Here is a 52,266-nt window from a genome sequence, read left to right on the forward strand (position 1 = left end):
GCCGGTTGCTCAACCCGCGCCACAAGGCGTAACAAAAACGGTCGAGGCTCTAATCGCAGCTGGATGACAGTTCAGTGGCAGGTCAATCAGACAATGATCAAAGAAGATACGGTCGCGCTCCCCCGGTTTGATCCGCTCCCTATAGCGGTCCTTCAAATGCTCCGATGCCTTTGCGTCATAACCGCTGCGCTCAGGAGCGTGGCGGCTTCCCACAACAAGGGCGGTAAGGAAGCGCGCCTGACTGCCCGCATCCTAAAACACGCCACCAATGCCTATGCCCGCACCAATGTCCGGCGGGGGCGCTGCGGGGCGTTGCGGGGCGGCCTGTGAGCGTTTCGCAGCCTTGCGGCTGGGACTGGTTCGCGAGGGGCCGTCATCCGACGCTACTTTAGCCGGCTTGGCCCTTACGATGACCGGCTGCTTGCAGATTCTGCCGGAGCGCAGAAACAGATCGCCGAGCAGTCCGACGGTCGGCTCGGTCGTCGATGCGACCTGTTTGGTATTTTTGTAATAGTCGGTGAGGGCGCGGATGGAGCCCGTGCCCCAATCGCCATCAACCTGCATCCGGTAGCAACCCAGGCGACGAAGTTCCGTCTGGATGCTGCGTGCAAGATCGCCCGTCTTGTCTTTTTGCGCTTCGCCCGCCGATGCGCCGACAATCAAGGTTTCGAGGCCGGAGACGACGCTCTGGCGAGCGACTGCAACGCTTTCAGTTGGAGACAGATTGGCGACCTGAGTGCCGACCGGCTCTGCTGAACCGCCTGACGGTGCAGGAATCTCGACCGACCGCAACGTCTGCCCGACGATCAGCACGGCGGTCTGCAGGTCGTTGGAGGCGAGCTCGATCTGCAGCTTCTTCTTGGCCTCGGGATCGGACAGGATGCGCGACAGGCTGGCGCTCAACTGCGCCGGATCGAGCATTTGTTGTTCTGTGAAATAGAATTGTTCACGCAGGTTCGACTGGTCCCACGGGACCTGGCGGCCGACGGTGAGCGCCTCCGTCTCGTTGCGGACGCGGATCATCATGTCCGAAATGCTCAAGCCGGGGATTTCGACATTTTTCAGAAGCGCCGTGGTGAACGGGCTGTTTTCACCGGTACCGTCGACAGTGACGTTGCCGGGCTGGGTCGCGAAGGCGACAAACGTGTTTTCGCCGACCTCGACCTGCGCCAGACCGTTGGAGATGTTGACGCCGCTACCCAGCGGATTGTTGCGGCAGGCATCAAGGAAGATGAAGGTCTGACGGTCGCGACTGGCGAATTTGGCGATCACATCGTTCAGCTTGACGGCGTGCGCCGTCAGCTTGTCCAGGTTTTCCGGATCGGGCGTATCGATCGGCAGCAGGTAGTTTTCGCCTTGCACCTGCATGCCGTGGCCGGCGTAGAAGATCAGCACGGCGCTGCTTTCGGGCAGCTTGGCCTCGGCGTCGTGGAAAAGCTTGGCGAATCCATCGGTGGTGAGATCAGTTCCGGTCAGAACCTCGAAATTCAGCCGCTTCAGGCTGTCGGACAGTTTCGTCGCATCGTTCACCGCATTGGCGAGGTGCTCGAGACGCTTGCTCTGGTAGTTCGTGTTGCCGATGATGATCGCCAGCCGGTTGCGCGGCTGTGGCGAGGCGTTCTGCTCGACCGCGGCGCGAACGCCGACCGTGCTCAGGATCACGAAAAGCACGAGCAGCGGGATGCACAAGAAGAATCCGTGGCGATGGGTCATATCGGCATGCTCGTTCCAGCCTGCGTCAATCCTGGTCTTGCAGCCTTCGAACGCACCACACGCAAACACAGCCTGGGCGTTTGGACTCCGTGCCGCCAAAGGCCAGCAGATTTTTATACCAAGTATCATGTCAAAGATAGGAAAAAGGGATTTGTATGCAGTCACTGGACTGTGGAGGATACGATGCCAATCAAGATCAACCTTGCGCTGCCGGTTTACGGAGCAGCCTACAAAAGCGTGTTCGTCCGCAGCCTCTTCGCGGCCCTGACCCACAACAGCCTGTCCAGCTACGCTTTCACGTTGTCGGAAATCGAGTACACGGATATCCCGTTTTCCCGGAACTATCTGCTGACGAATTTCTACTACAACAAGCCGGATTGCAGTCACATCCTGATGATCGACAGCGACATGGGCTTTTCGCCCGATCTCATCGCTGCGATGCTGGCGCTGGACAAGCCGGTGGTCGGCACCTTGTATCCCCGGCGCCGGATCGATCTCCGAAAACTCCACTCGCTGTCGACACTGCCCTTCGACAAGGCTCTTGCACGGAGTCTGGAGTTCGTCGGAACCATCATCGAACCCCGGCAGGAGATGGGCGGCTTTGTCCGGGTATCGCTATGTGGCACGGGTATCTTTTTAGTTTCCCGCGACTGCGTTACCAGGATAATCGAGAAACTGCCCGAAACGGTGAACCGATCGCGCTACAGAAACAACAAATACGCCCCACAGTTCAAGAGCTTTCTGACTCCGTTTTCAAAGATCGTGACGCCGGACGTGGATTTGCCTACCGATTTTTCTTTCTGTCACCGCTGGGCGCAGCAGTGTGGCGGCGAAATATGGGCAAGCTACGACCGCAAGGTTGCTCATGCGGGAGACCTGACCGTTTCGGCAGCCTATTCTGACCTCTAAATGTTCCTTTGAACGGGTGTGCGAGCAGTTCGATCCGAGTTTTCGAGAGTGACCTTGTCGCCACAGATGGCCTTATAGTGGCCTGAGGCGAACGCCTAACCATTGCCGCAGAGCAGCGCGCCGCGTACACTGTCAAGCAAGTCAACGAGCCCCATCAGATGGGTCGGTGACCTTACTTTAGTTTGCCTTATTTTGTGACGGTATCGATTTCTCGTAAGGTGGGGTCGAATGAGAGTGCCGCGCGAGGCCTATCAGTTGGCGGGTGTTTCGTTGTTTGCGTTAGCGGCAGCGTCCACGTTCCAAATATCTGGCGCGGCAGCCTGCTCCGCTACGGCGAGCGGTAGCGCTACAACGGTCGGCTCGGGCATCTCGGCTGTAACGACGTTCGAAACGACGTCGGTCAGGGTCGACTGCAACACAGCTGGGATTGTCCAGGACGTCAGCGGCGTATTCGCGACAGGGTTCGAGGGTTATCAAGGGCAAGACAACAGCTCGTCGACCGTCGTCGTCAATGATTACGACGGCAATGGCGACGACCTTGTAAACATCTTTGGCGGCATCCTGAACAACAGTACGCCTACGCCTAACGTAAGTGGCCTGCCGCCGGTAACGTCGTCGGTAACGACCTCCTTGCAGCCGGGAGCAGGGACCCTCCAGCTCCTTGGCGGCAACGACAAGTTTGAGATGTCCGATGGGGTTTTCAACGGCGAGCCGTTTGCGCCGCAGGTCGATGCCAATCTCGAAACCGGGGCTGGCGATGACACGGTCATCATCCGCAGCGGCAGCATTCTGGGCATCGACCTTGGTGAAGGCGTAAATTCGCTGCAGATGACCGGCGGTGTAATCGACGGTTCAGTCATCAGCGGAGATGGCATCGACACCATCACCATAGGCGACGATGCAAGCGTCGCCGATGGCGACGGCGGCATTATCGCCGGATCTGTTTTCACCAATGGCGGCGCCGACATCGTCACGGTCAAGAGTGGCGCCATAGTTGCCGGCGATTCGGAAGGAGGGAGTGCCGTCGGGCTTGGCGACGGCGACGACCAGTTCACCATGACCGGTGGCATCCTCGACGTTAGTCTGAGCGGTGACGGTGGCAACGACACACTGGATATTAGTGGTGGCACGATCCATAGCTACGTGACAGGAAACGCAGGCGACGACCGGATCACGATCAGCGGCGATGCCACAGTCGATTTCGATATCGATGGAGATATCGGAAACGATACCATAACGGTCGGCGGCAAAGCCACCATCGGCGGCAATATATTCGGCAACGATGGCAACGACACCGTCAACATCAACGGCGGAACCATCGGGACAACCACGGCGCCGGGCCGCGTCGATCTCGCCGACGGCGCCGATATTTTCAACATGACCGCAGGTCACATAACCGGTTCGGTATTCGGCGAAGGTGGCGGCAACAACTATGACGTGAGCGGCGGTAGGATTGACGGTTCGATTTTCGCCGGCAGCCAGAACGACAACGTCACGGTCTCAGGCAACGCCAGTATCGGCATCGACCTTGGCGAGAGTGGGGACGGCACCGATTCTGTCGGCCTGGAGGATGGCGACGACAGCTTCCTGATGACCGGCGGCACACTCGGCGGCGCCGTGAGTGGCGGCGCCGGCAACGACACGATCGATTTCCGCGGCGGCACGATAAATGGTTTCATCGAAGGCAATGACGGCAACGACCAGATTTTCGTATCCGGCGGCATTCTCACAGATGAAATCATCGGTGACCTAGGCAACGATACGATCACCATCAGCGGCGGAACGATCGCCGGGCCGGTTTCCGGCAATGACGGTGATGACCATATCAGCATCTCGGGCGGCACCATTGGCACAGCCGCCGTGCCGACCCAGGTCGATCTCGGTACCGGGGTCAATACGTTCGACATGAGCGGCGGCACGGTCAACGGATCTGTTTTCGGGGAAGGCGGCGGCAATACCTATGCGATCAGCGGCGGCACGGTCACCGGATCGCTGTTCGCCGGCGACCTCAACGACAGCGTCACGATTTCGGGTACCGCCAACATTCAGGGCAATGGCCTCGGCGTCTTCGCGGTTGTCGTGCCGAGTGGTACCGTAGCATTGGAAGATGGCAACGACACGTTCAACATGTCCGGCGGCATGGTCGGCGGTTCGGTCACTGGCGACGATGGCAACGACACCATGACGGTCAGAGGCGGCGCCGTCACCGGGAACGTCTCCGGCGATGACGGCAACGACACCGTCACGGTCTCCGCCGGCACGGTTGGCGGCAACGTCAGCGGCGGCGCCGGCTTCGACAACGTCTCGGTCATCGGCGGCACCATTACTGGCGGCATCGAAGCCGAGCATGTCCATCTGTCCGGCGGCACGATCGGCGGTGACATCACTGGCCTCGGGCCCGACACGCTCGTCATCGACGGTATCGGCACGGTCGATCCGCTCAATCTGAGGGATGGCGTGCTGTTTAGTGGAACGAATGCCAATGGCACTGTCGCCGACACCGATCTCGCGGCCGGCGGCAAGAGCCAGAACTTTACGGGCTTCGACAATTTCTCGGCCGACAATTCCACGCTGCGCTTCAGCGGCGGCACGCAAGGCATCAATCAGCTCAACCTCGGCAACGGCTCGACGTTGTTCATCAACGGCAACGTCACCATGCCGGGTTCGATCATCGCGACGAATTCGCTGATCGACATGACGGACGGTGCCGCCAACGACGTGTTGACGCTCGGCGGCCTCACCCTCAACGGCGCCCGCATCGGCCTCGACATCAACCAGCAGACGGTGCAGTCGGATCAACTGGTCGCCGGCGCGTTCTCGGCCACCGGCGTCAACACAATCATCGTCAACCTGCTCGGCACGCCGCAATTCACCCAGGCGACCGACATCCCGCTCATTGTTTCGACGAACGGTCCGGTCACCGGGACGTTCAGCGTCGCAGGTGTTCCCGGCACACCGGGTTCGCTTTTCACCTATCAGGTCGTAACCGGCCCGAATGGCGGCTTGTTCCTGCGTGCTACGCCAGCCAATTTCGGCATTGCGGCGTCGCCCACCAGCGCCACCAACGCCGGCGCGGTCGCCGTGGCAATCGACGCTCTTTACGGCATAAACCGCGACGCGCTCGATTCCGATCTCCATCTCTCGCCCGGATCGGGATCTGGAATGGTGCCGGTTTCGGCGAGCTTCGGCGTCTTTGCCTCCGGCCAGTTCGCCCATACCGAGCATCACGGCTACAACATCGCCGGCGGCGGTTTGAATGGCCCCGGCCCGAGCTTCGATGCCAATGATTTTTCGGCCGCCATCAGTCTGGATTTCAATGCCGCCAAACACTTCCAGTTCGACAATGAGTATGGCCTGAACATCGGCATTTTCGCCGGCTACGCCTCGACCGATGTCAACCTCGGCGCGTTCCAGGGATTTGACGCCATCGGCGAAGGCACCAACAAGGCTGGCATGTTCGGCGGCTACGTGTTGTTTCGCAAGAGCGTCGACTATGCGTTGGTCTCCGCCTCCGGCTTCATCGGCGGAAGCGACGTGACGAACGGCGTGCTCGGCACCACCGGCAGCTATGACACCAAGGGCTATGCGGTCACGGGATCGGTCGGCCACATCTTCATGCTGGGCGAACGTACCCGTTTCGACCTGCGCGGCGGCCTGCTTGGCGTTTCGTTCCGCGGCGATCCCTATACAGACAGCGGCGGCAATGAGTTCGGCAAGAGCCAGCTTTCTTTTGGCGCGATCAAGCTCGAGCCCGGCATCTACGGCGATTACAAGCTAAGCAACGGCATGGTGTTCAGCCCCTATGCGCGGGCCGAATTGCAGCAGCGTTTCGGTTACAAGAACACCACCGAAATCGACACCAGGAAGGTCGCCTTCGACGATGCCGATTTTTCCGCCGCGCTGTCGACCGGCTTTAACCTGAAGGTGTCGGACTCGACCACCGTCAACGGCGAAGTCCGTGGCAAGGCGTCTTCAGACAGTACCACCATCGGCGCCAAGTTTGGACTGAAGATCGCCTTCTAGCCAGTGTGGCGTGGCCGGATTATGGACTGGCCAAGCACTCCAGCCGAGACGCTCGCCAAGCGAGAGCAAGTGTTCTATGCTCTCCATCGGCACCGCATGGTCGTGATGTCGAGACGGAAGTCTGTTGTCGTAGAGCAATTCCAGGAAAAGTGTGAAACGGTTTTCCGTCCGGAATCGCGGCGAAAACATACAGAAAGCGGTTCGCCGTTTCCGTGAAAGCGTGAACTGCTCTAGGCAGGGGGGTTCCATGTTCGAAGTCGTCGGATTCTGCTGGAAAACACGTTCGAGCAGTCGGCTCGCCATAAACGCACTTGGCTTGATCGTTGCGCTGTCCGTGCTGCTTTTGCCGGGACTGGGAACCGCGAACGCACAGGCGAACTGGACGCTCGATCCCACCGCGTCGGTGCTCACCTATCAGTCGGTCAAGAAGAACACGATCGTCGAAACCAACAAGATCAGGAACATTTCTGGCAGCCTTACTGCGGCGGGTGACGCCAAAGTCACCTTCGATCTCAATTCGGTCGATACGGGGGTCGATCTTCGCAATGTCCGCATGCGGTTCCTTTTCTTCGAGACATTCAAGTTTCCGTCCGCGGAACTGACCGCGAAGGTCGATCCCGCGGCGTTTGCCGACCTGCCGACCAAGCGACGTGTGAAGGCGGTGCTTCCGTTTCGTCTCAACCTGCACGGGGTCGACAAGAACCTTGAGGCAAACGTCGTGGTGACCATGATCAGCGACAACATGGTGTCGGTCGCTTCGGAGGCTCCTGTCGCCGTGCATGTGGAGGACTTCGGGCTGCTGCCGAATGTCGACAAACTCCAGCAGGCCGCCAATGTGACCAACATTGTTCCGACCGCATCGGTGTCGTTCGATTTCGTGTTCATCGCTGACGGCAGCAAGCCGGCTGCTGTCCAGCCTGTTGCGGCGAAGACCGCTGACGTCGGACCCGTCGCCACGGATGCCGCGAAGACGAACTTCAGCGACGAGGAGTGCCTCAACCGGTTTGCGGTGCTGTCGCGCACCGGGGCTATATACTTTCGAACGGCGAGCGCGCGGCTCGACAGCCAAAGCCGCCCGCTGCTCGCGGAGGTCGTCGGTGTCGTTGGCAAGTGCCCGGGCCTGAAGGTCGAGGTTTCCGGACATACCGATTCCGATGGATCGCCTGTCGAGAACAAGCGCTTGTCGGAGCGGAGGGCTGAGGCGGTTGCCGATGCCATTGTCGCCGCGGGCATTCCTCGCACGCAGATCGCGGCGACCGGCTACGGCGAGGAGCGGCCGGTTGCCGCCAACGACACGCCGAAGAACAAGGCGCTCAATCGGCGGATCGAGTTTTCCGCCACCAAGCTCGTCAACTGAGGAAGGATCCGTTGTCCCGGTGGGTTTCGATCTGATCGCCCGTTGTGGTGGCCTTATGTGCGGCATCGGGCTTGCAGCACTGGCATTACTTTTGACTTTGTCGGCCGCCAATGCCGAACGCCGTGTCGCGTTGGTCCTTGGCAACTCCCAGTATCAGCATGCCCCGGCGCTGACCAATCCGGTACGCGATGCCCAGGCCATGGCCGAACGCCTGAAGAACCTGAACTTTGAAGTCGTTTCCGGCTTCGACCTGACCAAACTGCAGACCCAGACGACGATTGCGCAGTTCGCCAAGCAGGTTCGCGGCGCCGACATCGCCCTGTTCTTCTACGCCGGCCATGGGTTGCAGGTTTCAGGCAGCAACTACCTTCTTCCGATCGATGCAGCACTTGAGGACGAGACCTCGCTCGACTTCGAGGCGGTGCCCGTGGATTTCATCTTGCGGCAAATGTCACGCGAGACCAGCATAAGGCTGATTTTCCTCGACGCCTGCCGTGACAATCCGCTTGCCGATGTGTTGGCAAAGACCGCCGGCGTCAAGGGAGCAAGGAGCGGCCTTGCCGAAATTCCGATCGAGAATGGTGGCGCGGGCACGCTTGTCGCGTTCGCCACCAGTCCTGATCGGGTCGCCTATGACGGGTCGGGCGAACATTCGCCGTTTGCTTCGGCGCTGCTCGCGCATATGGGCGAAACGAATGTTTCCATCACCGAAGCGATGAACCGCGTTACCGCCGATGTCTTCAAGGCAACCGCCGGCAAACAGCGCCCCTGGACCAATGTCTCGCTGACCACCGAGGTCGTCCTGCACAAGATCGATCTCAACGCGCCGCTGATCGTCGGCGAGGCGAGCGCTCCGCAATCGGAAGGCGGCTCGGATGGGCGCAACGCCACGGCAAATCCGGCCGGCCCCGGTGACGACGCCCAACTCGCGCTCAATGTGCTTCGTCAGAAGATACCGAAGCTTGCCTCGGACGACCCCATCTTTTTCGACCACCCCATAGATTTTGGCGATCCGGAAATCGACGGCAAGAGCATTGCCGAGCTCATCAAGGGCAAGCCACGCTTCAGTCCGGTGGAGGGGCTCGACAAGTCGGTATGGGAAGGCAAGCACTGCGACGGCTGCCATCAGTGGAACGAGGCCCGGCTGTGCGAACAGGCGAAAAATTTCGCCTCCAACGATGTCTCTGTTTTGCGCCTGCAGCATCCGCTCGGAACACGCTTCAAGGTGGCGCTGGCCAAATGGGCTCAAGGTGGCTGCAAGTAAGGCAGGGCATTGATGGCATCCATCCGGTTTGTGCCGGGGTGAATGCTTTAATACGCATCCGCTGATTGGCGCAGCGCCTCGATCTCGGCCATCTGGATGCCCATTTCGACAAAGGCCGAAAGAACGGCAAACCGGTCGGCGAGCGCGACACGTGCCAGTCCGGTCAGAATCCCGGCATTGACCGCATGGGCGGCAGGAAATGGTTGCAGGGCCGATACCATCGTCGCGGCCTTGGCCGAATCACTGTCACGCCATCCCGCGGCCAGGACAATCCAGCCGACCGGTGTCGCTGGCTGCGTCGCCGCGGCCGCACTGACTGCTGCCCGGTGGTGCAGGCTGTCCGGTTCACCCACCCAGTCGCGGACAAGCGCGAGCAAATCGTGATCGGTCTCATCGAACAGGTCGGTCAGGTGGCTCAGGCATTCATGGGCCCACCAGACCGCGGCCCGCTCTGGAAGCAGGTAAGCACAAAATGTAATCGCTTCCTCGGGAATACGCCCGGCGAGGAGGTCGCGGCAGAACTCGATCGAGCGCTGGTCGGTTGGAAGGGCTCTCATGTCCCGGGCAACAGCAGGACAGGCCATGAAAAGATCCCGTGCCGTTTTGAACCGGAGCACATTGACCATGACCGCCACGCTTTCATCGAGGAGCTTTGGCCACTCAAGCCTCAGGCGCGGCGCGGGTCAAGTCTCATACTGTGACGCGCCGACAACTCTCGGCATTGTCGTGCCCTCAGTGTTTTGTCGACAGACAGTTGCCTTGGATTTTGGTATGATCGCGATCATCGAACTCGGATTGCTCAAATAGGAGGAGCCGCTATGCAGTGGAGCAGTTCAGCTTTTGTGTTGGCGGTCGTTTTTTTCTCGACCCACGCTTCCGCCGACCCCGTTCAGAAATCAGAAGACATTGTGAAGTTTTTTGCCGGTGCGGCCGATCTCGGCAAGTCGCGAGGAATTTGTGTCGGCTCCGAGGAGGAGTGCAAAAGCAAGACCAAGGCAAATGACGCGCCAGCAGGAAAATCCAGCCTCGACATGCTAATCAATTTCGGGCTGGATTCGGCCGAGCTCGACACGACTGCGCGCGCTGAACTCACCGAATTCGCCAAGGCCCTGAAGGACAATCGGCTGCGCACGTTCAACTTCGTCGTCGAAGGCTACACTGACGCCACCGGCACCGTGCATTACAACGAAGGCCTGTCGCAGCGACGGGCGCAATCGGTGGCGACCTTCCTGACAGCCAGCGGGATTGAGACCGCGCGCATCAATGCGATCGGCATGGGCGAAAAAAATCCGCGCAGCCCAAACCCGTACGATCCCGTGAACCGCCGCGTGGAAATGCGGATAAAGACGCAATAAAGCCGGTAAAAGTGTGAACGGTTTTCCGTCCGGAATTGCGTTAAACAAAGAGAGTGCGCGGTTCGGCGTTTCCGTGAAACGGTGAACCGCTCTGAAGCCTGTTCCATCCCGATGGAACCGGGATGGGGAACATCAACAGTCTGAGACACTCATGCCGCGCGGCCAGGTTCAAAGCGTATTCTGAATCGAGCCTATGAGGGCGGTGACGGCCTGTTTGTATTTTTCGAACTCCGGCGATGTCTGGCGGATCTGCGCGGTTGTTGTCTGCGGGCTGGCGTCGGTCGCCATGCGGCTCAGCTTTTGACCCATTTTCCTTTCGGCCCAGTCCACCACATAGCTGGCTGTCTTGCCGGTGAGAAACGGGTTGGCCTGGATGACGGCCGAACCCAGCACGGCGCTCAGTTGCGCCGAACCTGTCGCCGACAGCACCTGATGCGCGCCTTCCATCCCCAGGAAATGACAGAGATAGAGCCGTCCGGCTGTGATCTGGTGACCGCGCGCCCGAAGATAGGCCTCGCCTTCGCGCGCCAGATTGCGCACCATCTCGCGCGAGATCGTGGCGTCGTAGCGCAGAGCGAGCAGGTCGGCAGTCGACAGCGTGCGCGCAAGCTCCGGGCGGTAGGTGCTCATCATCCTGATCCAGGTCTTGGTTATGAACTGGCCGGCGCCGGTCGCTGAAGAATTTGGGTTCTTGGCGCGAGCGCTGCCGCCACTTTCGACATGAACGATGCGGTCGGTGAGCGTTTCGACAGCGGAATCGTCCGAAGCGATCGCGGTAACCCTGCCCAGCGGGTCGATCGCCTCGCCATTCTGATAAAGTTCGAAATGCAGGTGAGGCCCGGTCGAAAGGCCGGTGGTGCCGATGTATCCAATGATGTCGCCGGCTTTCACCTTGGTGCCGACGCCCGCCTGGATTGCAAATTTCTGCATATGCGCATAGCGCGTCTCGCGCCCGTTTCCGTGCGAAATCTTCACCAGATTGCCATAGTTGCCGCCATCGCCTTGGAAGGTGATCTCGCCATCGAAGGCCGCTGCGACCGGCGTGCCCACGGGAGCCGCCCAATCGACGCCCTTGTGGATGCGAACGGTCCCGAGGATTGGATGCTTGCGTGGCCCGAAGGTGGAGGTCATGACCCCGTTGACCGGTGTGACCATGCCGTTGGTTACCGTCAGCGAGCGAACCTGATCGTCACCGGTGACGCACGCAAACTGGCCGTCGCTCTGCTGGAAGACGAAACAGTCGAGGCTCTTTTCGCTGCCCTGGACACCCACATACAGCACCCGCCCGGCACCTTCGTCCTTGCCGCGCGGCGTCTGCGAATAGATCAGCACGAGGCGCTGGTTCTCGCTTGCAAAGGCGTCCAGATCCTGTCCTCTCGAGAGATACATGATCGCTTCGCCGATCACGCCGGTCGGGACATTGTTGCGGGCCGCCGTCGAGTAGATCGCGTCGAGCAGACGGTATTGCCTTTTGTGCGTGCCTTCCGCCTGTGCGCCCGAATAATTGAACAGGTCTTCGCGGACCCAGGGATCGACGCCCGACACGAACGCGCCGGCGGCGTCGCGCGTCAGCGTGCCGACGAACACGTTCCTGGCGTAGATTGAAACCTGCATGAGGGACATCGTGGTCGCACCGCGGCTCGGCCTGAAACCGCGCATGGCAACGACATAACCCGGTTCCAGACTGTCCCGATTGAAAAGCGCCTTCATGGCCTCGCCTGCCAGCTTGGCATCGTCGGCGGAGAAATGCGCATCGAGCACAACGCTGTCCAGGCTGCGGTCGTTGAGGGTCTTCACGAACATGTCCTCGGTCGCCTCGAACCGCTGATAATCATTCGTGACGACCGCAACGCTGGTGTTGTTTTCGATCTGGGTCTTCTGGAATGCGGGAAGGGCTGCATCGCCCGCGTCGATTGTCTCGCCCCAGCCGGCTTCGGGATCGTCGGCGTCCGCCTTCTGGTCCGGAGCCGCCGCGGGTTCCTCTGCGGTGGGTGATGGCTCAAGATCGTTCTGGAGATCGCCGGATGGCGCGGTAGAGGTCTTTCTTTGCGCCTGGAAGAATGCGAAATCCTCCTGCGTCGACGGTATCGTCGTCATGAATTTTTCGCTGGCGCTAAGCATGACGTCGGACAGAATTTCGATCTGGGGAGAAACGCCGGCCTGATCGAGTTCCGCCGGGCGCGGCATCGTTCGGCCTTTCGTTGCGGCGCCGGCATCGGGCGCCAGGGTGATCCACATTGGATCCCCGGCAAGGTCGATGATGGCCGGCACATAGACGGATGCATCGGCCGGCACATCATCCACTCCCTCGACTGCGTGCAACTCCTCATCTTCGTCGCCGAACGACCAATAGTCCGCGGTGAGGTAGAAACCGGCGGCGATCGAAAGCAGGAGAACCACCGCGAGACCGGCAATAAGCCTGCGCCAAAGCGCGCGCCTGCGAAGGGCGGCGCGTGCCTGCTTTTTCTGCCTGAAGCTCGTGTCGATATTGTGCGTCACGGATTGCTTCCGGTCAGGAAGAAGGTCCAGCGGACCTGCTCGAGCGTATCGACTTCGAGAAATTGCGCCGCGATATGGCCGCGCTGCCAGCATTCATCGATGCCGCGTATCGAGAAACGGCGCCGCTCGATGCACATTTCTGTCGATCCGGTGAGGATCGCATGACCGAACACGTCCGTGGCATAGATGTAGATGTAGCGGTTCGTCAGTTCCTCGCGGATGACGTTCACGCATTGATTGGCGCCGATGGTCCACCAGCCATCGGTCTGGTCCGCATTGTCGACCTTCTGGCCGACGGCGAGATTGACGACGTCGAGTGTCTGATTGCAGACCGTGAATTCGGCGCGCGCTTCGCTGGATGACAGCACGGCCAGCAGCGCGGCGCCCGCCATGACTGCAAGCTTCATGTGGCGTGTCAGGGCACCCAGGACTCGAAGCGGATCATGCTCTATGGGCAGGTCGGCAGACGAACGGGGCGAACGCGAGCGGCGGAGTTCCATCGGGCGTCCATGCTATCCGCCGAGCCGGAAATACTGGGCGGTGGCCGAGAACCGAGACCCATCGGTCTCAATTTCTTCAAGAATTTTGGGGAGCAGCACCGCGGCGGGTGTCGGCGTGGAGAACGCGGCCGCCTGAATATCATGGAGGCCCGTGATCACCATTATGATCTGCGGCACGGCCTTTCCGGCGGCTTTGTCGGCCGCGCCGAGGCCAATCGGGATGCTGAAAGTAGCCTTGCCCGGTTCTACGACGATGCGGTCGTCGAGATTGAACACCATGCCTTTGTGATCGATCAGCAGCACGCTGGAAACGAGCCCGCCGCGTGTCACCAGCGTGCCGCTGACCGGCGTACCGTTCGGCACCGATGTCCGGTCGAGAACAAGCTGCGGCTTGTCGGCCCCAGTCTGCCCCAGAAAACGCAGAAAATTGGTGACTTCGCATTGGCTCGGCTCGATGAGACGGACGCTGATGTCCGGTTCGACATGGAATTTTGCCTGGAAATCGCCCAGCATCCGTTCGAATGGCTGGACCGCCGTTCCAAATCCCTCGATCGCGGCGGCCTTGTCGGTTGCCGACGTCATGGTCGCATAGAAACAATCGCCGCCGCCGAAGTCGCGAACCCAGGAGACCCGTTCCGCGATGTCGTCGACGGCCGCGGGAACCCCTGGTTTGGGCACGTTCAACGCGACGACAGGCTGGTCGGGCTGGTTGGCTTCCGGTAGTGCGGCCTTTTGACTCTCGGCGTTCGCGGTATCCGTCTGGCTTGCGGCGGGTTCAGGCGCCGGCGTGGTCGCCTTGGGCGGTGCCGGCTGGTTGGTCTGTAGCTCGGGCTTTTGGCTCTCGACAACCTCTGGCTTGGCCGGCGGCGGCGTCGAGACGCTCTCGGCTGCTGACGGCGCTGGAGCGGTCGTGACGGGTGGCGCCGCCGACGTCTGGCTGTCGCTGGCCACCGCATCGGGCTGGATTGCCGGTGATGCCTTTTCGGGCGGCGGCTGCACGTCCGTAGTTGGCTTCGGGGGTGCCTCGGTCTGCGAGGGAACTTCGGCGGGCTTGGCCGGCTGCGGCTTTTGAGCTGCCGCTGCATCTTGCTGATTTTCAGCCGGCGGTGCGCCGGCCTCCGGTTGCGCGGGCGGAACTGCCTTTGCCGGCTCGGGGGCGTTCGCGGCGGTGTCCGCCGGGGGCGGCTTTGACAGCTCTGGCGCGGGCTTTGATGGCTCTGGTGCGGAAAGCGATATCTTATCGACGGTCGGCGTCGCAGGCGTCATGAAGCCGCTCAGATATAGCCCTGCGCCGGAGGCGACAGCAAGCGTCGCCAAGGCGGCGATGGCGACGATCCGGGTCTTTGCGGGTTTTGCGAGCACATCCGCCTTGATCGCGCGCGGAGGACCGACGGCCGGGGATGGCTGCGGTGCGGTCAAATGCGCGGGCCGGACATGCGGGACAAAGCGCTCGCCCGTGCCCGTCGCCAGCGGCGCGTCGTGTCCCGCGACATTGGATGGCTGAGGCTGACCCTTAGGATCAGGAGCAAGGGTTTGCTCCGCTGGCGGCAAGACCGGTCGGTTGCGTGGTGTGATGGACGTCGGCGGCATCGTTCCTTCGTCTTCGCCACGCGTCATTCTGGCGATGTCCGCCATGCTGGCCGGCCGGTCTCGCGGATCCGGTTGCAGCATGGCTTCAACAATGTCACGAAAATCATCGTCGATGTCGGAGAGATCAGGCACGGTCCGGCGCTTTTCGATGACCTCGAACTGCGATCCGCTCATGTCGATCGGCTTGCCGCGCAAAGCGGCAACCAGCACCAGCCCCAGGCTGTAGATGTCGGATTGCTCACTGACGTCGCCGCTGTAGAGCCCAAGTTGTTCGGGTGAAACATAATTGTACTTTCCCGCGAACTTTCCGCCGATCAGGGTCTCACCGCCCACGCTCGCCGACCGTGCGATACCGAAATCGATGATCTTCGCGCGGTCGACCCGGCCGCCGGGCAGGATGATGTTATCCGGGGAGAGGTCGCGGTGTATTGCTCCAGCTTGATGGACGGCGCTTAAGCCGGAAGCGAGGCGGTGGCAGAGCTTGCGCACATCTGCCGTCGGCATCGCGCCACGTCGCATGATGTCGAACAGCGACTCGCCGTCGACGAATTCCATGGCAAGGTAGGGACGGCCGATCCCGGGATCGATCGTGAAGACGTGGTACCGCACGACCGCGTCATGCGACAGGTGATTGAGGATCAATGCCTCCTTGCGGAACAGCGACAAGATCGTCTGGTCACGGGCGAACTCGGGCAAGACGATCTTGATCGCGACCTGGTCACCGGTCTGGATATTATGGCCACGGTAGACCTCGCCCATGCCACCGAATGCGATCCGCTCGTCGAGTTCGTAGATGCCGCTGAGTTGCGTGCCTACGGCGGTGTTGGCCATACCACCCGATATTCGCGTCTTATCGTCGGCGCCCATCAGCCTCAAGCCTCCGCTCTATGCGGATCTGGACGAGGCGATTGGCCATCGCGCCGGTCTCCGATCTTCACAAGCACGATCGTCACGTTGTCCGTTCCGCCGCGCGCCAGCACCATGTCGAGCAGGTTCTCGCAGGCTGCCTGAGGTGTCGCCGAAACCGTCGCCGCCTCGATCTCGGCGTCGGTGACATGCGCCGTCAGCCCATCCGTGCTCAACACAAAAATGTCCCCAGGCATGATTTCGCCTTGCTGGAAATCGATGACAATCTCGTCGCTGACGCCGATCGCTTGCGTGATGACATTGCGGCGCGGCCAGGTGCGCGCTTCGGCTGCGCTGATGATACCCCGGTCGATGAGCTCCTGAACTTCGGTGTGGTCTCTTGATATCTGCGAGATCGAGGCGTTGCGGATTAGATAGACGCGGCTGTCACCCGCCCACAGGCAGGCAAACCGCCCGTCCATCGCCAGCAGGGCGGCAACGGTGGAACCGATGGTTATGCCGCGAGATTCGGATATGCCGCGGATCTCGGCATTGGCCCTGCTCAGCCTGTCCTCGAAGCGCGCCCGAAGATCGGGTGCCGAGCTCGCGATGCCGATCGTTGTCAGATGATCGACGATACTGGCTGAAGCGACCTCTCCGGCGTCATGTCCACCCATTCCGTCGGCTACCACCCAGAGGCCAGTTTGTGGCTCGACCAGATAGCTGTCTTCATTGAGCTCACGGACAAGGCCTTTGTGGCTCACGCCGAAGCTTTCAATGGGAAGGGCGACAGTATTCAATTTGCCACCAAGCGCTTTTCAAGCGTCCTTCTGCGGCGCACCTTTGGACGCTCGCTCGCGCCACTTTGCCACAGGCTCGAACATTAAAGTATCGAAAACTAAGGAAAACCAAGGTTTGACCGTATGTGGTCTGCGGATCGGCACCATGCTCAGCAGATCAACCCCATCTCAAAACGCCTTGGGACAGCTGAACCCGGAAAGCGCGGGGAGGAAGAAGGGGTTGGAGCCTGAGCCTGTCTGGAGCGTATAGCTAACGTCGCGTCCGCCGATCACGAAGCGTGCTTGCATGTTGCTGTCGTCGCCGGTGACGGCAGCCCTGTCCAGAAGCCGTTTCAGGGCCCACGGCCCTTCGAACTTGATGGCGGATTCGCGGCCTGGCATTTCCGGCGTCAGGCTTAGGCTGGCGGACGCGGACGCGGAAGCCGTACCGCCCGGCCATGTGACCGCGCTTGGTGCGTTGCCCGTCTGGTTGCTCTGGACGATCTGGCCATCGGCATCGAGTATCGCCGTATCGGCATCGCCATTCAGTGAGAATGGTGTGAAAGTGATGCTGACCGAAGGCACCGAACCGCCCGATGGAAAGAACGCGCTGCGGATTTCCGCGGCCAGCTGGAAGTCTTTCAGGGTCGACTTCGACAGGTCGCGTCCAAAGCGCGCATCCTGTTTCCAGCTCCAGTCCCGGCCGGTCATGTCGATCAGCGATGCGAGATTTTGTGCGAAGAACCGGTCCAGCAAGCCGCCCGGGGCGAACAATTTCGCGAAATCCGCCACCGCAACATCCTCGGTGGCGTCCCCGGCGAAGGGATAACGGCCGTTGATCGCGGCTTCACAGGGGGCCGTCACCGTCTGGTCGAGTATCTGGTTCAAGTTGGTCACCGAGGTTTCGGCGACATTCTCTTCGAACTCATCCGCCGTCGCGTTGACCATCCGGCCGAGTTGCTTGGGCAGGCGTGAGACATTGGCGCGAAGCGTGGCTATCTGCAGCTGCAGGTTCGAATTGACGCGCTCCGTCTGCGAAGGAACTTCGGCCGCCAGTTGCAGGCTCTGATAGATATCGCTGAAGTTCTGGGTCAGGGCGTCGATTGGGCGGTGTCCGGCAGGGCCGTTCACCAGGGCCTGGAATGGTCTGAATTGCGCTTCGATGTTTGCACCTGGATTGAGGTTCCGTGCGTCGGTGGCCCCCGTGCCGGCGCGGCTTTGCGATTTGCCGTTGGCAATTTGTATGCCGATGCGGGCCAGGCCCTTGGCCAGATCCGCGGCGTTGCGCGGCGGGTTCTGAGCCGTGCCTGCTTCGATCTCGGTGCCGGGGCTGTTGCCGTCACCTAGGTCCCGCGTCAGAGCTGTTTCGTTGGCGATCGCCGCAAAGAGCTGGTTCATCGGTGAGCTTGGGGAGGCAGCGGCTGAAAGCGCGATGTAGTGCGGCTTGTCCGTCAGCATCGCCTTGAATTTCAACTGGTCGAGAACGCCGTTCCACGCGGCCGCGAACTCCTTCCCGTAGCGATCGAGAAGTTCGGGGCCGAGCTTGAGCAGTTGCTGATTGATGTCGCCTTGTTCGCCGCCGCCGCCGAGAACCCACTGCTCGTCGACAAGCATCTGCGCAATGCGCGAAAGTTGCTGGAGATAGAAGGTGTTGAAGCCGGAATGGGTGTAGATTCCGGGAACACGAAGCCCTGACAGATCGCTGCCATCGATGCGCTCGAACAGCAACTGCGCTTCCGGCCCACCTTTCTGGGACACGGAAAAATCGTCCAACACCGCTGCGTATATCGCCGACTTGATCAAAGCCGAAGCTCGATCGGCAAGGCTCATACGCCCGAGAGAACGTTGAGCGGCTTCAACAAGCGGCTGGTTGAGTTCGAAGACGGGATCGTAGGCGTCGTCCAATGCCAGCATGGCGCGCAGGTGCTTTTCGAGCTGGTCGCGTCCTTCGCGATTGTTTTCGCCTGGATATCGGTTCTGCTCCCAATCTTGCTTGATCCAGGAAACGATCAAAGCGTCATCGACCTTCGGTGCCTTGCCGCCAAGCATCAGATAGATTTTCAACGGTTCGTAGAGCGCGACGGGATCGGCCATCTTGGCCTGGATCGTCCGCTCGGCCTGGATCAGCAGGCGCGATCGGAACATTCGTTCCAGCGCCTGCCGATAGGCCGTTTTGGACGCCGAAAGAAGTCTCTCACGCTGACTGAGGCCGAACGTCTCTTCGATCGGTGTCGGCAGGTCACCGGTTTCGAACCCGGCCGGCAGATCGCGTAACTGGTCGAGCGGGCCGATGACGTTTTCAAGGTCGACATCGGTAACCGTGGCCGTCTTGAGCAATGGGGCCGCCGTCTCGCGATACTGGCCCATGGCAAGAGTTGTGGAGGCTATCAGCGATCGGTTGGCCGCAAAGCTCAGGGCGAGCGTACCCAGTGCGGCGGCAGCGATCAGCGTCATTGCGCCGAGGCCGCAAAGTCTGGCGATCGCCGCACGCCTTGCAGCCGATTTGTCATACGAAACCCATCCGGATTCGGCAAAAATGACGTCCGTCAGCAGATCATGCAAAAAGAAGCTTTTGCCAGTTCCGGAAAAGTGCGGGCGGGAATTGCCGCCGAAATTGCGGCTGATCGCGCCCAGCACCTGATCGATAGGCGTTCCCTCTTGCGTGCCTGACGAAAAATACAGTCCACGCAGGCTGACATTCACCTGGCTTCGGGTCGGATCGAACAGGCTAGCGACAAAATTGGTAATTCGACTCCTCAGCGCGCCGAACTGTGCGGGAAAACCGAAGATGGAGATGCGCGTGACCGGATCAGCCTCTTCTTGGAGGCGGTCGGCCATCTCGTCCACCAGTCGTTTTGCCAGCGCATCGAATTCGGCAGGGGCCCCGGCGGCCATGTTCCTGTCGCGCTCCGCGGTCTGGAATGTCGCGCCCCATACCTTGCGCCTGCGCGACTCGTCGAAACCGCCGAAGTAATCCATGAATCCGGAGACAAGATCGGTCTTGGTGAAAAGCAGATAGACTGGAAACTGGATTTTCAGCGTCTCGTGGATTTCCCTCAGCCGGCTGCGTATCTCGGTGACGTGGGCATCAAGCTGCTGATCGTCGAAGCTCATCAGATCGGCAAGGCTGATGGCCAGGATAACGCCGTTTATCGGTTGTCTGGTGCGGTATCTCTTGAGCAGCGACAGGAATGCGAGCCAGCTCTTCTTGTCGCTCTCGGCATTAGAGTCCTGCGTCGTGTAGCGTCCTGCGGTGTCGATCAGCACGGCCTGGTCGGTGAACCACCAGTCGCAGGCACGTGTTCCGCCAATGCCAGCCACCGGTTGGGCGTCCCCCGAACCGGCAAGCGGAAAATTCAGACCCGAATTGACCAGTGCCGTTGTCTTGCCGGCACCCGGCGGGCCTATGACGACGTACCAGGGGATCTCGTAGAGGAAGTTGCGCTTGCCGCTCGACCGTTTGAGCGCCGCCACGGCCTCATTCATGCGGGCTTCGAGCACCCGCGCATCATTATCATCACGGTCGTCATTGTGCGCAATGACGGTTTCGAGCGCTTTTTGCGCCTTCCTCGCCTGCCAGAAACGCAGCCCGTAAAAAAGCGCCAGCGTCGCCACGATTACACCAATGATCGTCGCGCGTAGCCAGGCAGGTCCGAGCGGCCGGCTATCGGCGAACCGGATTGAGGGGCCGGCAAACCACACCGCCGCCGCGAAGCCGCCCAGCGCGGTCACGCTGAATATCCGCAGCAGCCAACGCGTCATGGGTGCTTCCAACGGGCCGTCACAATGTTTCCTCCCTGGGGATCATCACATCGACACGGCGGTTCTTGGCGCGGCCTTCCGGCGTCGCATTGTCGGCGACCGGTTCGTCCTCGCCCTTGCCATCGACCGTCAGTCGCGAGGGATCGCTGAATTTCGCTGCCATCAACGCTTGCACGGCCTTCGCCCGGGCGACGGAAAGGTCGAAGTTGGATTTGAAGGCGCTCGACTTTCGCGGTTTGACATTATCCGTGTGGCCGACGATCCGGATTGGTCCAGGCTCGTGCTCCAGAGCCGCGGCGATGTCGGTGGCAATGGGCTGGAATTCCGGCTTCGTCTCGGCCCTGCCGGACTGGAACAGCAGCAGATTGTTGATTTCCACCACGATGAAGTCGCCTTTCGTGCCGATGGTCAGCCCGCCGCCTTCGACGTCCTTGGCCAGCGCCGCACGAATACGGTCGATCTGCACGGTGGCCGTGGGTGGGGTGACTTTCGCCGGCTCGGCCAATGGCGCCACGCTGGCGCGCTCGATGGCAACTGACGTCGATGGGTTGAGTGCCAGCAATTCACCCGCGGCGGCGTCGCCTTCATTGGTGATAAAGACCCGCAATGCGAAGAACGCCGCTGTCAGCAGCACCGACGCCGCCGCCGCGACGACCCAAAGTGGCAGGCGGGCCGATGACTGTGCCATCGTCGCCGCCAGGCCCTGCCAGTGCGGCGAGATGTCTTCACCCGCATGCGCTCTGAAGTAGCGAAGCGTCTCGTAGACGTCGCGTCGAACGCGCTCGAGATTGTTGTCTTCGCGCTTCACGCCTCGATACTGGCCCTCGAAACCCAGCGACAGGCAGGCATGCATCAGTTCGAGCAGATCGTAGTGCGTCTCGGGATTGGCCAGTATCTTGTTCAATGCTTCGTAGAAACCTGCGCCGGTGCGCTCGGTGTGGAAGAACTGCCCCAGCATGCTGTGTTGCGCCCAGTCGTCACTCCTGGGCCAGGGCAGGTTGCCGATGAGATCGTCGACGGTTTCGCAGAGGGCGAATTTCGCAATCCGCGCATCCTCTTCGGCAACGCCTGACTTCTCCACTGTCCGGTCGAATTTTTCAATCGCCTCGGTGACATGCTCCGCCAGTGGCTCCGCCTGTCTTTCGACCGGCATGAGCCTGAGCTGCCCGAGCAGCATCAGCAAAGGTGCCGCCGCGGCGAGAATAGGGTTTGCCGCGGTGTATTTGACGATGTCGGCGGCGCCGAGCAGCATCGCCTGCTCGATGGCTGGCTTTGGCGCGGCGGCGGAAGAGCTGGTGCCTGCCGCGGTACCCAAGGCTGGACCTTGATAGATGACGGTTCCGGATGCCCAGCCCGGCGGCCGCACGACACCAGGATCGAACACGGTTGAATCCTTGGCCCTAGAGGGTTGGTCTCCGTCCGCGACGGGTTGCTCAGGAGCTGGCGGCGATTTTTGCGTGCGCCGCGGATTTGCGCGAATGACGGTTTTGCCCGCCGGGCCGAAGGGGTCGTCCTTCGAACTCATCGCCGATCGTCCGTGCAGACGGGGTACCCGCGATTGGGCAAGACAGGCGCAAGACGGTTTCTGGTCAGGTAAAGGAAAGGCAGCCCCGGCCGGCCGTGGCCGTGTTCGGAAGGTTGGCAAAAGAAATTCCAGGAAAAGTGTGAAACGGTTTTCCGGCCGAAATTGCGACAAAACAAAGAGATAGAGCGGTTCGCCGTTTCCGTGAAACGGTGAACCGCTCTAGAGAACGCTATCCCGCCGTAGCATGACATTTGCCGCAGACCCCCAGGTCAATGAGTCTTACCCGCTTGGCGAACTGTCGCATGCGATCGTAATCTCAGAAATTGTCGATTGGAACCGGATGCTGGGCTTCGGATAGACTTTTCTTCGCGACTGCCGTGCCACGCGTTTCCTGGGATCGCCTATTTTTGCTTGTCGGCTTTGGCGTAGGCCTCGCTGAAATAGGCCAGGAAGATGTCCAGCATGCCGTTTTCATGTGCCTCCTCCATGGTCCGCCATGTCGCGACATAGGCGTCCCAAGCCTGGCTCTTCTTGGATGTAAACGACGTAGGCGGGAGTTTCCTGCCGATCGCCTCGGGTGACAGATCGTCAAGCAGCCGGGAGAGCGCGGCTTGCATGGCGGCATAGGTAGCGAATTCGTGCGTCTTGAGATCGCGGAATGCATCTTCGATACTGCGCCTGGCATCAAGATAGCCGGCCCTGCGACGGGCGAACATGATTTCGAGGATGTCGTCGGTTCCTGGAACGAACTTCAGCGGATTGTTGTCGGCGGCGCTGATCATCGTTCGTTGCGTGCTCTTGGCCAGCATTTTCGCGGCCGCGCGTGCTTTCAGCAGCAACGTTAGTTCCTCGACCACCGCCCGCAGGACCGCGCCAATTTCGGCGGCAACTTCATGCGGGTCGCGCAATTGAAGCAATTCCGGCGAAATGCCGGCTCCGATCGCGATCTCCCGCAGCATCTCGTTTCCGATCAAGGGCAGGGGGGTGGGGGGCGACGAGAATGTCGGCGCTGGAATGTGTTGGCCGGACCGTTGCTGTGCAGGATCGAAGAAAGGCCCCTCGCCGAATTCCAGCGATCGGCTTGTCGCGACCGGCATGTCCCGCTGCGTCTGACCATGGCTGGGGTAGCCTGCCGTGGCGCGCTCCTCGTCGATCGACACCAAGACGACATAGCGACCGATCAGCATCCGGTCGCCATCGCCCAGCCGATGCGGGTTGGTCATGCGCTGGCTCGATCCATTGATAAAGGTGCCGTTGCGCGAGATATCGTGCAGCCAGAATGCGCCGGCCTCGTATCGAACCTCGCAGTGCCGGCCCGAGATGAACTTGTCGGGGTCCGACAAGCTCCAGTCACAACCATCGCGTCCGATTTCGAAGCCGCGATCACGCGCCGCGTAGCTGGTCGAGGCACCAGCGGGCAAGGCGTCGACATTGTTGATTTGCAGACTGATGTACATCCAAGATCGCCGTCGATCGTTGATCGATACTCCACCATTCTAGCAGCTTGCAGGTAAAACAGGACAGCAGCGTTTCAAGCCTATGAATCGGCTGGTTAATGCATGTCGCCCAAAGTGACCTCGGTTTTGGGAGAACGACATGCATGAAACAAAGATCCTAAGCGCAGCGCATGAATCCGATCAAACGCGACACGCTTTAGGTTTCTGTCGCCGCCTGTCCTCTTTGGCCGGCGGGAAAACATGTGGTAGGCTCAACATGGCCTGGCGTGGCGGATTTAAGAAGTTCCTGAACGTGATGTCGTTAGTATAGCGGGAACTTCAAATCCATCACATTGGCGGCCGCGTCCAGGAGGGGCTCGACCCATGCCAAATGAACGTGCCACCGTTGTGAAGACACCGGTTGGCTCCGAGCTGTTGACCTTCACGCATCTTGTCGGACGCGATGAGATCAGCCGTTGTTTTGCCTACACGGTCGGGTTCGTGAGCACCGATGCCGATATCGATCCGTTGAAGATGCTGGGCGGGCCGCTCTCGATCGAAGGTGAATCCGACCCGAAACGCTGGTTCAGCGGCATCGTCTCCGAGTTCCGGCTCACCCGGCTGGAAGATCGGCTGGCCTACTATGAGGCGGTCATCAGGCCGTGGCTCTGGTTTCTCGGCAACACCACCGATTGCCGTATTTTCCAGAACAAGAGCGTCGTCGATATCGTCAAGGACATCTTCAAGAAATACGGTATCGCGGAATTCGATCTGCGCTTGCAAGGGGCCTATCCCCCGCGCGAATATTGCGTGCAGTACGACGAAACCGATCTGGATTTCGTGCAGCGGCTGCTGGAGCATGAAGGCATCCTGTATTTCTTCGAGCATGATGACGGCAAGCACACGCTTGTCCTGGCCGATGCGATGAGTAAGCTGAAGCCTGCGCCGGGCTATGAGAAAGTGCTCTATAACTTTGAAGGTCAGGGTTCCCGGCGTGATGTCGAATACATCACCGAATGGATTCCAGGCAGTTCGGTGCGCCCAGGCGCCTATGCCCACACCGACTATGATTTCACGAAGCCGGGCGCCGACCTCATGGCCAAGTCGGCCCAGCCGTTCAGCCACAAGGAGGCTGCGGGCGAGAACTACCGCCAGCCCGGCGCACATCTCGAAACGGGCCGGGGCGACAGCCTGGCCGCGATCCGGCGCGAGGAAATTCAGGCTGTGCACCAGCGCATCGCCGCTGTCGGCACCGTGCGCGGCCTCTATTCGGGCTGCACGTTCAAGCTGGATAGCTTTCCGCGCGAGGATCAGAACCAGGAGTATCTGGTGGTCAGCGCCGAATACCGGCTGTTCGATCCGGGCTACAGAGCCCATGCCGACGTCGAGAGCGAGAACTTCAAGGTGATCCTCGGCCTGGCGCCGACCGCCTTGCCCTATCGTCCACCTCGGATCACGCCACGGCCGATCATGCGCGGCCCCCAGACGGCGACGGTGGTCGGTCCATCCGGCGAGGAAATATTCACCGACAAATACGCGCGGGTGAAGGTGCAGTTCCATTGGGACCGTCTGGGCAAGAAGGACCAGAACAGCTCCTGCTTCGTGCGGGTCTCGCAGACCTGGGCCGGCAGCGGCTGGGGTTTCATCCAGATCCCGCGCATCGGCCAGGAGGTGATCGTCGACTTCATTGAAGGCGACCCGGACCTGCCGATCATCACCGGCCGGGTCTACAACGCCTCGCAGATGCCGCCCTACGGCCTGCCGGGCAGCGCCACCCAATCGGGCTGGAAGTCGGACTCCTCCAAAGGCGGTGGCGGCTACAACGAGCTGATGTTCGAGGACAAGGCCGGCTCCGAACTGGTCAACTTCCAGGCGCAGAAGGACCACCACCTTCTGATCAAGCATGACCGCACCAAGCTGGTCCAGCACGACCAATCCGACCGCATCGACCACGACGCCAAGCACTCCGTCGGCCACAACCTGGACGAGGACGTCGGCAACAACAAGACGGTCAAGGTCGGCGTCGACCAGACGACGAACATAGGCTCGAACGACACCGAGACGGTGGGCGCCAATCGCTCGTTGACGGTCATGGCCAACGAGACCATCCATGTCGTGTCGAATTCGACGGAGAATATAGACGCCAATCATTCGCAGACGGTAGGGATTGTCCAGACTGTTACCGTGGGCGCCGCTCGCGTTGATTCCGTCGGTGCCGCCGAGACCCGCACAGTTGGCGGTCCGCAGACAAATACGATCGGCGCAACGCGCAGCGTGAGCGTCGGTTCGAGCCAGAGCCATAGCGTCGGGACGTCCGATAGTTGGGAGATCGGTGCCGCCCAAAATGTTCAGATAGGGGCGGATCAGAACATCAAGGTCGGCGCCGCCCAAAACTTTGAAATCGGCGCGGCCCGCAGCGGCAAGATCGGTGCTGATGACTCTACGGAAGTCGGTGGCGGACGAGCACTCAAAATCGCAAAGAAGAGCGAGGTAGACATCGGCGAAGATGGCGTCATCAACGTCGGCAAGAAGCTGCTGGTCAATGCCAAGGATGAGCTTTCACTTATCTGCGGAGACGCGTCAATCACCTTGAAGAAAGATGGCACCATCGCGATCGTCGGCAAGGACATCACAATCAAAGGCAGCGGCGACATCACGGTGAAGGCGTCGGGCGATGTCAAAGTCAAGGGAAGTAACATCCACAACAATTGAGGGGTTGATGATGAGGGTGATTGATCGCATTGACGGTGTCGTCATCGGACTGCTCATCGGCTTCGCTGACGGCGCGCCGCTGGTTGTGTTTGTCGGCAATCCTCGCCAGACCGCGATCCCAGCGCGCAGCCTTGCCGAACTGGACGCCGCCGCCGTCGGCTCGGAAGTGGCCTTGCTTTTCGAGGGCGGCGACCCCCAGCGGCCGCTCGTCGTCGGCCGCATTGTCGAACCTGTGCGCAAGAACAAGGATCCACAGATCATCCGGGACGGCAAACGGGTATCCATAACTGGCAATCAGCGCATAGAATTGCGCTGCGGCCTGGCGTCGATCATCCTGGAAAAGGATGGGCATATCACCATTCGCGGCACCCAGTTGACCAGCCAGGCGAGTGGGACCAACCGTATTCGCGGCGGGGCCGTGCATCTCAACTGAGGCATTGCCGATGCATCGCGTCGCGACGATCGCTGCCATAGTGGATCAGCACGCCGGAGATGCGGCTTTCCTCTGGCATCGCCGTTGTCGGGAAATCGACGGGCCAATCCTCGATGAGACGGACATCGGCCGCATCGACCAGCGTCTCGAAGCCAATCTCGAAGGGCTCATGGCTGCCGGCAAGGCCGGCTGGGAAGCGGCACAGGCGCATTTCGCCGATTATCCAGAACCTGGCGAGCTTTTCGTCCTCGGCGCGCTCTCGCTGCGTTGGGGCGACGCCGAGGCTGTGGCATCGGCGATCGAGGCCGTCGCCGGCCTGGGCGAGGTTGGCGTGTCAAGCCTGTCCGGCGCAATCGCGCGCGCACCGCGCGAAAATCTACGCCCGTTCGTAGCCGAATGGCTGGACACGCGCGACACGCTACTGCCTAGGCTCGGTCTCGCGGCGCTCTGGCATCATCGCGTTGATCCTGGCGCGCGCCTTGATGATCTGCTGGTCAACCGCGACGCCGGCGTACGCCGACGTGCGTATCGGCTCGCCGGCGGACTCAAACGGCGCGATCTTCTTCCGGCAGTCCTGGCTGGACTTGACGGCGACACGCCGAAGGAACGCCTGACGGCCGCCCTTGCGGCTTGCCTTCTTGGCGAAGCGCGCTCGGCTCACCCGGTACTCGACCGGATCGTTCTGGCAGAGCCGAGCCTCGCGCCCGCGGCGATCGAGATGCGCCTTCTGACGACGCCGCTGAAGACCGGCAGGGGCTGGTTGCAGGACCGCCTGAAGCAGCCTGCCTTGCGCGCCATCGCGACAGCGGCAATCAGCCTCTTTGGCGACCGGTCAGTCATGCCTTGGCTGATCGCCAAGATGCGTGAGCCAGAGCTTGTCTTCGCCGCCGGGCTGGCGCTGCGCGATCTTTTCGATGTGGATTTCAATGATACCGACCTGTTCACGATAGACCCGGCCGTGCTCGGCAAGGAATTTGAATCCCTGACGGACGGCCCGCTTCCGGTCGCGGATCGCGTGGCGGCATGGTGGGACGAGGCGCGCGGTGGGCGCAATCACGAGCCATTCCATTCGATGCGCAGGCTTCGGCTGGATGCGTTGCGCGCAGCACTCGCCGAGCCGGACGCGCCTCTGGCCGATTGGCGCAGGACGCGCCGCTTCCCGGCCTGGATGTGAGTTCAGCCGCGGTTCATCCGGGTCAGCACCGCGGCGGCGCGTAGTCCCCCTTCGGAGGCCACCTCACAGATGGCGGTCGGCCCCGGCGCATAGTCGTTCAAGAAGCTGTCGGCCGCGAGCACCAGAGCCAGCGCTCCGCCGGCAGCCCCGATATCGCCGACGGTCATTGCGTGATAGGCGGTAGGCAGAATCTCGCGGCGGGTACGGTAGAAACGAGGATGGGCGATCATCATTTCCCAGCCGCTGTAGCGTTCGCCATTGCCATTGCTGACGATGAAGTTGATGTCGGGTTCGGACCGACTTGAGCCGATCACCGCGTCGCGCAAGGCGCCAAGCATTGCCCGCCCCTGGCTAAAGCGATCCGATAGAACGCTGTCGCCTTCCTGCGCCGTGCCAACCCCAAGGATGGCAGCCTGTATGGCAGCCTTTCCCTTCGGCTCTAGTGTCAGTCGGACAAAAGTCGCGGCTTCGCCAGGCACCAAGCCTTGCGGGTTATCCGGACCCTTGAGGCGGCCAGTTTGGCTGAGACGGGAAAGATCGGCGTCGTTGATCAGACTGTCGACGCCGCCAAGCAGAACCTGTCCGACGTCTTGCCGTTCCAACAATTCCACAGCTTGATCGAGAAGACTTAAGGTGGCGGCCGCGCCGCCATCGATCGCACGTGAGGCGGAATGGAAGCGATTGCCGGTCGCCCCGATCATGGCCGCAAGAAAGCCGGAGACGGGAATGTCGGCATATGCTGGGTGATCGCGAAAACTCTCCGGAGGAGTAAGAAGGATGGCCGTCGCCTCTGAGCCGACCGTGCCGGTCCGTAGCGCCTCGCCTATGGCACGGGAGGCCATGTTTATCAGCCATGCTGCGTGAGTCTTTCGCAATTCATGATGCGCCGGTATGCGTGAAACCACCTGGCTCAAACCAAGATTGAAAAAGCCCTGGACTTCGACCGCGCTCAGATTTGCACGGATGGCGGCCAGGGTTTGGCGGGAATCGAGTCCAGCCGCCGTGACCGCACCGCATCCGGCGATATACAAGGGGCGCTTCATGCCGACCAGGCTTGGGGCTGCGGTGGCGCCCCTTTGCCAGGATGGACATAAGCCTTGCGCCTGCGCACAGCAAGAATGTAGCCGGGCGTCACATGACCGAAGGCGATCTGCAACAGCGGCTTGGCACTACGGCGTGTAACGATGGCAAGCCGTGCCTTGAGCGTCACCCTGGAAAGGTTGGGCTCGATCAGTACCGTATCTGGTCGAAAGACTCTCTCTTCCACCCGGTCTGCATATATGAGCTTGATCGGTGCCACGACCTTTGGAATACGAAAATCCCAGCGCCCGCTTGGCGTCATTCCAACGATCGCGACATTTTCTCCACCACTGATTTCGGGCAAATGCTGGTCCGACGGCGTACAAAGATTGTAGCGGACATCGTAATCCTTGGGCGGCAAGGGCCACTGCGAGGCGAGCCATGCTTCGTCATAGGTCCCCGCCAGAGGCAGACGGGGCAACCAGGAGCGGCCGAGCGGACCAAACCCCGCCGGCCGTGGCCGATCCGAAGGGCTTGTGAATGGTTCATCGGGATACGTGATGTTGGGGGCTTGCGTTCGGACCTCGGGATCGGCAGAGGCGGCATGTCGATAGCCCACTCCCAATGGATTGCGCCGGTCCATCGGACCGTTCGGAATTGTCCCGCCATAGGCACGCTCATAGACGATAGGCATGCTGTTGAATGGTCGGGGCTGGGAGTAACTGCCGGCATCATAAATCCGATCGCCAACGACATTAAGCACTTTTCGCAAACCGGCGAACATGAACCCGGCCTGCATCTCGCGGACCGGCTTTCCATTCGGCGCATGCGCGGTGCCAATAATGATAATTTCCGCCGCTGGCTTGACCGGAACGATATCGGCCTCATAGCGGGTTGAGGACGATGCCGGGTCTCCGAACCAGGTGTCGCAGAGCGCGACAGGAAGTTGTTCTTCAGCAGCAATAAGTTGGCCATTGTCCGACGGGGAAAAGCTTGCCGAGAAGATGGCGACGAGAACTTCTTGACCGTTCAGGTCGACCTGAACGTTCGTGGCGGCTTCAAAAGGTGTTCGGTTTTCGAGCCAAACGTTGAACGCCATTGGTCAGCACCAGTTTCCCTTCGCGTCGAGACCGATCGGCCAATAGGGCATACACGTGACGAGACAAACGAAATCGCTGCGCTCTGCTTCCACGAGCCATCCTAACAGGAGTACCTGAGGCGGCACCTTGTCGCCTTCGGCCAAGGACGCGTTTAGCGCCACGCACCGAAGCCAGAATTCACGGATCAGCGCAACGAACTGAGGATCGGATGCCGGGCCGGCAACACGGCGCAAAAAGGCCATCCGCACCGCGCTGTCCCGTTCCTGGCTGTTTTCACGCGCCTGTGCATCGATCAGGCCCGACCACCATTCTGCGGCAATTGGATAGACTATGCTCAGGCCCTCAAGATATTCGCTGAAGAGTTGCCGATGGTCTGAGCCTGCTTCGGCCAAAGGTTTGGCCGCGCCCTGCCGGAGCAGGGTGTCGACGTCGGTCGGCGAACAATAGAGCCTGGATAGGCCCTTCTCCACGTTGTGAATCGTTTCCAGGGCCATTTTAGACGATTTCTCCATCCTTCATTCCCATTGGAATGAACTGCATGGTTCGCATCACACGGTGGAGGTCTTGGTGCTCACTGGCAAGATCGTTGAGGAGAAGGTCAATCGGAGGCACGTTTTCACGCGACGCCGGTTCTGTATCGACTCCCCATTCTTCCACGACCGGTTTCTCTTCATATCGTCTGCCAGCTTCCTCCAATTCCAGATTGCGGGCCTCGGCAGCCAGGAAATATCTCCTGAAGATCTCGATCAGGCGTGGATGCCCCCCCATTCCCGACGGCCAACGCAGATCGAAGTCCACAACAAGCTTGTCGGGATAACTCTTTTCCGTGTTCTCCTTCAGGCTTTTCGTCCACCACTTTTTAATCCTCGGAATCTCTTTCTTCAGCTCGCTGATGTAGGAGGCTTGAATGGCTTGAAGCGTTTCGTCCATCGTCTTTCCTCACATCATCTTGGCCAGCGTTCGTGCATGTTCGGCAATTATGCCGTTCGTGTTACCGCCCTGCGAACAAGCGCATTTCCGGCAATGCGGTTTCACACATTCGGGCTTGGCGAAATGCTTCTTGAACCCGGAAGGGTCGGCGGGCGGCGGTTCAGGCAGATGACACGCGCCATTTTCCCATGCGGTCTTCATTGGCGGTTGGTGATCGGGCGTCATGGCCGCTTTGTCACGATTTGCGAACTTGCCGCGTCCGGCCGTCTTGTAGTCGTCCTCGGACGGCAGCCATTTCCCGCCGCATTCCCAGCAATCCTCGCCGTGAACTTCGTCATCCTGTTCGGAGGTGATATCGGGCGCATGCTCGGAGCGCTTGTAGGGCGGGCATTTCTTACCCTTGGCGTCCGCCGGGATAGCTGCGAGAAGCGAGACCAAAGCCGCGCCGTCGAGCCCATTGCAGGGGTCGCTCGCCTCGTTCTGACCCACCATATCGCCGTGGCGGCAAACCCCTTTGCCCTCCACCTTGACGGTGAAAGACCAAAGCATGAAAGCGGCCTTGCCCTTGATCTTGTGCGTGATCACACCTGCGCCAAGGCCGGGCGTCGCAGGCTCGTTGCCGGTGCTCATCGAGACTTCCGAGGCGTTCTCCAACGCGGTCGGGTTTCCATCCGCCTTGAACGATTTGCTTCCTTTGATCAGGTCGGATGCCGACATCATGTTGACATACGGAACCGGAACCGGTCCGGCGGGCGGCGGCGGCGGCGACAGGCAAACGTCACCGGGCGCTATACCCTTGCCACCGCTTCCCTTGTGGAACAGTCCCATTTTCTCGGCAAAGACGGTAATCGCCATGTCTAGAATATCTCCGTCTGCATCGGTGCCGCGCGCATTGCCGGCAACGCATTGGCCGCCAGGTCATGAATGTCTCGGAACCTGAATTCCTTCACTTCCCAGTCATCGCTCCAAAAGACCAAGTCGACCTCCAACGGACTCGCAACCGGCGCTGCTATAGCAGCCAGCTTTCCTTCGATGGCCGCCGCCAGCCACCCCTGGTCGATTGCGGCACGGGCGATTTCATGAATCTCGTCGAACCATGGGGCGGCCATGTCCGGTACCGGCCCTATCGCCACGATCGCGAACGGATATCTTCGCCCGACGCGATCCTCGCTCATGCGCCAGACGCCTGCGCAAGACTGTTCACAGAAAATCGCCGCGGGCACGGTGAAGCGCCATACTCGTGAATCGAGTTCCCCTTCATCAGGCCGCGCCAGCAATTCCATCGACATCCAGCGGTCCCAGCGGTCGATAAAGGTGCGCGGCAGGTTCCAGGCGACGAAATCTCCGGTCGCCGGGATCTTGCCGAAGAAGCCGGTTGTCATATCTGCGGCGGACATGAGAATTTCTTGAACATTTGCAGGTTGTAGGGGTTTTCGACGCTTGCCGCCTTGAGCTCGAAATCGGCCCACATTCCCTTCGTGCCCAGGCGTAGGCTGTAGACATCAGTCAGCGAAGTTCCTGCGAAACGGCCGCTACGCAGCATCCTCAGCCAGGCCCAGCTGCCGGTCTCGTTGAGGAGGATTTCGGGCGATCCGTCGATCGGCTGGAAGGCGAGTGAGATGACCCCGGTGCCGTCCTTGCCGGGCCAGGTCATCGGTTGCGGCCGCGTCGCGTTGTTGTAGTAGACGAGGCTCTGGCCATCGAGATTGAGCGTGACGCGCGTCACGTTGGGAGATAGATCCTTTGGTTCGAGCGTGAAGCTCATCACCGGTCCGGTCCCACCGGGAAACAGATCGTCGCGGATGTGCCTGGCCTGCTCGAACGCCGCCAGCGCCGAAGCATCGAGGCCGAAATCGGCGCGCCATTTCCATGGTTGGCTGGTCATGTCGACATAGTTGATCAGGTGGTCGTTAATGAAACCGTCGATCAGCCCGGCCGGTCCGAACAGGCGGGCGAAATCACGGACGTTGACGTCCACCGCACTATCGGGGCTGAAGGGGTAGCGGTCGGTCAGCGCCGCCTGGCAGAAGGGCAGGATGTCGGCGCGCCAGATGGCGTTCAGTTCCGAGGTGACCGCCTTTTGTGTCAACCCGCTGGTGTCGCCGGCGACACCGCCGAGCCAGTCGTCAATCGGATCGGGCAGGATCTGCGCTTGCCTGGCGACCGCCCCCGTCAGCTCGGCGAGGCCGCCCTGCTTCTTGATGGCGTCCTGGGGGTCGGGATTGGCCGTGACCGTCTGCAGCACGTTGGACAGCGCCGTCAGAGCCACCACTGCGGCGTCGAGTGCCGGGGGCTGGCCGTCGACCTCGGCGATTGCACCCTTGAGTGGCTTGAAGTGCTCGGCCACCAGATTGCCGGTAAGATCTACTTCGTCGGCTGAGCCCGCACGTGGAAGCAGCTTTGCTCCCGTTTTCACGATCTTGCCAAGCTTGCCGAGTTTGCCGAGCAGTTTCGAGCCGCCCTTGGCCGCAGCCTTGTCGTCGGCCGGCGCTTCATCGGACCGGGTAAGGTCGGTCTCCTGAACGACTGCGGTGAGCAGGCGTTTCAATGCTGAATCGGCGCTGGAGAGATCCTTCAGATTCTCACTGGCGACATTGAGATCGGTCAACGGCGCCAGCCTCATATCGCGCAGGAAGCTGTCCCACTGCGCGATATAGTCGTCGTAATAGAGCTTCAGGATGTCCTCCGACAGTGCCGATACGGAGGTTTCGGAGTTCTCGGAGCAGCCGCCAGCGAAGACTGCCCGATCCAGGGCCGCCTGAGCTGCCACATCCTCGACCCGGTCTAGAACGGCGTCATGGAAGCCGGCGTAGGTGAACGCCCCCGAAACGCCGACGCGAAGCGTCTTGGCGGAGCGACGCGCGAACACCTTGCCACCGTTGGGCCCGGCGAAATTCGCCGGGATCCACTCCTTGAGCCCGGCCACTGCCGGATCGGCCAGCAACTGCTTGTAGGCGCGTGCCGGCAACGAAATCGTGCACACGGTTTTCAGCGCTTCGGCAACCAGGGCCTGGTCGGGCGCGACATAGCTTTCGTCGACCGTCATCCGGCGGATGCCGGCAAGCTGATGCTCTTCGGCATCGGCGGTCGGAAATGGTGCCGCGGCGGCGAATTCGGGTAGGCTGTTCACCCACCAGTTCTGGGCGAAATCCGGGTCCATCTGCGACAGACCCGTCATCATGCGATAGGTCTTCAGTGCGCCCAGCATAAAATCCGGGTCGCGGATCTGCCGCCACATAGTTGCCTCGAGCAGTGCGACCATGCGTGGCTCGAGGATGTTGCGCAGCGCGTGGTCGTAGGTGTCGGTCTGTGCCCGCGTCAGTTCCGCCGAGGCCGATGGCCCCAGCAGGTCCTGGGCGGCGCCCGGCGGTGCCGTCCGGGCATTCGCAACCGCGTCCATCGCATCGAGCGCGCCGTCCATGGCGGGCTGCTCCACCGATGCCGGGGTTGCGGCGGCGGAGGTCAGCGGCATTTGCAGCGCTTCGAACTGGCCCGCCTGAGCCGAGATGGCATTGCGATTGTCGTAATAGGACCAGGTGAACACCGCACCGGCCAACAGGGCCGCTGCCGCACATCCAGCCGCCGCACCCCGCCAGATCCAGGCGCGGCGGCGTTGCGCCAGCGGGTCGAACGTACCGAGGCCCGCTTCTTTGAAGATGACTTCGGTGAGCAGGTTTTTCAGGAAGAAGCTGCGTTTCTCGACCCTTTGCGCGGGCAGGGCCCGCCGTGGGGGAAGGCCGAAGGAAGAAGACAGCGCCGCTGTCAGCCGGTCGATGGGCGCTCCTTCCTGCGTCGCCGATGTCAGATAGAGCCCGCGCAGCCAGGCGACCTCTTCATACCGGCTTTCGCCGAACATCGCCTCGATCAGCACCTGGATCGGTTCGGACAGGCTGGACAGCTGGGCGGGAAACCTGAAGATCTCGGCACGGGCGGCGAGTTTTTCCTCATCCTCCAGGCGCGGCACCAGCCGCCGCTCGAGTTCCGTCGCCAGCGTCGAAATTTCCCGTTCGACGGTCTTGGCATCGACACGGGCTTCCAGCGCGAAGGTCGTTCCCCACACCTGTTCGCGCGAGGCGGTGGACAGGCCGCCGAAGAAAGCCTCGAAACCCTTGATCAGATCGGCCTTGGTCAGCATCAGATAGACTGGAAGGCGGATTTGGAGCCGGTCGTTGAGTTCGGCCAACCGGCGGCGGATCTTGCGGCCGTGCGCCTTGATGGCTTCATCGCCCTCCGAAAGCACGTCGATCGAAAGCGCGACGATCACGCCGTTAAGCGCGCGGCGGCCCCGGTGCTTCTTCAAAAGGTCGAGGAAGCCCAGCCATTCCGCAGCGTCCACATCCGGCTGGCTCTCCTGCTGGACATAGCGGCCGGCGGTGTCGATCAGAACAGCGTGTTCGGAAAAGAACCAGTCGCAGTTGCGCGTGCCGCCGACCCCCTGCAGGTCGTCGGTGAGGTCGATCGGAAAGTTCAGTCCGGACTGCCGCAAGGCCGTGGTCTTGCCGGTGGCCGGCGGCCCGACGATCACATACCATGGCATTTCGCGTAGAAACTTTCGTCCGCCCAGCTTGCGGCGCTTCAGTTCGGCCATCACCTCGGCGAATTTGGCACCGACGGCCGCGACATTCTCTTCGCCGGGGCTGAGCGGCTTTTCCACCACGGGCGCGGCAATCTCGGCGACGAACATGCGGTTGGCGCGGATCGCCCGGCGCTGGGCGACGATCAGCCAGATCAGCCATAAGATGACCAGCAGCGCGATGATGACGATCCGCACGTTGTCAGAGGCGAACGGTTCGTAGGGACCGACCCTGACGATCGGACCGAACACCCAGATGACCAGGGAAAGCAGCGTGAGGCCGATCAGCGTCCACAGCCAGCGCGATGTCAGGACCGCCCAGAGGAAGCGCAGGATGAACATCTCACAACCTCTTTTCGACGAGCACCTCGACGCGGCGGTTCAACGCCCGCCCCTCGCGCGTGCTGTCGGTGGCCACTGGATCGGTGGCCGCGCGGCCCTCGGAATGGACGCGGTCCCGTGGCACTCCGTTCTGGACCAGCATATCGGCGATCGTCTGGGCGCGAGCCTCGGACAGCCGCTGGTTGGTCGACAGCGGATTGGTCTTTTGCAGGGGAACGCTGTCGGTATGACCGACCACGGTGATGTTTCCGATCAGCTCCTGATTGGCGAGGATCACCTTGGCGATCGACCCGATCAGGGGCTCGAAGCCTTCGGTCAGTTGCGGCCGCGACGACTGGAACAGTTCGGGGTTGGAGGCCTGGATGATCACCTTGGCCAGCGAAACGCTCTCGGTGCCGCTGAGGGCAGATTTGAGATCGGCGGGCGCCCCAGCCTGAAATTCCGGCAACAGCGCAAAATCCACCTTCTCTGGCGGCGGGGCATCGACCTTGGGCGACGTGCGGGTGATGTCGCCGCGCGCGGGTGGCGGCAGCGCGCGAACAAGTGCGGAAAGCTCGACCGCCTGGCCGCTCAGTCCCATCGAGAGCCCGACATGGATTGCCGTGGCGACAACCGCCGCGCCGAGCGCCATAACCCAGATCGGAACGATGAAGCGCTGCGGCTCGTCGGATGCGATCACGCCTTTCCAGTTTGGCGACAGTGGAGCGCCTTCGGCGTCGGCATCGCGCAGGAAGCGTGCCGCCGCTACGCGAACGGCATTGAGCGAGCGGTCGCCCGACCGGCCTGGTACGCGATATTTGCCGCGGAAGCCAAGCGCCATGCAGTCATACTGCAGCTCCAGCAATTCGCGATCCCGGTTCGGATGGCGCTCAAGTTCGTCGAGACGCGTGAAGAACTGCGTGCCGGCATCGACATCGCCCCGCAGCATGACCACGAGCGGCTGCCGCGGCCAAGCGCTGGCACCGCCCCATGGCGTGTTCAGAGCCAGGTCGTCGAGCAAGGCAGCCACGACCCAGGCCGCCTGGTCCGCCCGCTCCATTGAGGACCCTCCCGACATTGCCGTGTCGCGTGCCCGAACCAGTTCTTCGAGCAATCGCGTGCGCAAAGCTTCCGGATTGTCCGGCGGCAGCGCACTCTCAAGCTCGGGAGCGAATTCGAGCAGCGGCGCGAATGCGTTGACGAGTGCGTTCGGATGGGTGCGGGACCGTTTCACCACGGCGCCGGGCAAGAGCGGCGCCATCGGCCGCGGCATCGGCGCGCCGGTCAATCGAATGCGAGTGCGTTCGCGATCCTCCGACAGTCCGAACGGATCATCGCGGCTCATGATCTCACCTGTTCACCGAGTAACAGTCCACCTGCGGCTCGCTTGGCAACACGCCCGAAACGCCGATGACGAAGCCGGGAGCATCGAGCAGCGACGCCCAGTGCTCACTTTTCTGGTCCAGCTCAAGGCATAAGCGATCGCCATCGTAGGGAATCTCGCGCGGCTGGGAATGAAGCGGTTTCAGCGGAATACCGGGCAAACGCGATTTCCACAGGCCCTCGAACTGGTCGGCCGACCCGACGGTCGCCTGATTGACGAATATCTTGCGCAGCGCGTCCTCCGACAGCTCCGAACCAACCCGGATGACGATCCGGCTGGCCACCAGCAGCTTCGGATTGTCGATGCGGATTTTCCAGACATTGGTCGAATGCCGCATGACCGGCAGCGCACGCGATTTCGGCTCGATGTAACGCAGGCTGAGGATGAGCGAGCGTAGCGCATCCGCCAGCGCCGAATAGGCGGGGCCTGGCGCCATGTGATCGTAGGCGGGCAATTCGCCCAACCGCCGTGCGCTCGATCCGTATGTCGCCATCGAACCGGCGAGCCCGGCAAGCTCCAGGTAAAGCTCGGCCGGATGGAAGACATCCTGCGCCAGCATGTGGGCCAGCCGCGGACGCGCCGCATTGGCGAGATTGAGCATCAGCAGATCTTCGACGCTACGCCCAGGCCCACCCATGACCATCTTGCCATGCGCCTCGGCGATCTGATCGAGGCCTGTCACGACCTCCAGAAGCAATTGCCGATACCAGGCGACCGCGCCGGTAACCAATGTCGGTGGCAGGAAGGTCTCGTCCAGGGAGACGCCACCGTCAGCTCGAACCCCCTTGAGGTCAGCTATAGGCAAGGCTGTATAGCCACCGACCGACTTGCCGGGCGCCAGCAGCAACGCTTGCGGACGGGCAATTTCGATTTCTTCAGGATCTGATCCGCCCTGGACAGCGTCACGCACCGAAACGATCCGTCCATGATATCGCGCTCCCGAGGGGGCGGCGTGCGCAGGATCGAAGCCGACACCGCCGGGAGGCTCCAGCGGCAAGGCGACCAGCACCGACCCGGCGCCCGTGTCCGGGGTGACCTGCAGGGGGCGCGGTGCGTCCATCATGTCTGGAATGGAAAAAGGTGTCCCATCCGGAAAGATGCCCCGTGCGGACAGAATCGAAATCTGGCCGGCCTCCAGCGATGCCTGGTCCAGCGTCAGCTGTTGAAAGCCGAACGTATGCAATTGCCCGGCCTGCAACGCGCCGCGCACCGTCGCCTCGAAGAAGCGATCCTGCTGCTGGAAATGCTGGGTCCGCAGGAAAAGCCCTTCGGACCATAGCACCCTGTTTGCATCGCTCATGCCGCTACTCTCTGCATTGAGCTCCCCTTGCCCTGGCCGCTAGGCGGAAATGCCGCCGCTGCCAAGCGTGACATTGATCGTGAATTTTGATCCAGGCGATACCGACTTGGTTGTCCGCCAGTTCCTGCCGCCAGGCTCGCGGATCAGTGCAACGAAGCCCAGCGCCGTCGCGTCCGGCTCGACGGTGATGGTTTTGGATGAGGATTTTCCCGGCCCGACGGAAATCTGATCGGATCCGATGAGATCGCCTGCCAGCGCCGTGCCGGCATCCCCCTGCAGCGCGAAATAGTCGGCGGAATTGAATTTGCCGGTGCTTTTCAGCCGCATCACGAGAACCGTCACCGGCCGGTCGCCGCCACCTGGCCCCGGGTTCATGCCGGCGCCGCCGGTCATGTTGACGGTGATGACCGATGGTTTTGGCGGACCACTCTGGCAAGCCGCAAGCAGCCCTGTCGCGCCAAGGGCAACGACAAACTCACGTCGATCGATCATGTCTCACTCCTCCTCATATGCATCTCGAAAATCAGCGCCGATTTCGCCAAGGAAGCTTTTTTCCGCGCTCTCTGCGATTTCACGATGGCGTTTCTGGTAAAGCTCCCACAGCTTGGCGCCCCGCCCGCCCGAGAGCAGGGTGCCGATCGCGGAATTCGATTTCAGCTCTTCCTCGATCGCTGCCGGGTCAAAACGGTCGATCATCCGCCGCAAGGCGGCCTGTATGCCTCGCCAGGCGCGCACGTGATGTTGCGCGAGATCGCGAACCGCATCGGCGATTGCCGCTTCGCCGGCGAGAAATCCGGGGCTGCGCTCAGCGATGAGCGTCACGATGGCGTCGTCGACCGTCGGCAGGAACTTGAGCGGATTGACTTCGGAGGCCCCGACCATGGTCTGGGCGACGCGCGCGTTTCCCTTTTCCTCGGCCCGCTTGCGCAGAAGCTGCATCAGGCCTTCCATCATCAGCCGGTATTCGCGACCAAACTTCTCCATTTCCGCGATGCTGTCGCGTCCGGGAAAATCGGCTTCCTCGACACCCATGCCGTGCAGGAACGCGGCGCGAAGCGCCATCTCCTCCGGCTGCGCCGCTGCTGGCGGGCGGGCGGCTTTGGAAGCAGCGCCCACACGTGGTGGAGGAGGGGCATCCGCCGGCTGCACCGGCAAATCCCAGGGATTGCCGGATTGGGATCGTTTGGCGATGCGCTCGCGCTGTCCGGTCGAACTGGCGCCGTTCGCCGAACTGGGCACCGCGGCTGGTCCGAAACCAAAATCATCATTGAAATCGGACGGCTTTCCAGGAGCGGCTTCGGCTCCGCGGCTTGAGGACGGCACCGGGTCGAGGCTGAATGGGTCCGCCTGGCTCGTCGCGCCGTCCGGCTCGCGATAAGGGGCGGGATTTTTCGACACGGGCGTTGAAACCGGATCGAGGCTGAACGGGTCATCGAAACCGGGCGAGTTGCGCTGGTCGGAGTTGGCACGTTCGAATGCGCCCGGAACCGGCTGCTCGAACGGGTTCGGCAGATCGGCCGGACGTGGCCGTCGCGGCTCTTCCTCGACCTTGGCGGAAAAGAAGTCATCGCGGCCGATGCTCACCGGCGCCCGGGACGCCGGCGGCGCGCGTTCAGGAACCGGCTGGCCGGCTGCGGGTGCTTGAGTGGCTGGCGTTTGCAGGTCGACATGGACGATGTAGTCGCCCAGTCTCAGCCGCATGCCGCTTTGGAGGCGCGTCGACTTACCGGCACCAAGCGGGCTGTCGGAGTCGTTTATGAACAATCCGCTGCTCGACGTGTCGGTGACGAAATATCCATCTCGTCCGCCAGAGATCTTGCAATGCGCTCGCGAAACGAACATGTCGGGATCGTTGATCTGCCAACCCGCGTCCGCGCTGCGGCCGATCACCAGCTCACCCTCGTCCAGCCGGGTCTGCCGTACCGCCTGGGTGCGTGGCCCTTGCTCCAGTGTCAGCAGCAGACTCATGCCGCGACCCCCGTCATTTCCGGCCGCCATCCGACGATTGTCCGCAGCCGCATGTCGTCAGCATCGCCCCTTTCAGCGGGTCGCGCAAGCCAGGCGGTCCGCCCGAGCTGAACCGATCCGACACGGGGCGGCGGCACAGCTTCACGCGCAAGCACGATGCGCAGGTCGACGTCGAGCGATTCCCCGACCATATCGCGAACGGCCTGCTTGAACAGTTTGAGCCGCTGGCCGCCAGGCAGGAACGCCTTGAACTCCTCGTACCCCAACGGGCCGACACGCAGTTCAATCCTGCTTTGGCGGCTGAAGACGCGCGGGCCGATCGTCGCCCCCTTGCCGAGCCCTGCAAAGGCCTTTGCAAGACGGGTCTGGAGGCCGGTTGGTACTGTTATCCAGGCGGCGATGAATTCCTTGATCTGTACCGGCACCTTGAACGCTTCGGCCAGGAACAGCGTCAGCCGTTCCGGGCCGTCGACCTGATTGGCGAGCGAAGCCGCCTGGCGAAGCTTCACCGTATCGAGATCGGGGTCCTGGGTGCCGGGAAGTCCGATCCCGGCCATGGCTTCAAGCATGGCGCGAACGCGCCCGCCGACCGCGCGTTCGACCTGTACGGCCGGATGCGCATCCGCCCACGCCCGATAGTAGAGGGCGATCATACGGTGCTGCAGAATGTTGACGAAGTCCACGAACGTCGTGTCGCTGGTCAGCTGCGCATCGGCGCCGGCGAACCAGCGTTGCGACAGGCGGTCGAGCACCCAGCGCGTCAGATGCAGCGGCATTGGACCCTCGGGTCCCAACAGACCGAGATTTGCCACCGTGACCCGGGCCGGCGCCCTTTCGCTGGCTTCGCGGAATTGAACCAGGTCCCGTGCGGAAAAGGCGAGGCGAACATGCTGGCCAAGCCGTGCCGGCTCACGGTCAGGGCGGCCGGAATGGCCGAACAGACCGCTCCGTTGTTCGAGACGGCGCAGCAGTTCGAAAAAGTCGAACGTCTCGGATAAAACTTCGGCCCGGTTCGGGCCGGATTTGTCTAGATCAGGTAGCGATTGCCGGGCGTCATCGGCCATAGCACATCCTCCTGCTTCTGCAGCAGCCGCGTGCGGGTTCGCACGAAGCCGTTTATCCCGGCGTGACGGGCAAACAGCCGCGCCAGCAAGGCCGAAAGCAGCAAGGTACTTTGGCCGGCCAGGACCGATTGATCAACATGCAACGTCACTTCGGTACCGCGTCCGAAGCACATCGGCCCATCGATTTGCAGACGTTCGAGGACTGGCTGCGAGTCGATACGCACGATCGAATGAACATTGCGGGCAAGGCTCGGATCGCCGCGATCGGCATAGAGGTCGAGCAGCGCATGCAGGGGGTCGATGCCGCGGCCTTCCTTGGCAAGACTGAGAAAGTTGAGCGCGAGCTGCGCCACCAGCCGCCAGGCGAGATCGTCGGCCCGCGATTCACCGTCGGCCCCAGCCGGCAGTGCCGCAGGGATAGCTGGCTGCGGCGGACGCAGCGCGCCAAGAAGCCTTACGGTTTCGACCGGGTCGCCGGCCTCTAGCGTCAAGGTCGGACTGTCATCGAGGATCGGCAGATCACGATTGGTGCAAAGGGCCATGACGTCGAGACGCTTCAGCGGCCGGCTCGCCGGGCTTGCGAGCGGCCGGGATACGGCCAGGAAAACGTCATCCCCGGTGTAGGACGTGCGGGTCAGGCCGTCGCGGCGCTCCTCTTCCGTCGCGCGGCGAGGGCGCCGCTCGGTTGAATAGACCCAGCCACTACCGCGGTTCTGACCCAGGCTGAAGAGTTCGGGGATTTCGGCGTCGTTGCCTTCCGTGTCGGCGTCCTCGACGCGGATGACCCGATAGATTTCGAAGTCACGCGCCCGCGTCCGGTCCGCATGCAACACCTGCCGCGTCTTGCGCTCATCGACTTCGACGACGTTGCACTCGCGTTCGAACAGATTGATGATCGGCGTCGCGAAAAGTTCGAAGTCCGCCGGTGTCAGGTCGGCCAGTTCGGGCACCGAACGTCTGAACAAGAAGACGATCTCAAGCCCGGCCTCGCATCGGCGCACGATGGGCTGCAGCCCCGCAACCCGCGCATAGTGAAAACGCTCGGGCATCATGAAGTATTCGCGCAGCAGGCGGTATCCTTCGAATGTCGGGCGAGTACGCGGCATCAGGGCTTCTTCGTCGCTGATGCCGACCATTTCGGGTACCGGCAAGGACGACAACGGGTTGGTCTTGCCTTCCGGCCGTGCGCCTGCTGCCGTACAGGCGCCGAAAATCGCGTCGAAAAGAAGCGGCGCCTTGGTGCGCCCGGCAAAATAGAGATCGAGCCGATCTAGGGCCAATTCGTCGAGCTTGCCTTTTCCGGTCCGGGCCAGCGTGATGCGGAGTGCCGCCTCGCCGCCCACGCCGCCGGTCGGCCCTATGCCGGCCATCGCCATCGCACTGCGATCCTGAAAATAGCTGACCGAAGTGATCGCTATCGGCCACAGGGTCATTTCTTGCGCGGTGGAGAAAATACAGCGTGTCGACAGGCCGGGCTGCAGGCTGGAGACCAGCCGCGTCTTGCGCTTGACGACGTGGCCGGCAAGCATGGTCTGGACCTGCTGGCCGGGTTTCAGCACCACCATCGCCGTTGCCGGCGCCGGCGTGACCAGATCGGGATAAAGGACATCGAGGACGCTGCGGGAAAATCGCGAGCGCTCGGCGTCGACCTTCAGCCGGGTGCGCGCCGCGAGGAAGGCGACGCCGTCCAGCAGTCGCTCGACATATGGGTCCGGACACGGGACCGTGTCGAGGGAAAGGTTGCGCGCCACCGCCGGATGCATGTCGGCGAATTCCGCTGCAAGGCCACGAATATGGGTCAGTTCCTCCTCGTAATATTCGACGAAGACTCGATCCATCTCAGGCGTCCCTAATTTCGGTCCGCGCCAAGCCGTTATCGAGATTGATCGTGGTGCGCAGGCGCATGCGTTCGGGCGTCGGCGTCATGATCAGCACGGCGTCTATCTCGATCTTCAGGCCAACGGTCTTGTCGCCAAGAGTGACCGTAACCTTCGTTGCGCTTTCCTTGAGGCGAGGCTCGAAGGTGGCGAGCACCGCCCGGATCTCACGCGCCAGCACGTCGCGATCGAAGTCGCGGGAAGAGCGGCCCGAGAAGGAAGGCACGCCATAATTGACCACGCTTCGGCGGACCTCCGGAAAATCGGCGAGCGAAGGTGGATTGTCCGAAACCTGTTCATTTTCCAGATCGGAAAGAAGCGGCGTGGCCTCGAAGCGCTCCGTGTTGAAGAGTGCCTCGATGTCACGCCGTACCGCTTCCCTGAGCACCCGGGCCGATACCACCACGCCTCGGCTTTCGATCTCGACGCGGTGCTGGGTCTGAAAGGCCAATCGATGCAGACGGCGTTTCTGATCCGGTGTCAGTTCCGTATCGGCGTCGATGGCCCGCGTACTGCCGGCAACGAGTGTGTCGAGGCGATCCGCGCCAAGCTCGTCGAGCAGGAAATGGCGCAGCCCTTCTATTTCCGAGGTCAGACCCGGCAGGTCATTGACGAGGCGATCCCAAAGCGATGGCTGGACGGCTTCACTTTTCGCCCGCAAGCTACCGGTGGTCTGCCGCTTGCCCGCGCCGGGCTGCCGAACCTCACTTGCCGACATAGACATCCATTTCGGCTTCATCATTGCCGTCATAGACGAACTTGATCTTCTTGTAGGCGAAGCTGACTTCTTCCTGGATCAGGTCTTCCTCATCCTCGGCCTGCGACATGTCGTATTCCATGACGAAGGCGTCATTCAGTGTGATGACCAGATAGTCCTTACTTTCGCCATCGATGGTCCGGCGCGCCGAAAACACCACTTCATCAAGGGCCTTGTTGTCGAACAACGCCTTTTTCAGGTAGGGCGAGGATTTGTCGTAGTGTTTGGTGAACTTGATCATGCCCATGTTCACGCGGCCACGGCGCGAGATCGAATTCGGATCATAGGGGGCGACCATCTTGTAGTCGACGCCATGAATTTCGATCTCGTCTTCGTGGCCGTCGCGGGTGCTGGGGCCTTTGATATCGGGAACCTTCAGAAAGCCATCAATCTTTGTAGTCGTGGGCATTGTGTTTCTCCACCGCTTTCAAAAACCAGGATGTTGTTGCTGCAATCAAGTCTTAACGGACGGTAGTTCCGACACCAGTCGGAGCGAGGCGTTGATGCCCTCCAGCTGGTAATGCGGGCGCAGATAGAAGCGGGCATTGTAATAGCCCGGCCGCCCCTCAACGCTGTCCACCTGAACCTCGGCGGCGGCAAGCGGGCGCTTGGCGCGCGCCTTGTCGTCGGCAAAGGCCGGGTTGGCCAGCACGTATCGGTTGATCCACTCGGTCAACCAGATCTGCATGTCGGAGCGCTCCTTGAACGAGCCGACCTTGTCGCGCGCGATGGCCTTGAGGTAGTGCGCAAAGCGCGAGACCGGGAATAGGTAGGGCAGGTTGGCGCTCAGCCGCTCGTTCGACTGCGCATCGGGATCGACCAGCCGCCCCGCTCGCGTCTCGTCGTCCTGCAATGAGTGTGCCCCGATGAAGGCCGCGAGATCGGTATTCTTCCGGTGCAGGATGGGCATCAGGCCAAGCTTGGCCAGTTCCGCCTCGCGCCGGTCGTCGATGGCGACTTCCGTCGGACATTTCATCGCGATCGAGCCATCATCGGTCGGGAAGCTGTGCACCGGCAGGTTGAGCACCGTGCCGCCATTCTCGACGCCGCGGATCTGCGTGCCCCAGCCAAACAGCTTGTGGCTGCGGTTGATGTTGACGCCCATCGGGAAGGCGGCGTTCATCCAGACATATTTGTTGTGGTCGCCCTGCACCTCTTCCTCGAAGGTGAAGCCCTTCACCGGAACGGTATCGGTGCCGTAGGGCAGCCGCGCCAGGACGCGGGGCATGGTCAGGCCGATGTAGCGAGCGTCCTCACTCTCGCGCAACGACTGCCACGAGGCATAGGCCGGGTTGGAAACGATCTGCTGCAGGTCTTGCGGGTTCGGCAATTCCTGCCAGCTATCCATGCGGAACAGGCGCGGCGAAGCGGCCGCGATGAATGGCGTGTGCGCCGAAGCGCAGATGCCCGAGATGTTGCGCAGCAGGCCGACGTCGCGCGGGTGGTTGGAAAACTCGTAGGCGCCAATCACGCAGCCGATCGGCTCGCCGCCGAGCATCGAATACTCGTCTGTGTAGACTTTCTTGAAGATCGGGCTCTGATCCCACATCTGGCCTTCATAGTCTTCAAGCGTATCGGCCAGCTGTTCCTTGGAAATGTTCATCACCCGGATCTTCAGCTTCTGATCCGTCTCGGTGTTGTTGACGAGATACCAGAGGCCACGCCATGTGCCTTCCATTTCACGCACTTCCGGCGCGTGCAGGATCTCGTTGACCTGGGTCGTCAGCATCTTGTCGATGCCGGCGATCAGCGATTTGATCGACTTGATCGCATTGGACGAGATGGTCGTGGTGTCGGAACGGGACTGCGCCGCGAGCGCGAGATTGCGCACGAGTTGCTGCAACTTCTCGCTGTCGTCCTTCTTGACCTTGAAATCCTTCTCGAGGAGTCCGCTGAATTCTCCAAGGTCTATGGCCTCGGCCTCGGTGGCGACTGCGGCGGTCTTTTGCTGTTCGGCCATGATTTATTCCCCAACCTTGTCGTCGTCGGCCAGTGCCTGGCTGGCGATCTTGCCAAGAAGCGGTTCGTTGTTCAGAAGCTGCGCGATGCGCTTTTCAGCATCGACGCGGCCATCCATGAAGCCGAGCAATTCCTCGAGCTGACGACGCATCTTGAGAATCTCGGCCAGTTGTGGAACTTGCTCGGCGATTTTGTCCGGGGCGAAATCACCCATTTTGGTGAAGGTGAGATCGAGCGCCAGTTCCTCGTCGCGCTCCTGGCCTTCGGCCTGCGGCAGCGTGTTCTTCACCCGGGCTTTGACGCGGGGCCCGAGCGCCTCCATGAACTTTGGGAAGCGGTTTGCGTCGGTCTCGACAAAGGAGCGGTCCAGCACCGACTTTGACGCTTCCTTGGTTTGCGAAGCACCGGCAAGGTCGGCCATCACGCCCATGACAAACGGCAGTTCGATCGTCGTCGGGCTACCGTAGGTTTCCACATCGTAGGCGATCTGCACTCGCGGCGCGCGATTTCGTTCGATGACCTTCGCTTTGCTTTCGGCTGGCATGTGTTGTTACCTTTCATCCTTCTGAGCCGTCTTTTTGGCATCGGGAACGCCGGCAAGCAGCCTGAATTCCTTCAGCCCAGACGGGGCGAGATCTTCCATCAGTTCAACGAAATCCATGTGCACCATCCGGCGTACGCGCCGAGCCAGGTGCGGAATTGGGCTCGACGGTTCAGTGCGGTCATAGAAGGCGACGACGAGGTCGAGGCATTTCACCACGTCGTCGCGCGAGGAGATCCGGTCGGGAAGCCCCGTGCTCGAGTCCGCGTAGCTTCCCATACTTGCCATCGCATCGGCTCCATGACCGTTTCGAGCAGGCGTTGCCGGTTCCGCCGGCATCGGCGACGTGGCCGCGCCATTCGTCACCGCGCCGGCTGCCGAATTCCGTTCGAGCGTCGTCAGCAAACGCTGCAGGAAGCGTTTTAAGTCCGGAACGGGAGCGCCGCCGCCGCCGAGACGAGCGTTGAGCGCGGTCTCGACCGCATCGAGTGCCGCGATCGTTGCCCGGGCGTCGGCGATGAGTTGGATCATCTCCGCATTGGCCTGATCGATCTGTGCCGCACATCCGGCACGCACCCGGTTCAGGAGTTGTGCGTGCGCACTGACCAACGCGGCCTTCTCCGCCGCATTCAACCCCGAGGCGGCCTCCTGGAGCATGACACGGTCGTCGAGCGCACCCTTTTCCAGGTCCTTGCCCTGAATCGGGCCGATCGCGCGCGGCGCGAAGAACGTCATTTGCCGCAGGTTCGCCAACAACCCGTCCTGACCATTCTGCAGGTCGAGCAGCGCGTTGATACGGCGCAAGGCGGCATCGCGTGGCGAAGCGTTGGGCCGCAGTGCCGGATGCATGGTTTCCCAATGCTGATCGAAGGTCCGGGCAATGAGGGTCAGGCCCTGCGCGAGCCCGGCCAGCCCTTCTTCATTGGCCAGCGCGCGCGTGACGATGACGAGCAGGCGCAGGTCCCGACCATGCGCGCGCAATCCCTCGGCTTTTGCGAGCACCGCAGGCCAGTCGACCGGAATGGTGCTTTGCGAGGCGGCCTTGTTGTTGCCGTCGTGTACGACCTTGATCTGGGCTTCCGTCAGACGCTCCAGCTCATGAAAAGCTGGGTCGTTGCGCAAATCTTCCCCGGACGGATTCTCACCGTCGAGCGAAGTAAGCCAGAGTGCGAGATCAATCACACCAACCCCCAGCGAAGGCCCTCAAACCAGATGTGACCCGACGTTATCACACCGCTGCACTTTACCACAATTCAACGACTGCTCAAAAATTAACAGAAGCTAAATGCAACCGCCCCCGAGTGCTGAAATCCGTAGCATGATTGCCGATCCCGCACGAGAAATGCATCGCGCAAGGGCGCAATTCCGTGGTTGTTTGCAGCCGGCGGTGCAGGACCTCCACAACGGTCATCGAGACCTCGTCCATCACGCGCTTTGTCAAGTGGCGGCTTATGTGGCAGGTTGTCGGCTGGCAGATTGCAGGAGCACGTTCGATGGAACAGCGCCGGTCGTCGCAGAGCTTCAAGCGTAAGGAACTGGTCGGCAAGCTCAATCCTGTCGGTGTGCGCGCCTTCAAGGCCGCCGCCGACACCGCCAAGCTGCGCGGCAATCCTTACGTCGAACTCGTCCACTTCATCGAGCAACTGGTGCTTTCCGACCGCTCGGATGTGCAAATGATAATCGCCGATGCGGGCGTGGATGCGAGCCGGCTCACGGCCGATATGACCCGCGCGGTGGACAAGCTGCCTTATGGCGCCACGTCGATCGAGGAATTTTCCGACCACATCTTTCATGCCATCCAAGAGGCCTGGAACCTGGCAACACTGGAATTCGGCGTCGAGGAAGTCCGTAGCGCACATGTTCTCCTTGCCTGCCTAAAGACGCCGGTGCTGGAAGGCCTGCTGTCGAAGATCAGCGGCGAGTTTGACAAGGTCGACGCCGCCGCAGTCATCCAGCGCTTTGCCGACGTAACTGAAGGGTCGCTCGAAGCCGGGGCTGCGCCGGCCGCTGCCGCCACCGAGACCCCGCCGAAGCGGGCACTGGGCGGGGATTCGGCGCTGACGAAATACGCCACCGACCTGACCCAGCGCGCTCGCGACAGCAAAATCGATCCGGTCGTCGGCCGCGATCCGGAGATCAGGCAGATCGTCGATATCCTGATGCGGCGCCGGCAAAACAACCCGATCCTGACCGGCGAGGCCGGGGTCGGCAAGACTGCGGTCGTCGAAGGCTTTGCCTTGCGTATCGCCGAGGGCGACGTGCCGCCCAGCCTGCAGAACGTCAGTGTGCGTATGCTTGATGTCGGACTGATGCAGGCGGGGGCAAGCGTAAAGGGTGAGTTCGAAAAACGGCTCAAGGCTGTCATCGATGAGGTTCAATCGTCCGAAACGCCGGTCATCCTGTTCATCGATGAGGCCCACACCTTGATCGGCGCCGGCGGCGCGGCTGGAACCGGCGACGCGGCCAATCTCCTGAAGCCGGCGCTGGCGCGGGGCGAACTGCGCACCATCGCAGCAACGACCTGGGCGGAATACAAGCAGCACATCGAGAAAGACCCGGCCCTGACCCGCCGTTTCCAGGTGGTCAAGATCGACGAGCCTTCGGAGGTGGTGGCCGTTCTCATGTTGCGCGGTGTGGCCGGCGTTCTGGAGCAGCACCACAAGGTGCAGATACTGGATGAGGCGATCGAGGCGGCGGTCGGCCTTTCGCATCGCTACATCCCGGCGCGGCAATTGCCGGACAAGGCGGTGAGCCTTCTCGACACCGCTTGCGCCCGTGTCGCCATATCGCAGCACGCCACGCCGGCGGAGGTCGAGGATATCATGCGTCGCCGCCAGGCGCTGGAGGTCGAGCGCGGTATTATCGGCCGCGAGGCTGCGATCGGTATCGAGGTGACCGAGCGGCAGGCTCGGGTCGACACCGGGCTTGCCGAAAGCGAGGCCACGCTGGCCGCCGCGCAGCAACGTTGGGATCGGGAAAAGGCACTTGTTGCCGAGATACTCGAATTGCGCGCCAGGCTGCGCGGCGAAGGTGTGCCGCTCGATGCGGTGGAGACGCCCGAGACCAATAGCGAAACAGCAGACGCGGACGCAGTTGAGACTCAGCCACCCAAGACCAAAACGGCCAGAACCAAAACAGCCAGAACCAAAACAGCCGAGACCGAGGTGGAGACACCGGCTGCTGCCGATGCCCCTCCACCCGATCCGGCCGCCGATCTCGCCCGGTTGCGCGAACTGATGGCCGAACTGGCCGAGGCGCAAGGCGAGACGCCGTTGATCCTGCCGTCGGTCGACCGCAACGCCGTGGCGGCGGTGGTCCAGGACTGGACGGGAATCCCGACGGGGCGGATGCTGTCGAGCCAGACCGAAAAGGCGCTGCGGCTCGCCGTGACCCTGTCCGAACGCGTCGTCGGCCAGGACCACGCCATGGAGATGATCGCCAAGCGCGTACAAACCAGCCGCGCTGGGCTCGGCGCGCCGGAAAAGCCGGTGGGGGTGTTCCTGCTCTGCGGCCCCTCGGGCGTCGGCAAGACTGAAACTGCCTTGGCGCTGGCCGAAACGCTTTATGGCGGCGAGCAGAACCTCATCTCGATCAACATGTCCGAGTTCCAGGAGGCGCATACGGTTTCTACCTTGAAAGGGGCGCCGCCAGGTTATGTTGGCTACGGGAAGGGCGGCATCCTGACCGAGGCGGTCCGCCGCAAGCCCTATTCGGTGATCCTGCTCGACGAGGTCGAGAAGGCACATCCGGACGTGCACGAAATCTTCTTCCAGGTCTTCGACAAGGGGATGATGGACGACAGCGAGGGCCGGCGCATCGATTTCAAGAACACGCTGATCCTGCTCACCTCGAATGTCGGCTCCGAAGTCATCATGGACCGGACCAGGAATGGCACGCTACGGGCAGGGCTCGACGATCTGGACACTGCCTTGCGCAGCCCGTTGCTGAAGGTCTTCCCTGCGGCCTTTCTCGGCCGGGTGGTGACCATTCCTTACTATCCGCTCTCGGATTCGATGATCGAAGCGATCACCCGTCACCAGTTCGCCAAGATCGCTCGCCGGCTGCGTGCGACCAACGACGCGGAACTGGTGATCGGCGACGGTGTCATGGATCTGGTCAAGGCCCGCTGCACCGAGATCGAATCCGGCGGGCGGATGATCGATGCCATCCTGACCAACACGCTTCTGCCGGAGTTGAGCCGCGGCGTGCTGAACCGGTCGCTGGGGGGCGAAAAGATGACGAAGGTGACCGTCGGCGCCTCCAAGGAGGGCTTCACCTATTCTTTCGAGTAGCTTCACGCGAATGTTGATGACGCATCAGATGTTGTCCCGACTGCTGCCGGATCTGCGATGGAGAGAAGCGTCGACCGCATCCAGGCGGGAGCTTGGACCGCGGTAGATGCGAGCGACTTTTTATCGTTGGGAGAAAGATGAGGTGCCGCGATCTGTGCAAGCTCGGCCGCGCGCGCCGGCCCAATATGACGAAGCGCCTGGACCACGGTCCCGGCCAAGCTGCCCGGAGCAATCAAATGCTTATCCGCCCGCGTGGTCGTTGCCACCGTGCGCGGCGATGAACATGGCGACGGCCGACCGGCAATAGGATTCGATCTCATTGTCGTCCTCTGCTCTCGCCTCATCGAAGCGAGCGATAATCAGGAGGTCGCATCCTTTGAGAAGCGCGGCAAATAAGCGGGCGGACCGGAGAGGATCGGGCACGTTCAGAACCGCCTTAGCGTGCAACTGACGCAACAGGGCCTCGATTTGGGCGATGATATGGGCGGGGCCGGCTTCGTAATGGAGCTTGCTCAACGACTTTTGATTCGTCGTGTCGGCCATGACCATGGCTTCGACATTGCGGACGTCCGGGCGCAACAGCGTGCGAAGCAGCGATGATCCCACAGCCATGAGCTGATCTTCGGCCGAACCGTCGACGCCTTCAAAAAGGACCTGTGGTACAGACTGGTGGCAGCGGGCCGCAAAGGCCGCGCCGAACAGCGCCTCTTTGTTCTCGAAGTGCCTGTAGATGCTGAGCTTGGATATCTTCGCTCGCTGGGCGACCTTGTCCAATGTCGTCGCATGAAAACCCAGTTCCGCAAAGAGTTCGCCTGCGGTGTCGACGATCGTTTGGCGAAGCGCCTCGTTGGCGGGCCGGCCGCGCCGGCCTCGACTATTTTCGGTCACGACAATTCCAGTCCTTGACAGTATCGTTATTGTCGAATTACGATACTACGCAGTGTCCGAAATTCCAAGAGTGGATTTTATCGTGTCCTCCAAATCAAGTGTCCCTTGGCCGCCCGGCGATATCGAATGCGCGTCGCTAGACGACATTGTAGGTCAGGCCAGCCCAACCCCCTCCATCCAAAACACGGAGCTTACCACCATGGATGACGTCATCATCATCGGCGGCAGCTTTGCCGGTCTCGCCGCCGCCCTACAGCTCGGCCGTGCCCGCCGCAAGGTCACCGTTCTCGATACCGGCCTGCCGCGCAACCGCTTCGCTGGCCACTCGCATGAGGAAGAGCCGTCGGAACAGCTTGCCGAGTACGCGCACCGGAAGCAGGAAGGCCGGCCGAGAAGATATCCAGCGGCTTCCGTC

Annotated in this window: 37 protein-coding genes and 1 pseudogene; 10 read left to right on the top strand and 28 right to left on the bottom strand. The window is 61.6% G+C overall.

Features of this window, described 5'->3' with window-relative positions; all coding sequences use genetic code 11:
- Positions 1–252: 252 nt before the first annotated feature.
- Positions 253–1,842, bottom strand: a complete 1,590-nt coding sequence (locus NKI73_RS26995; RefSeq protein WP_352634232.1) for a caspase family protein — start codon at positions 1,840–1,842, stop codon at positions 253–255.
- 54 nt (positions 1,843–1,896) lie between these two features.
- On the opposite strand from NKI73_RS26995, the gene NKI73_RS27000 reads away from it, so the two are divergent.
- From NKI73_RS27000 to NKI73_RS27015, 4 genes are all read left to right on the top strand, one after another.
- Positions 1,897–2,622 (top strand): glycosyltransferase family protein, encoded by a 726-nt coding sequence (locus tag NKI73_RS27000; protein WP_352634171.1) that lies wholly within the window; start codon positions 1,897–1,899, stop codon positions 2,620–2,622.
- Positions 2,623–3,306: 684 nt separating this feature from the next.
- On the top strand, positions 3,307–6,645 hold the full coding sequence (locus NKI73_RS27005; protein WP_352634172.1) for an autotransporter: 3,339 nt from the start codon (positions 3,307–3,309) through the stop codon (positions 6,643–6,645).
- A 247-nt stretch (positions 6,646–6,892) separates the two neighbouring features.
- Positions 6,893–8,002 (top strand): OmpA family protein, encoded by a 1,110-nt coding sequence (locus NKI73_RS27010; RefSeq protein WP_352634173.1) that lies wholly within the window; start codon positions 6,893–6,895, stop codon positions 8,000–8,002.
- A gap of 19 nt (positions 8,003–8,021) precedes the next feature.
- Complete coding sequence (locus NKI73_RS27015) at positions 8,022–9,266, top strand: caspase family protein (RefSeq protein WP_352634175.1); 1,245 nt, start codon at positions 8,022–8,024, stop codon at positions 9,264–9,266.
- 47 nt (positions 9,267–9,313) lie between these two features.
- Here the strand turns inward: NKI73_RS27015 and NKI73_RS27020 are convergent, their stop codons facing one another.
- Complete coding sequence (locus NKI73_RS27020; protein ID WP_352634178.1) at positions 9,314–9,892, bottom strand: DUF6931 family protein; 579 nt, start codon at positions 9,890–9,892, stop codon at positions 9,314–9,316.
- A gap of 192 nt (positions 9,893–10,084) precedes the next feature.
- Here NKI73_RS27020 and NKI73_RS27025 point away from each other — a divergent pair, with 192 nt between their 5' ends.
- Positions 10,085–10,621: an OmpA family protein gene (locus tag NKI73_RS27025; RefSeq protein ID WP_352634180.1), complete on the top strand. Its 537-nt coding sequence runs from the start codon at positions 10,085–10,087 to the stop codon at positions 10,619–10,621.
- Positions 10,622–10,789: 168 nt separating this feature from the next.
- On the opposite strand, the gene NKI73_RS27030 is transcribed toward NKI73_RS27025, so the two are convergent.
- The 7 genes from NKI73_RS27030 to tagH (NKI73_RS27060) all read right to left on the bottom strand — a co-directional run bounded on the left by NKI73_RS27030 (position 10,790) and on the right by tagH (NKI73_RS27060) (position 23,579).
- Positions 10,790–13,120: a M23 family metallopeptidase gene (locus NKI73_RS27030; RefSeq protein WP_352634182.1), complete on the bottom strand. Its 2,331-nt coding sequence runs from the start codon at positions 13,118–13,120 to the stop codon at positions 10,790–10,792.
- Entirely contained in the window at positions 13,117–13,527 is a 411-nt protein-coding gene (locus tag NKI73_RS27035) for a DUF1036 domain-containing protein (RefSeq protein WP_352634184.1), read from the bottom strand. Before NKI73_RS27035 ends, NKI73_RS27030 begins: the two co-directional genes overlap by 4 nt.
- A 105-nt stretch (positions 13,528–13,632) precedes the next feature.
- Entirely contained in the window at positions 13,633–16,077 is a 2,445-nt protein-coding gene (locus NKI73_RS27040; RefSeq protein ID WP_352634186.1) for a serine/threonine-protein kinase, read from the bottom strand.
- A 5-nt stretch (positions 16,078–16,082) separates the two neighbouring features.
- Positions 16,083–16,856, bottom strand: coding sequence for a PP2C family protein-serine/threonine phosphatase (locus NKI73_RS27045; RefSeq protein ID WP_352634188.1), 774 nt, complete (start codon positions 16,854–16,856; stop codon positions 16,083–16,085).
- 168 nt (positions 16,857–17,024) lie between these two features.
- Entirely contained in the window at positions 17,025–20,597 is a 3,573-nt protein-coding gene (tssM, locus tag NKI73_RS27050) for a type VI secretion system membrane subunit TssM (protein ID WP_352634190.1), read from the bottom strand.
- Between the two features lie 19 nt (positions 20,598–20,616).
- A complete protein-coding gene (tssL, locus tag NKI73_RS27055; RefSeq protein WP_352634192.1) occupies positions 20,617–22,122 on the bottom strand; it encodes a type VI secretion system protein TssL, long form in 1,506 nt (501 codons plus the stop codon).
- 401 nt (positions 22,123–22,523) lie between these two features.
- Positions 22,524–23,579: a type VI secretion system-associated FHA domain protein TagH gene (gene tagH / locus NKI73_RS27060; RefSeq protein ID WP_352810248.1), complete on the bottom strand. Its 1,056-nt coding sequence runs from the start codon at positions 23,577–23,579 to the stop codon at positions 22,524–22,526.
- 363 nt (positions 23,580–23,942) lie between these two features.
- Here tagH (NKI73_RS27060) and NKI73_RS27070 point away from each other — a divergent pair, with 363 nt between their 5' ends.
- Genes NKI73_RS27070 through NKI73_RS27080 form a run of 3 tightly spaced genes read left to right on the top strand, consistent with a single transcriptional unit; the run spans position 23,943 to position 27,877 of the window.
- Positions 23,943–26,270, top strand: coding sequence for a type VI secretion system Vgr family protein (locus tag NKI73_RS27070; protein ID WP_352634193.1), 2,328 nt, complete (start codon positions 23,943–23,945; stop codon positions 26,268–26,270).
- 7 nt (positions 26,271–26,277) lie between these two features.
- Complete coding sequence (locus NKI73_RS27075) at positions 26,278–26,703, top strand: DUF6484 domain-containing protein (protein ID WP_352634194.1); 426 nt, start codon at positions 26,278–26,280, stop codon at positions 26,701–26,703.
- A 10-nt stretch (positions 26,704–26,713) separates the two neighbouring features.
- A complete protein-coding gene (locus tag NKI73_RS27080; protein ID WP_352634196.1) occupies positions 26,714–27,877 on the top strand; it encodes a hypothetical protein in 1,164 nt (387 codons plus the stop codon).
- A 2-nt stretch (positions 27,878–27,879) separates the two neighbouring features.
- Here the strand turns inward: NKI73_RS27080 and NKI73_RS27085 are convergent, their stop codons facing one another.
- From NKI73_RS27085 to tssA, 18 genes are read right to left on the bottom strand one after another with little or no spacing between them, the layout of a single operon-like run.
- Entirely contained in the window at positions 27,880–28,908 is a 1,029-nt protein-coding gene (locus NKI73_RS27085) for a hypothetical protein (RefSeq protein ID WP_352634198.1), read from the bottom strand.
- Positions 28,909–28,916: 8 nt separating this feature from the next.
- On the bottom strand, positions 28,917–29,996 hold the full coding sequence (locus NKI73_RS27090) for a DUF2169 family type VI secretion system accessory protein (protein WP_352634200.1): 1,080 nt from the start codon (positions 29,994–29,996) through the stop codon (positions 28,917–28,919).
- A gap of 3 nt (positions 29,997–29,999) precedes the next feature.
- On the bottom strand, positions 30,000–30,491 hold the full coding sequence (locus tag NKI73_RS27095; protein ID WP_352634202.1) for a hypothetical protein: 492 nt from the start codon (positions 30,489–30,491) through the stop codon (positions 30,000–30,002).
- 1 nt (position 30,492) lies between these two features.
- Positions 30,493–30,927, bottom strand: coding sequence for a hypothetical protein (locus tag NKI73_RS27100; RefSeq protein WP_352634203.1), 435 nt, complete (start codon positions 30,925–30,927; stop codon positions 30,493–30,495).
- A gap of 9 nt (positions 30,928–30,936) precedes the next feature.
- Positions 30,937–31,782 (bottom strand): DUF4150 domain-containing protein, encoded by an 846-nt coding sequence (locus NKI73_RS27105; RefSeq protein ID WP_352634205.1) that lies wholly within the window; start codon positions 31,780–31,782, stop codon positions 30,937–30,939.
- A 2-nt stretch (positions 31,783–31,784) separates the two neighbouring features.
- Positions 31,785–32,309: a type VI secretion system-associated protein TagF gene (tagF, locus tag NKI73_RS27110; protein WP_352634207.1), complete on the bottom strand. Its 525-nt coding sequence runs from the start codon at positions 32,307–32,309 to the stop codon at positions 31,785–31,787.
- Positions 32,306–35,842, bottom strand: coding sequence for a type VI secretion system membrane subunit TssM (gene tssM, locus NKI73_RS27115; protein ID WP_352634209.1), 3,537 nt, complete (start codon positions 35,840–35,842; stop codon positions 32,306–32,308). The genes tagF and tssM (NKI73_RS27115) overlap by 4 nt, the downstream gene beginning before the upstream one ends.
- 1 nt (position 35,843) lies before the next feature.
- Positions 35,844–37,166 carry a type IVB secretion system protein IcmH/DotU gene (gene icmH, locus NKI73_RS27120; protein ID WP_352634211.1) on the bottom strand — a complete coding sequence of 441 codons (1,323 nt, stop codon included), beginning with the start codon at positions 37,164–37,166 and terminating at the stop codon, positions 35,844–35,846.
- Between the two features lie 4 nt (positions 37,167–37,170).
- A complete protein-coding gene (gene tssK, locus NKI73_RS27125) occupies positions 37,171–38,505 on the bottom strand; it encodes a type VI secretion system baseplate subunit TssK (RefSeq protein ID WP_352634212.1) in 1,335 nt (444 codons plus the stop codon).
- Between the two features lie 39 nt (positions 38,506–38,544).
- Positions 38,545–38,997, bottom strand: coding sequence for a type VI secretion system lipoprotein TssJ (gene tssJ, locus NKI73_RS27130; protein WP_352634214.1), 453 nt, complete (start codon positions 38,995–38,997; stop codon positions 38,545–38,547).
- Between the two features lie 3 nt (positions 38,998–39,000).
- The gene (gene tagH, locus NKI73_RS27135) at positions 39,001–40,473 is read right to left on the bottom strand and encodes a type VI secretion system-associated FHA domain protein TagH (protein ID WP_352634216.1); all 1,473 of its coding nucleotides are present in this window, start codon (positions 40,471–40,473) and stop codon (positions 39,001–39,003) included.
- Positions 40,470–41,537 carry a type VI secretion system baseplate subunit TssG gene (gene tssG, locus NKI73_RS27140; protein WP_352634218.1) on the bottom strand — a complete coding sequence of 356 codons (1,068 nt, stop codon included), beginning with the start codon at positions 41,535–41,537 and terminating at the stop codon, positions 40,470–40,472. The genes tagH (NKI73_RS27135) and tssG overlap by 4 nt, the downstream gene beginning before the upstream one ends.
- Positions 41,501–43,375: a type VI secretion system baseplate subunit TssF gene (tssF, locus tag NKI73_RS27145; protein WP_352634220.1), complete on the bottom strand. Its 1,875-nt coding sequence runs from the start codon at positions 43,373–43,375 to the stop codon at positions 41,501–41,503. Before tssF ends, tssG begins: the two co-directional genes overlap by 37 nt.
- A gap of 1 nt (position 43,376) precedes the next feature.
- A complete protein-coding gene (gene tssE / locus NKI73_RS27150) occupies positions 43,377–44,132 on the bottom strand; it encodes a type VI secretion system baseplate subunit TssE (RefSeq protein WP_352634236.1) in 756 nt (251 codons plus the stop codon).
- Complete coding sequence (locus NKI73_RS27155) at positions 44,119–44,580, bottom strand: Hcp family type VI secretion system effector (RefSeq protein WP_023758847.1); 462 nt, start codon at positions 44,578–44,580, stop codon at positions 44,119–44,121. The genes tssE and NKI73_RS27155 overlap by 14 nt, the downstream gene beginning before the upstream one ends.
- 45 nt (positions 44,581–44,625) lie before the next feature.
- A complete protein-coding gene (gene tssC / locus NKI73_RS27160) occupies positions 44,626–46,131 on the bottom strand; it encodes a type VI secretion system contractile sheath large subunit (RefSeq protein ID WP_352634222.1) in 1,506 nt (501 codons plus the stop codon).
- A gap of 3 nt (positions 46,132–46,134) precedes the next feature.
- A complete protein-coding gene (gene tssB, locus NKI73_RS27165; protein WP_352634224.1) occupies positions 46,135–46,674 on the bottom strand; it encodes a type VI secretion system contractile sheath small subunit in 540 nt (179 codons plus the stop codon).
- Between the two features lie 6 nt (positions 46,675–46,680).
- Complete coding sequence (tssA, locus tag NKI73_RS27170) at positions 46,681–47,853, bottom strand: type VI secretion system protein TssA (RefSeq protein WP_352634226.1); 1,173 nt, start codon at positions 47,851–47,853, stop codon at positions 46,681–46,683.
- 311 nt (positions 47,854–48,164) lie between these two features.
- On the opposite strand from tssA, the gene tssH reads away from it, so the two are divergent.
- Positions 48,165–50,963, top strand: coding sequence for a type VI secretion system ATPase TssH (gene tssH, locus NKI73_RS27175; RefSeq protein WP_352634228.1), 2,799 nt, complete (start codon positions 48,165–48,167; stop codon positions 50,961–50,963).
- 240 nt (positions 50,964–51,203) lie between these two features.
- Here tssH and NKI73_RS27185 read toward each other — a convergent pair whose 3' ends face one another.
- On the bottom strand, positions 51,204–51,851 hold the full coding sequence (locus NKI73_RS27185) for a TetR/AcrR family transcriptional regulator (protein WP_352634230.1): 648 nt from the start codon (positions 51,849–51,851) through the stop codon (positions 51,204–51,206).
- Positions 51,852–52,050: 199 nt separating this feature from the next.
- On the opposite strand from NKI73_RS27185, the pseudogene NKI73_RS27190 reads away from it, so the two are divergent.
- A pseudogene (locus NKI73_RS27190) lies at positions 52,051–52,182 on the top strand (FAD-dependent oxidoreductase); the annotation flags it as partial.
- Positions 52,183–52,266 lie beyond the last annotated feature (84 nt).

Origin of the sequence: Mesorhizobium sp. M0496 (assembly GCF_040321205.1) — a bacterium.
GTDB lineage: Bacteria > Pseudomonadota > Alphaproteobacteria > Rhizobiales > Rhizobiaceae > Mesorhizobium.

What these genes read in the sequence shown, in the direction of transcription:
- tagH (WP_352634216.1), bottom strand. Translation starts at nt 40,473, where the DNA reads ATGAGTCTGCTGCTGACACTGGAGCAAGGGCCACGCACCCAGGCGGTA.
- tagH (WP_352810248.1), bottom strand. Translation starts at nt 23,579, where the DNA reads ATGTACATCAGTCTGCAAATCAACAATGTCGACGCCTTGCCCGCTGGT.
- NKI73_RS27035 (WP_352634184.1), bottom strand. Translation starts at nt 13,527, where the DNA reads ATGAAGCTTGCAGTCATGGCGGGCGCCGCGCTGCTGGCCGTGCTGTCA.
- NKI73_RS27070 (WP_352634193.1), top strand. Translation starts at nt 23,943, where the DNA reads ATGCCAAATGAACGTGCCACCGTTGTGAAGACACCGGTTGGCTCCGAG.
- NKI73_RS27025 (WP_352634180.1), top strand. Translation starts at nt 10,085, where the DNA reads ATGCAGTGGAGCAGTTCAGCTTTTGTGTTGGCGGTCGTTTTTTTCTCG.
- tssK (WP_352634212.1), bottom strand. Translation starts at nt 38,505, where the DNA reads ATGAGCGATGCAAACAGGGTGCTATGGTCCGAAGGGCTTTTCCTGCGG.
- tssL (WP_352634192.1), bottom strand. Translation starts at nt 22,122, where the DNA reads ATGAGTTCGAAGGACGACCCCTTCGGCCCGGCGGGCAAAACCGTCATT.
- NKI73_RS27020 (WP_352634178.1), bottom strand. Translation starts at nt 9,892, where the DNA reads ATGGTCAATGTGCTCCGGTTCAAAACGGCACGGGATCTTTTCATGGCC.
- tssH (WP_352634228.1), top strand. Translation starts at nt 48,165, where the DNA reads ATGGAACAGCGCCGGTCGTCGCAGAGCTTCAAGCGTAAGGAACTGGTC.
- NKI73_RS26995 (WP_352634232.1), bottom strand. Translation starts at nt 1,842, where the DNA reads ATGATACTTGGTATAAAAATCTGCTGGCCTTTGGCGGCACGGAGTCCA.
- tssC (WP_352634222.1), bottom strand. Translation starts at nt 46,131, where the DNA reads ATGGCCGAACAGCAAAAGACCGCCGCAGTCGCCACCGAGGCCGAGGCC.
- NKI73_RS27010 (WP_352634173.1), top strand. Translation starts at nt 6,893, where the DNA reads ATGTTCGAAGTCGTCGGATTCTGCTGGAAAACACGTTCGAGCAGTCGG.
- tssM (WP_352634209.1), bottom strand. Translation starts at nt 35,842, where the DNA reads ATGTTCATCCTGCGCTTCCTCTGGGCGGTCCTGACATCGCGCTGGCTG.
- tssM (WP_352634190.1), bottom strand. Translation starts at nt 20,597, where the DNA reads ATGACGCGTTGGCTGCTGCGGATATTCAGCGTGACCGCGCTGGGCGGC.
- tssG (WP_352634218.1), bottom strand. Translation starts at nt 41,537, where the DNA reads ATGGCCGATGACGCCCGGCAATCGCTACCTGATCTAGACAAATCCGGC.
- tssF (WP_352634220.1), bottom strand. Translation starts at nt 43,375, where the DNA reads ATGGATCGAGTCTTCGTCGAATATTACGAGGAGGAACTGACCCATATT.
- icmH (WP_352634211.1), bottom strand. Translation starts at nt 37,166, where the DNA reads ATGAGCCGCGATGATCCGTTCGGACTGTCGGAGGATCGCGAACGCACT.
- NKI73_RS27075 (WP_352634194.1), top strand. Translation starts at nt 26,278, where the DNA reads ATGATGAGGGTGATTGATCGCATTGACGGTGTCGTCATCGGACTGCTC.
- tssB (WP_352634224.1), bottom strand. Translation starts at nt 46,674, where the DNA reads ATGCCAGCCGAAAGCAAAGCGAAGGTCATCGAACGAAATCGCGCGCCG.
- NKI73_RS27090 (WP_352634200.1), bottom strand. Translation starts at nt 29,996, where the DNA reads ATGGCGTTCAACGTTTGGCTCGAAAACCGAACACCTTTTGAAGCCGCC.
- NKI73_RS27095 (WP_352634202.1), bottom strand. Translation starts at nt 30,491, where the DNA reads ATGGCCCTGGAAACGATTCACAACGTGGAGAAGGGCCTATCCAGGCTC.
- NKI73_RS27105 (WP_352634205.1), bottom strand. Translation starts at nt 31,782, where the DNA reads ATGGCGATTACCGTCTTTGCCGAGAAAATGGGACTGTTCCACAAGGGA.
- NKI73_RS27080 (WP_352634196.1), top strand. Translation starts at nt 26,714, where the DNA reads ATGCATCGCGTCGCGACGATCGCTGCCATAGTGGATCAGCACGCCGGA.
- NKI73_RS27100 (WP_352634203.1), bottom strand. Translation starts at nt 30,927, where the DNA reads ATGGACGAAACGCTTCAAGCCATTCAAGCCTCCTACATCAGCGAGCTG.
- tagF (WP_352634207.1), bottom strand. Translation starts at nt 32,309, where the DNA reads ATGACAACCGGCTTCTTCGGCAAGATCCCGGCGACCGGAGATTTCGTC.
- NKI73_RS27040 (WP_352634186.1), bottom strand. Translation starts at nt 16,077, where the DNA reads ATGGGCGCCGACGATAAGACGCGAATATCGGGTGGTATGGCCAACACC.
- NKI73_RS27155 (WP_023758847.1), bottom strand. Translation starts at nt 44,580, where the DNA reads ATGCCCACGACTACAAAGATTGATGGCTTTCTGAAGGTTCCCGATATC.
- tssE (WP_352634236.1), bottom strand. Translation starts at nt 44,132, where the DNA reads ATGTCGGCAAGTGAGGTTCGGCAGCCCGGCGCGGGCAAGCGGCAGACC.
- tssJ (WP_352634214.1), bottom strand. Translation starts at nt 38,997, where the DNA reads ATGATCGATCGACGTGAGTTTGTCGTTGCCCTTGGCGCGACAGGGCTG.
- NKI73_RS27000 (WP_352634171.1), top strand. Translation starts at nt 1,897, where the DNA reads ATGCCAATCAAGATCAACCTTGCGCTGCCGGTTTACGGAGCAGCCTAC.
- NKI73_RS27005 (WP_352634172.1), top strand. Translation starts at nt 3,307, where the DNA reads ATGTCCGATGGGGTTTTCAACGGCGAGCCGTTTGCGCCGCAGGTCGAT.